We start from the raw sequence: 46,397 nt of genomic DNA on the forward strand, positions 1-46,397 counted from the left end.
TGCGGCCCGCACCTCCTTGTCTTCCCACAGCTTCCTGCAGGACAGGCGGACCCGAACGCCCTTGGCATCTGGCTGCACGGCGGCGATCTCGCGGCCGTTCCGCCACAACCCCCAGCGCTCGCCGTCCTGCACCCAGCCTTGAGGCTGAGGGGCGGTCATGAATCCGGTGAAATTGCAGGGCGGGAGCATGGGCGCAGGATACGGGCCGGGGTCTCAGATTCCGCGACGGCGCGTCAGGGCCGTGCAAAGGTGCCGGCGGGGCGCTGCTCAGGCGCCCCAGCACCCGGGCTGAGCTGCCTGCGGCTCCCGGATCCGGCATACCGATCATGCGTCCCGGCACCCCTGGGGACCATAGGCCGACTGCGCACGGCAGCGTGGGCGCTGCCCTACGCCGCCAGCCGATGCTCATAAGACAGCCGCCGCTTGGCGCCGGAGATCGCGGAGCGCGCGCCCGGTGGGCCGGGTACGGGTTGAGTCTGGCATCTTCTCGGGTATGGGGGGCAGGCCACCACCTGCGGCGCCAGGGCTTCTGATTCACTCTTGCGCAAACTGCCGCCCCGCCTGGGGATGACCAACGTTTTTCTGGGGGAAATCCTGAACATGATGAGACGTTCCGACATCACGCTCAGTCCCGCTCAGTCCCGCTCGGTCCCGGTAGTTCCCGGCGCTTGATTCCATTCTGAACACCGCCGAAAAACCCGAGCCTGAGCACTGATTAATAGGCCTATCCTTCGCCCACCAAACGGCTCAGGCGAAGCAAATGCCAAAGCGACATAGCTCTAAAGAAGGGACAATTTACCTCATCGTGATCATGTTGCTGATGCGGCAGGGAGCTCCCATCCCCGCTGCGCCTGAAAGCTCGGCCTGTCCCTCACCTTCGACCGCTTCATCGTCCTCACGCGCGCACGTCTAGGATTTGGGCATGTGCGGCCGATTCGTCCAGACCCCAATCAGAAACGCCGACACCCTGGGCTTCCCCCAGCTGGTCGGCGACCTGATGTCGATTCCGGAGAGCTACAACCTGGCGCCGACGCAGCGCGCGTCCGTGATCCTTGATCGCGGCACCGGCCTGCAGGTCACTCGCTTGTCGTGGGGGCTACTCCCCTTCTGGGCAAAAGCCAAGAAGCTGCAGGGCTCCACGATCAATGCGCGCATCGAGACCGTGGCGACCAAGCCGGCCTTCCGCAGCGCGTTCAAGAAACGCCGATGCCTGATCCCCATGGCCGGGTACTACGAGTGGTCGATCAATACAGAGGACGGGAAGAAAGATCCGTGGTTCATCCACGCGAGCGGGCCGCTGCTGGCGGCCGGCCTGTGGGAGAGCACCAGCCCCCTGCTCGATCAGGACAACTTGGGCACCTTCACCGTGATCACCGGCGATAGCAGCGGCGTGTCGGCCGACATCCACGACCGCATGCCGGTGTGGCTGACGGCCGGCCAGGCCGATGAGTGGCTGGCCGCCGAACCAGAGGACGCGATGGCGATGCTGCTGGCCAGCGAGCCGCCAGCGATGGAGGCCTATCGCGTCACCCGAGCAGTGAACACTCCGAGGAACAACCGGCCGGAACTGCTGGAGCAGGTCGCGTAACCAGCATTCACCGCGGCAAAATGCGCATGTGTCTCCGCCAAGCGAAGGCCGCGAACCAGTACACAGGTGGCCGGCTGCCAGCCGTGATGACCGTCTGCGGGACGATCTATCGACTCGGAGAGCCGGAGCTGATCTCCGGCAACAGGATCCCTGTCAGACGATCCACACCTGTTGGAGGTCCATCGGTATTGCCGCACCGGAAGCCAGACCAATCACCGAGTGAGATGAAATCAATCTCGCTCTGATCTGTCGGCAGCCACCGCATTGCCCAGTACGGGCAGAACCTTCTGACCACTGGACCGTGCGCAATCTCTCTCAGGTCGAAGTGGCTGGTCGCGGTAATGATGCGTGCATAGACGACGCTTACGCCGTCCTCCGGCCCCTCGATGTATTGGAGAAATCTAACTCCATCGAACAGCAGCACACCTGTTACGCCCGCCTGCACATTAAACCGGGCGGCATCTTTGGCGAGGTCGTCCACCTGATCCACGCCAAGATTGGGGGCGACCTGACTTGTATACACCAACGCTCTAATGGGCAAACTGCTGTTCCTTGCTTAGGCCACGCACAAATTCTCCGGCAATTTCGGCAAAGAGCATGTTAAACACGATAATTGCCATATGAATTCTTCAGCTTGCCAGACATGACCGGGTGTGAAATTTGCGCGAAATGAGGTAGCCATCACGTTCACTTCGTGATCTCTACGTTCGTGCCGTTGCAATTGGAAGTCAGCAAGGCAAGCACCGAGGTCCAGAAATGCCGAACACTGGTAAGTTCCACCTCTACGAGGTGGCTCCTGCGGACTCTGTTCCGGACAACACCACGTACCCTCCTGTAGGTGTGGTACGAGCTGAGTGCCTTTCCTGTTTCAATCTCTTTACGGTCTGTGAAGAGCCAGGGCTGACCAACATTCCGGGGGGCGGAGCAGCGATCGTTTGCTCAAAGTGCGGATCTAGGCAGGCAATATCGGGGGCGCGCTTCGCAGAGTTCATTGAGCGCTTTCCGACGGGATCGGATGCCGCCGCTCGCCTGATAGCCATGGCCAACAGCAAGGCCGGTGCTTGCGAGTGATGCACGCCGTCTAGCTGACCAGCGAGGCCGGCGATGGAGGCCTATCGCGTCAGCCGCGCGGTGAACACACCCCGGACCAACCAAGCACGCCTGCTCGACCAGGTCGCCTGACGACAACGGTCAGGCCGCCTGGGGTTCCTCGTCTTCTTCGGCGGTGAACTTGTAGATTCGCCCGGTCACCAGCCCGGCGGCTGCGAGCGGTGCAACCGTCAGGCTGAGCTGCGGCACACCCGCCTCGATCGGTACGAAATTCAGGGTGACGACACCGGGCTGATCGGCCACTTCCATCTTCATCTGCAGCTTTGCGCGAAATTGCATGTGTATCTCCTGGTAGTGCGGCGGCTAGGAGCGCTGGCCACCGCGTCAGCGGTCAAACCTCGGTCGATACGATCGAGAGGCTCTGGTTGATGGTTTGGGAGTCGAACGTGCCCGACTGGTGCGTTACGGCCTGCTCGCTATATCCAACGATCTCCGCCCGGTACTGCCGCGGGCGGCTTCCATCGCTGCCGTCGTTGAGCGTGACCGAGCCCGACCAGTACGAGGTCGCGATGTCCGGGCCGTCCGTTTCGTTGTAGATGTCCACGCCACCACCAGCGGTGAAAGAGGTCCAGAACGTCTCTGGATCGTTGTCCACCTTGCGGAAGATGTTGACCGTGCAGGTGTTACTGCCGCCACCGGCGACGAACCCCTGCGGCCCGTACTGGCCCTTCTGCCTGTTCACGCGCCTGCTGAAGCCGACCACCACGCTCTTGTTTCGGCCGTTGCTACCGAACGGCCCGTTGACCACCTGCGTGCCCACCGTGGTCGTCTGCGTACTCTGTACCGCGTTGCGCAACACACCCGCCGCCAGCGATCCACCCCAGTAGGCGTTGCCGTTGACATCCATCCAGACGGTGGCGTTTGCCTTGCTCGCCGCGACGGCGCCCACGTTGGGGCCGAAGTAGTCGATCAGCCCTTCGCCGCTATTGCCGAACCCATTACCGATTATTCGCTGCGAGTTGCCCCGCCAGACCCGGAGGTAGCCCTTTGTCATCTCGATGCCGTCTGCACCGCCTGGCGACAAGATGTTCATGGCGCTGGCCAACACGTTGAACTGCGAGGTCTGGCCCTTGGCGGTCAGTTGCAGCCCCGACACATACCCATCGGTGTTCATCATGACTTGCCAACTGGCGCTGCTCTCCGTGCCACCAGCAGCCCATGGCGGAGCCGAAGTCGCACCGTCCCCGACCTCCGAGAACATTGGCCGCCATAGCCAGAAGTACGGGTCGCTCTCACCGGTGCCAACCACACGGACAACGATTCGGGCGCTGGCAGCGGTAGCCGGGGCGTTGCCGATCGCAAAGGGCCGGGCAATCCTACTGAGCGTGATCGGGGCCTCGGTTCGCGCGTTGCTGTATGGGCACGAGATATTGCCAACGATGGCGCCAGCGGCGTCGTAGAACTCCGCGTAAAGCACCATTGAGCAGCGGTGGGTCGACATGTAGCCGCTGATGCAATAGGTCCGCCCCCCTTCAATGCCGATGAAATACTCAGTACCGAAGTAGCCGTCCTGGCCATTGCCCAAGACGCCCGCTTTCATCGAACCAATACCGCTAACCCCTGTCGGGGTCCAAGCACTATCACCAGTGGGGTTGCCCAATTCCCTGAATCCCCAGGGATTGCTGTACCAGCCCCAGCCGTTTCGTTGCCACTGCGGAAACGTCGAGTTGGTGATCAGGTTACCGCCACGCCCCAGGCTCGCCACCGTGGCGCTCATGCTCGTCACCACTTCGGCGTCCGCCTTGCCATCGACCGACGCCCGGACCTGATTCAGCTGGGTAGCTTGGGCGGTAATCTGCCCGCCCTGCTGAGTGACCGTCGTGGTCAGCGCGCTGAGGCCGTTGGCTGTCGCGTCAGCGACGCCCTGTGCCGCAGCCGCTTCGGTAACGTCGAGCAGCACGAAGTCATCCCACAGGATCTGTTGCCCGGCCACCACGCTGCCGTTGTGGTACGCCTGAAGGTGAAGTTGGTTCTTTCCTTCAGGGACGGTCAGCTTGCCACCAATCTTTACCCAGTCCTCAGCACTCAGCTGCGACACGTTGAGCTGTTGAAAGGCGGGGAATGTGGCCGAGGCCCCATTGAGAGACAGGTTGCCGCGCAGCTGGATAGTGCCACCTGTCGCGCTACCCACTCGTTTTACCCACGCTTCGGCGAAATAAACCCGCCCGGGTGTAACGTCGAACGTCTGAATGATGGTGCTCCGCGCCACACCATCGCCGCTCACCACCAAAGCGTTCGTTCCAGTGCGCCCGCCCGGGGCGATCACCGCCCAGGCGGCGAGCGTGGTGCCGGCAACCCGCCCCTCGAAACTACCATCGACGATCATGTTGTTACCGGACCGATTCGCCTGCGCCAAGCCCGCGGAGACCGTCGTTATCGCCTGGCCCTGAGCGATGGTCGTACCTTCCAATGCAGTGACCTTGCCCGTCAGCGTGCTGGCAGCTGAAGCATTTGCTGCGGTAGCGCTGGCGATCTCATCGAGCGATGGTGCGTACCCAGTTGCAACTGACCCCACCTGCACCTGTACGTTGTCCCATTCAACCCACTGGTCGGGGACATTGCCGCCGTACACTCGAATGTAAACGACGCACGTCACAGCAGCGGCAGGCGCCGTGCCGGTCCATGAGATCCGACCCCAATCGGCCGCGGCGCGGTACTGCGCGGCGGCAGGCGTTCCGCTGTAGCTGATGGTTGCATTGGCGGCATCTCGCCATGCGAACTGCAAGAGCACGCGCACGCCGGCCGTCCCTCGGACGTATGCCGAAACGGTGTGAGCCTTTCCAGACTCCACCTTCATCAGCTTCACGCCGCTGGTACTAATCCCTTCCAGATATCCCGAAGCCGGAACGCTCTCCAGTTCCCAGCGCCATGCCCGCGTAGACCCCGGAAGCGTCGAGTCTGCCCACTGGCGGCGAGTGACCCCCGCCCCCAAGCCACCACTGTTGTTGCTCCAACCTGGCACCGCCGCGGGGGTGTTAGTGGCAGCCTCAAAGCTGCTATTCCCTAGAAGGTTGTCGCCGCCGATGCTCTGCAGACTGGCAGTGACATTGGTCAACGCGGTGCCTTGGCTCGTGACGGTATCCCCGAGCTGACTGACCTTGCTGTCGAGCGACGTCAACGCCGAGGTGCTGGCCTTCCCAGCCAGGTCCGCCTGAACTTGGGTCAGCGCAGTGCCCTGCGCAACCAAGGTGCCCTCGATTACACCGGTCCGCGTAGTGATGGACTGAAGGCCCGAGGCCGTCAGTTCGTTCGCCACTTGATCGGTCACGTCATAGATCTCGATCCGATCGAAGGCGATCGTACCGCCGACGGTCGTCACGTAGGTCGTGAATCGCGCCTCGATTCTTGTGGACCCGATCTCTGACCACTCGACGGTAAAGCGCTGCCACGTCGCACTGGTGACCGCGACTGTCACATCGGACACCCCTTCTACCAGCGCCGCGTCGCGTACGTGCTGTCGCATAAGCACGTTGCCGCCCGTACCCACAGCGCGCGCTTTAAAGATTGCCCGGAACCTGCGGGGCGCCTTCACTGGCTGCCACGCCGCTTCATTGACGGCAATCCAAGGCGATGACGCGGCCGATCCCCGGCCGATCACCACGCCCGGACCGGCGTCACCGCTGGCGGCGCCCCACTCGATGCTGTTGCCCGCAGGCCCAACTGTCCGCGTCCACCACTCCATTCCGGTGGCGAAATTGCTGTTGGGGACGATGTTGTCCCCGGTCATGCGCAGGCCCGTCAGCTTGCTGTTGACTGTCGTCGTAGCCTGAGCGTTGGCTTGGTCGGCAGCGACCATTGCATCTTGCAGCTGCGTGACGGAGGCCGTGGACGCGAGCTGGCCGGAACCCGCGGGCATGCGCGCCTCCATCGTGCTGATGCGCTGCACCTGCGCGCTGTCGGCCGCCGCACGGGCGGTGCGCTCCTCGCCCACGAACCCCTGCGCCTGACTCAGGTCGCTGCCGGTGTAGTTGCCGCGCATCTGCACGGCCAGGGTATTCCGCTGACTGGCCTCCGCCGCGAGCGCGGTGACGCGGGCCTGCGTCTCTTCCTGCACCAGCGCCACACTGGCACCGGGCGCGGGCCGGCCGATGGCGATGTAGTCGTACAGCAGGTATGCACTGACGGTCTGGGCAACCGTCAGGTCAAGCCGGACCTGTCGAATGGGGGATCCACCGTTCCACGGGAGGTTGTCGAGGTCCAGCGTGGCGATGCCGTTTGCGTCATACGACGGCTCCGGGATCGTGACTGACTTAGCCGCAGTGAAAGTGGCGTCGGCGTCGGTGGTCCACCATACGGTGCCCTTCCACGCCGGCGCGCCCACCTTGCGCATGCGCACCTTGATGAAGCGATACGCCGCGCCATCGATCGCGAGCGTGGTCGGAGAAGTGATGTAAGCGTTGGAGAGGTTGAATGGGCGCAGCCAACCGTCAACGATGGTGGGCGTGCCCCCGTTGCTGGTCCAGCCTTCGACGGTGGTGTTGAAGTGCCAGATCTTCGCGCTGTCAAACTGAGTGCCGCTGCCGGCGGCGACTTCCGACATCGCGCGTGAGAGGGACTCGACCGCGCTCTGACGGGCCTCCGATTCCGCGGTGATCTCCGCCTGCCGCTCGAGCTTCTCGTTTAGCAGCCCGTTGGCTCGCGCCTGTCCCTCGGCTGCTACCGCGTCCATCGCCTGCCCGATCTGGGTTACGCGGGTCTGCGCCTCCAGCACCAGGCTTGCGTTGACCAGACCTATATCGCGGGCTCGCGCTGACGCCTCGTTGGCATCGGCTACAGCCCGGTCCACGATCTCCTTGTCGAGCTTCTGCTGTGCAGCAACCAGCTGCGCGGTCGTCGGCGCGGGCGTCGCCTCCACGACACTGCCCTGCCCCGGCTTGCCGCGCACCGAGGCGGTGATGCGGAAATACCATTTCTGCCCGCTGCCATCGCTGTAGAGATAGCGGGTTTCGGTGGTGCGGTGGATCTCCGTCCACGGCCCGTTCTGGGTGGGGCCCCGCTCAATGATGTAGACCACCCCCGCCTGATCGACGGCGTCCCACTCGATCAGGACGCCGTCGGCGACCGGCTCCGGCGTGACGCCCTCCACCGGCGGCGTGCCTGGCGACACGTAGACCATCGGGAACCACGACGTGTTCTGCGCCGCGACCTGGGTGACAGACGGCAGCGCGCCCGCCCCGATATCGATCAGGGTGATTTTCCGTTCTTGCATTGGGGATTACCTTGCGTTGAGTGCTTCGCGCATCGAGGAGCTGTTGCTCGCGCGTACGCCCGAGGTGGTCACGCGCAGAAGTTCGCGGAGCACCTGGTTCTGTTCGGCCAGCAGGGTGTTGCCCTGCTGAACGGCCGCCGTCGTCTCGGCCTGGTCCTTCCCATCGACCACCAGGTCAAACACCGCCCGGCTGAAGTTGTCCGGAAGCGCCTCGATCACGTCAGCCAGCTTGCCCATGCTGGTTCCGTCTTCGAGGTCGAGGTTGCCCACCTTCATGCTGTCAATCAGGCCGGTGACCTGCCCGTAGAGCCTGTTGTAGTCCTGGCCACTGGCGTAGAGATTGCGACCGAAGCCCAGCGCGGCCTGTGCGGCCGCCTGCGCCGCGCTGCTGTCGCCGCCGGATACGGCGCGCTCCAGCTCCCGCATCGTCTCCTGCAGCTTCTCCTGATCGGTCAGCGGCGATAGGTCGCTGATCGACAGCCCGTACTTCATGGCCTTCTTGTCGGCGTCTATCTGGGCCTGCAGCTTGCCCATGTTGGTCGCCCGCAGCGCTTCGATCTTGGCCAGGTCTTCCGCCCGGGCGCCGGACAGGCCCAGCGCCTTGGCGTAGTCGTTGGCCGCCTTCACCTGCTGGCGGTACGTGCGCTCGATCGTCAGCGCCTGCGACTGGTACTGCGTCAGGTTGCCGGTGAGCAGCTGCGTGGACACGTCGGCCATCAGCGTGGCGTAGTTCCCCAGCAGCCCGGTGACCTTCTCGATCTGGGTCGCCAGATCCGTCCCGGCGACGCCGGCCAGGTCCTGGAAGTAGTCGACCGCCTTGTTGACCTTCTCGATCTCCATGCTGTTGAGCGCCCGGCCCAGCTCGTCGGCATTGCCGACGGCCAGCGCGATCGATGCACTCAGCGCGGAGAACACGTCGGCCGACTCGTAGTAGCCGTCGAGCTGGTTGCCGAACCCGGCCGCCCGAACCGCCTCGGTGAACAGGCGGTCGGTCATGTCACCCAGGTAGGCTTCCAGCTGGGCCTTAGCCTCGGCCGAGTCGGCCGACAGCGTCAGCTTGCCCAGGCTCACCCGGACGCCAGCGAGCTGCTGCGTCAAATCGACACCCAGCTGCTTGGCGAGGTCCGTCGTCGCCCCGCGCACCTGGCGCGCGGCCATGTCGAAGGTGCGATCAATGTTCGGATCGAGGCCGGTGTACTGAGTCCACTTCTTGTCGCTGCGGAACAGGCCGCCCTTGGCCTTGACGTCGGCATAGCTCTGGCCGGCAAAGCCATCGAAACCATAGCTGCCGGTAATGCCCTGCCCCGTGATCTTGGGCGCGCTACGGCCGAACAGCTTTGCGTGGATGCTGGAGCCGGACAGGATCGATGCCGTCTTGTCGTTGAGGCCCAGGCCACGGAACCCCTTGTCGGCCAGGCCGACAGCGCCCGCCGTGGCGATCTTGCCTGCCCAGCTTTCGCCGTTGGCGATGTCCCATCCCTGGTCGAACAGCTCCGCGTTTTTCATCATGCCGGCGACGATCCAGCCGATGATCGGCACCGCCGCCGCGGCGGCAGACCCGGCAGCACCAGCGCCAGCTGCTGCGGACCCACCCGCGGCGCCGCCGCCGGTGAGTGCCGCGACGTTGTTGCCGAATCCCATGAGGCTGCCAGCGCTGGCGCCACTCGAGGCGGCGGAGCCGGCACTGAAAAGGCCCTGCCCCTTGGACAACAGCCCGGCGATCGTCCCAAGGTTCTGGCCACCGGCGGCGGATCCGTTCCCGCCGAACATGCCCATGATGCTCTGCATGCTGAAGCCGCCGCCCTGGCTGCCCCAGTTGCTGAAGCCCTCCATGATCCTGGTCTGGATCGGGATCACCAGCTTCTGCTGCAGCAGCTGGCGCGCGAGGTCGCGTAGCCCCTGCTTGGCCACGTCCTTCAGGTCATCCCACAGCCCGTTGAAGTCGCGCAGCCCGCCGGCAACGAAGTCCGCCATCGCATCGGCGGCATCGCCGACACCGTAGATCACCACGTTGGCCCACGCCTCGACGTTGGCCGCTGCCTCTTCTACCCGCAGCGATAGCGCCGCAGATGCATCAGCCGCAGCCAGCATCGACCGCTCGTACTCTTCGTAGCTTGCCGCTCCCTTGGCCAGTGCCAGCGCTTCCTTGCCGCCCGCGGCCTCGACCGCTTTCTGCAGCTCCTGCCGCATGTCCCGCTCATTGAGCAGCTGTCGGCGGTAAAGCTCGCGCGCGCGCCCGATCTTGCCCAGCATGGCCAGCTCGCCGTCCATGGTCGCAAGCAAGGCCTCCGGACTCGCAATGGCGCGATCCACCTCCGCAGCTACCTTGGCGTACTCCATCGCGCTCTGCGCCATCAGCACGTTGGCATCAGCCTGGGCGATGTTGCCCTTGGCCAACGTTGCGTTGTACTCGGCCATGTTCTGCAGGTGTTTGGCCATCGCCTCGTGGAGCGGGCCATTCATTGCCGCTGCCGCCAGCTCCGCTTGCTGGCGGTTGCGCTCGAGGGCGTCGGTCGCGGCCTTCTGCTCCTTGATCGCCGCCTTGTCACCCGCCTTCGCAGACTGCGCGGCTTTCTGGGCCACCTCGGTCTGACGAATCAGGCTAAGGCCCAGCGTGATCTGCTTGTTGTACTCAGCGCGTTGCTCCGCGCTGAGTTTGTCGGCGCCGCCGGCCGCGTTGATCTTCTGCCCGACGTCAACCATGAAGGCTGCCTCGGCGCCCTGCTTCAGGCGCACGAGGTTCACGAGCTGGCCGTCAATGCTGGACTGTAGCGACTTCAGGTGCTGGTCGATCCCGTCGGAAGCGGCCTTGGAAGCTACTGCCTGGCGATTCAATGCTGCCGTCGTTGCATCCGTTTGCCGTTCGGCTCCATTGCTGGTGCCGATGAACGTGCCGAGCAGCTGATTCTGCCGCTCGTATTTCAGGCCCAGGGTGGCGGCTGACGCTGTCTGCTCAACAAATCTATCGGTGATCCGCTTCGCAGCGGGCGCACCTTCCAAGAGCCTGGCATTGGCGTTAGCGAGCTCAGCAGCGAACTGATCCGCGCTGACCTTCCCGGCCTGCAATTGCTCGCGCAGCGAGCGCACCTCCTTGCCATACTCACGAGCGGGGATGCCACCGACTTCGCTGTTTGCCACGCCGTACATACGATCAATGGCGCTGGCGATCGCGTCGTAACCCGCTTCCATTTCCTTCTGCAGTCGCAGGATCTCGCCCGCCTGCTGCTGCTTGTTCAGCTCGCGAAACTTATCGATGGTGTCAGCCATCGTTCCGTTGAAGTCGATGAGGGCGCTGTCGGCATCCTTGGTGCTATCGCGGATCACCCACCAACCGGCCGCTGCAGTGGCGAGTGCGGCGGCAATCCCGACCGGGCCACCAAGTGCGGCGTAGGCAGATGACAATCCCTGCGCGGCAACGCGGGCGGCGGTCTGCGCCGCTGTGAGGCGAACAGTTGCTGGGACCATGCCCATCATGCCTACTGAGGCGCGATTGGCCACGACCGCGTTCGTCGCCCAGAGCGTATTCAGTGCAGCGATGCCCTTGGTCAGCTTGCCACCAGCGTAGAACACGCCCAAGCCTACGCCGAGCGGAACGGCGGCCGCTGCCACCACGCTGAGGTTCTCGGCGAAAGAATTGACCGCTGCGGTGGCCGCAGCGATTCCACCGCTCTGTGCCTGGCTGCCCAGCAGGTCGTTGAAGGACTCCTTCAGGCCGATGAGCGCTCCGCCCAGCGTCTCGCGAGCGGCCTTGGCTGCGCCGGCATAGGACTCTTCCATTACGCCCATGACGATGGCCTGCGCCTCGCCCAGCCTTCCGGCCGCCTCCAGCGACGCCAGCATGTCCTTCTGCTGCGCGGTGAACTTAAAGCCTTGCTTCGTCAGCGCAGAGACACCCTCGGCCGGGTATTCCAACGCCTTGCCAACCGTCTCCGCGGACTGGGTAATGCTCTCGCTCAGACGTACCGACTGGTCGATCGCCAGCTGCAGCGCACGGGGGAAGTTCTCACCGACGATGCCAGTGTATGACAGCAGGCGCGTCTGCGCGTTGACAATCTCGCCCGACGAATGGATGGTCGCCTTGGCCATCTTGTCGGCCATGTCCGTCAGCTGTCTGCTGTTGAAGCCAGCGGCTTGTCCGGTCGACTTAAGGGCGGCATTCAGCTGCGCCAACTCGTTCTGCGCGTTGATGGTTTCGGTGATGAACATTCCCAGCAGCGCGCCACCACCGATCGCGCCGAACCCCTTGGCGAGTGTGGCCATGCTCAGGTCGATGCTGGTTACGGACACCTTTGCGTCACGTGCCGCCTGGGCGAAGCTGTCGGACATCTCGCGCTGCATCTGCCGCATTGCACGCGCCGACCGATCAGACGCGCGGGCAGCCTTGCCCAAGTCCCGCTCAAAGCTGCCCGTCTCGGCCAGCAGATCAACCGTCAGGGTGTAAAGGGCCATATTCCGTCCATAAAAAAGGCCCGCACGTGGCGGGCCTGGTCACAGCGGAGCCTCTAGGGCTACGCGACTATTTGATGTCGAGCTTCCGGCCGATGGCCTCAATCCACCGCAGCGTCGTTCCCGCTCTATATACCGCCCATGAAAGAGCGACGGCCCAGACCGCGCCGATCAGAACAGCCAAGACCGCGAGGGGGTGCCACTCATAGCTGATGCCCCAACTCGTTACGGTGGGGATTCGGCCGAAGGCGAAAATTCCCACGCCGCCTGCGACAACGGACAGGAAAAGCATGAGCCTCCCAATTTCCTCCAGCGTGTCTCCTGCACGGATTGGCAGGTCATCAGGCGCAGACGGCGGCTCGTCGTCAGGCACATCCACTTTGCTCGTGTGTTCAATCATCCCTGCTTTCCTTGGTGAAGAAGCGCGGATTGTCTCACCGGGAAGTCGGACAACGGAACCGTCAGGCCGGAACCTCTTCAAACTCCACATATCCGCTGAAGTACTGCCGGCTGATGTTCTCGGCAGAGGGCAGCTGGGTGGCGTGGCCATACATGGCAGCGCGCGCGGCCAGAACCGGATCAAACGCGTTTGTCTGAATGTCGCGGTATTGCGGCACCACGCATGCGCGCTGGCGCCCAGCCATTGCCATTGCGACCGTCTCCCAGTCCGTTCCGGCCAGGCCGCCCTTACGCACCACCTCAGTCGCGCGGCCAGACAGCGTCGCGGTCAGGCGGCGGTACATGGCACCCGCGACCGTGTTCACCTGCCCGCCCTTGGTTCTCGTGTGGGTGCTGGCGTCGATCGGTGCCACCGCCCATCCATCCGTGATTCCAACGTCCACCGTGCGGAATATCGCTATCTCCCCGACCTCAACGTTGGTCACCGTGGTTTCGATCTGGACCGCAACGCTGCTGACCGAGGCAGTGCCGGTCGGAAATAGCCAGGCGCATACGCTGCCGCTGGGCAGACGTATGGTTTGGCCGGTGGCGCCTGCCGCACGTACGGTGACACCGGCGGGCACGTTGAGGCCCAGCACGGCCACGATCCCCGGCACGACAGCCTCGGCGAGGGTGATGTTGATGGACAGCGCACCAGTGCGGGCGATGCGCGCCCGGCGCGCGGGCTTGCCGTCGAACAGCGCCGCTCCGCCATCTGCCGTCAGCCAGGTCCCGCCCACCAGCGCCACCGATTGAGGGGCTGGCATTCCATATCCGATCAGCATCCGATCAACCCCACATCGTCAGGACCACGTCACCCGTGGCCGGGTTGCGCTCAACGCGCCGCACCAGCACCGTCTTGCCCTCGTCTAGGCCATAGCGCGGGTACGTCAGCCGGCCGATCTGACCGGGCTGCGGCGCCAGGCTCTGATCGCCACGCACCGTCACCTGGTAGAAGAACCGCTGCTGGCGGTACATGCCCACCACCCGGTCGATCTCCGACTGCGCGTCGGCCGCGCTCCAGAACAGCGAAAGCACCGGATCTGCCGCGTCGGCCCGGCGGTAGTGCTGGTGCAGCACCCCGCCGCCGTACACCTGCCCGCGGAACAGGCCGGTCAGCTCGTCGCGTCGCGCCTGCGGCACGTCCACCACATCCGTGACCAGATCCGAGGCACCCAACGCCTGAGCGTTCGGGCGGTATGCCATGCGGCGTGTCAGGTTCGGCGCGTCGTCTGGCACCGCCACCAGATCCTCGGCCAGGTCGTTCGCCGTGAGCTCGAACGCGGGAGCACCACCGAACGTCTCGGGGGCCACCACCCGGGTGAAACGCAGCACCCCGGTGGCGTCCTGGTAGCAGGCCGCCCCATAGCTGGGGAGGATGGCGTTCATGGCATCCCGCCCGGTGATGGCATTGCCGGCGTAGTAGCCCACGCCCGCATAGCCCGTCGCGGCATCAACCGCAGCACAGTCGCCGCCTGACCATGAGGTCTTGCCCAGGCGGCCCATGATGTCGGCGATCGCCTGCTGCAGGGTGGCCGGGCGCTGGCCCGGCCCAACGCTCGACAGATCGGCCACCACCGGCGTGACCGGCGGCGACTTCATGATCAGCTGCTGCCCGTCCGGCGACAGCGAGAACGTCCCTGGCTCCATGAGGTCACCTCGGTCCATCACCGCATCGGCGTAGACCAGGCCGTCGGCCACGAACATCGCCGTCGCATCCGAGTTGGCACCCATTGCCGGCACGCTGGCCACCGCGCCGATCACCACCGGCTGCGGCTTCCATGCCAACGCGGCGATGTTCGGCATGAACACGCCGCGGTTGATCGTTTCATCCAGATCGTCGTGCGCGTCGCGGAAGTGAACCGTCTTGCTGCCGTCGTCGTTGATCTCGATGCGGTCCACGGTGAAGCGGAACACGGCAGTGGTGTCAGCCAGCATGCCGGCGGAGCTGCCCGCCCGGATCTGCACCGGCATCCCTGAGGCGCCGGACAATGCCAGGTTGTCGAGAAGTCCGTCGGCGTCGAGCACCACGCACTCGGCCGCGCTGGTCTGGGTGACCGGATCACCGCCCCAAGGCCAGAAGTTGATCTCGCTGATCAGGTTCACCCCTTCGGCGATCAGCCCCTCGTATCGCGCATTGGCCGGAAGGTCACCGGGCGCGGTCAGCCAGTCCGCATCTGACAAGCGAGTGACGGCTCCAGAGGCCGTGGCGAGCTTCCAGCCGGCCAGCGCAGCCGGCCCGCGAGCGTTCCACTGCCCGGCGTTCACCACCATGCACAAGCCCCCTGCCTTGCTCGCCGCGAGCGCGGCGGCGAAGTGCAACGGGCCACCCAAGGGAATATCGCGCTGATGCACTTGGGTGGCACCCAGATAGAGCTGCAGGCGGGTCGGAGTGCCGAACACGACGCGCAGCCCCGCGATATCGCCGTGCTTGGCGATCGGCAGGCCGCTGGCAACGGCCGCGCCGTTCAACACCAGCCGCCCCGTCCCAAGCTCCCAGCCGATCCCCGCGGCCGTAGCCCCCGGGTAGGCGTTGAGTGGCGCCGCGCCGGTAACGACGCCGATCATTGCCGCCATCGGGTCGTCGCCCCATACGGCGAACTCGACACCCACCGTGCCCGTGCTCTGGGCCACGTCCGACTTGGCCATTCGATTGATGTTGGCCGCAGCAGTGGTGGCGAGCGTGAGGCCGCCGTCGCGCGCGGCCAGCAGCTGGCCGATGGGAACCACCGCGAAGCGCCCGAAGTTGTCAGCCATTGGTCATCCCAGTGAATCGAACCAGTCCTGCGCCTCGTCGTCGTCCGACCGGGGCACCAGCACGTCCATGAAGTCCTGCATGCCGCGCTTCGTGCCTCCTTGGCTGTGCGCGGCGAAGGTGAAGGCAGCGAATGCGGCCGGCTTGATGTGCAGCCCCACCGGATCGATGGGGTTTCGCTTGTGGAACTCCCACCACCGCAGGAACTCCTTGCGAGACATGGTCCCGCGCAGCTCGGCCACCGTGCGATGCAGATGGCCGGCCAGGACGTGCCAGAACCAGTCCTCGCCCCGCTGCCTTAGGCGTTTCCCGCCTCGGCCTGGGCGTCAGCCGCCTTGTCGCCGAAGCCCGAGTGCTTCATCGCCACCTGCTGCAGCTCGGCGGCCACCAGCGGCTTCAGCTGTGCCGCCTGGGCGGCCGTCATTACCGGCTTGCCGTTCTCGTCGCAGATGGTTGCTGCGATCAGCTTGGCGCGATCGCCGTCCTGGAACAGCTTGCGGAACTCCGCGTCCGGCAGCTCGCGCACGTGAAACTGCGCCTTGTCGCCGCCGGGCAGTGTGATGGTGTCTGCATGCACGTCCTTGGACGCGAACATTCCCAAGCTGGTGAAGGCCTGCAGCACGGTCTGGGAGGTGGCGAGCGTGTCGGTCGCCGGGGTGTCGTTGGTCTTGCTCATGGACCGTTTCCTGAAGTGGTGGCTGGGTGCGCAGGCCGCGCACGGCTAACACGCGGGGGTTCCCGCGCACCCGGCCATAGAGAAGGCCCGCCGAAGCGGGCCGAAAGAGAGAGCGCCGTTGCGCCGGTCAGGGCGCCGGACGGTGGGTGGTGACCGCGCCGGAGCCGCGAATGGTGATGGTGGCCTTCCAGATATCGTTGTCCGCCACCTGGACGGCGAAGTTCTGGACGAAGCCCTTGAACTGCTTGGACACCACATCGGTCGGCGGCGTGATGACGCCATTGACTGCGACGGGCTTCTCCACGCCCTCGGTCTCAGACTTCGGTGCGGTGACCAGGAAGTCCACGACAGCGCCGCTGGTGTGCAGGGCCTCGATCTTCTCGTGGTCCACGGCGTCGTAGTTGATCTCGATGGTGGTGCTGCCGGTGGCCTTGCGGCCGGCAACGAACTGATCCCAGTCATCGTCGAAATCGGAAACGTCGATTTCCGATGCCTGGCCATCGGGGAAGCCAACCGAACGCAGACGGGTCACCTTGGTGACCTCGGCGAGCGCGGTGGCGATGAACAGCTGGGTGTGCTTGGACTTCAAAACGCCCATTGCGGTTTACCTCTTGTAGAAGCCCGGTCGCCGGGCACAAAAAAACCGGCTTGCGCCGGCGGTTGGGGTTGCGGTGTTGAGGGCTACCGGATGGCCAGCAGCCGCACGTCGAAGGAAATGCCGAACGCACCGGTGTCGTCGTCATCAGGCGTGGGGTTGTAGGACTCGATGCTGCCGTGGCGCTCCACCTCGTCGCGGATGGCCACCGCAGCGGCGTTGGCCTGGCTCGCTCCGTCGCCCCATACGGTCAGGCGCACCCGCCAGCCGTCCGCCGGCGGCGGATCGGAAAGCTGCGCCATTGGTGACCCGCCCACAACGCCCCACGTCGCGTAGGGTAGCGCCGCGCCCTCGGGCGCCACCCCGGGCCACACGCGAATCGGGTTCCCCAACAGCGCGAGCACAGGGCCGCTGGCCTGCAATATCGATTGGATCAAAGGAACCATCACAGCACCCAGCCTTGTCGTTTCAGCGCGCGAGTGATCGCGATCCACGTTTCATTGATGATCGCCTGGGCAGCTTGCGGACCACGGGCCTCAGCCGAAGGCGTCAGGAATGGCTTTGCCGCCATCTTCTTGGTCCCGAACTCGACGTGCCGCCAGTAGTGCGCCCACCCCGTCGTTTCGTAGACCTTGCCGACGCGGCGCAGGCGCTGATTGCGCTTCGTATTCGAGTACTTGGCCTTCCTGCCAACCCGCACACCGACGGTGAAGTACTCCCCGTCCTTCCCTACCCCTGCTCGGCGCCGGTTCCTTGCGTTGGCCCTCCGGACAACGATCTCGCTGGCAAGGAAGCCGGAATGCTTCACCACCCGGTTTCGCGCCTCATCACGGATGATGTTGCCGCCTTTGCGCATGCCGGTGCGCAGTGGCTTTCCACGGACCTCGTCCGGCAGGCCGCGCAGGGTCGTCAACAGCCCCTTCAGGCCATGAAGCTGTAATTCTTCAGCCATCGGATACCCCGGCATCCACCATGAGGTTGATGTGGCTGCGCGCCGTCGGATCCGGCAGCACCGCGCGAATCGCGTAGACCTGGCCGTCGAACACCACCCGCATGGTGTTGAGGACACCCGGCAGATACGGGATCTCCATGCGTGCCGTCACCTGGCCATGCTCGGCACTTGCCGCCGTGAACTCCCGTCCGGACAGCGGCACCACTTCCGCTGGCACGTCCTTGTGCCAGTCCGTCCAATCCTTCCTGTCTCCACCGAGCTGGTCACGCACCAAGGTGAAGGCCTGCAGCGTGACGCGATGCCGGTACTTACCCGCCCGCCTCATGGGAACACCCGACGGTAGGGGAACATCAGCCGGTCGACGGTTGGGTTCTCCACGTGGATGGTGCCAGTGATGCCCGCTTCACGGTTCGCGTAGAGGTCGCCGACCAGCAGCAGAATCGCCGCCCGCAGTGGCGCCGGCACCGGCCCGGGCACCGTATCGAACAGCACGGGGTACTCACCGGGAGCACTGGTGACACTGCCCGGCTCGATGGGAAGAGGCGCGCGTCGCTCGCCCACAGGGCTCCATTCGTAGCTGGCCACCACCAGCGCGTAGGCGGTCGCGCGCTCAACCACTTCGCGGGCGGCCACGATCAGGGCACCGATCAGGAGGTCGTCTGCGGCGTGGATCACAGCCAGGTGCGCCTTCGCTTCCGCCAAGCTCACCGGCTCTTCAGTGGCTGGGGCTCGCGTACGCAACATGGATCAATCCCCTTCAGCGGAAGCTACGGCGTTGGGATGGGTGTCGATGAAGCCGCCCCCCTCGATCGCGGCGGCGTGTGCGGCTTCGAACTCCCGGACCTCGCCGCAGCGCCCGAAAGCGTTGTCGCTCAGCACCAAGGCGCGCACCTTCCCGCCCAGCAGGATCTGCGCAGGTGGAACTTGTTCATCGTGGGCCTGTTGCTGACCGGATTCCTCGACCGTCGCCGCATCGGCCGCCCCGGTGGCGGCGCTCTCGGTAGCCGCTTGGTCAGTGACACCGTCGGGCCCTCCGATGGAGTCGCCACCGAGCGTCGTGACGGCAGCAACGCCGCCCGCGTTGGGAATTTCAACGCCGGATGCAACTGCGGCTGGATCTTCACCCACCGCAGCTTCACTGGCCGGCGAGGCCTGGGGTTTCTGTTTTGCCATGGTCCTGCTCCTGGTACAGGCCAGGCGGTCAGCAGACCGCCCGGCCATTCAATGACGCTGGATTACGCCGCGGCGCCGTGCTGGAAGGTCTTGACCGCGCCGCCCACGTCGATCAGGTTGCCGCCGGTTCGCATCCAGGCAAGGAAGCCCACCTGCCCCTTCTTGATGTAGGCCGAATCGTTGAAGCGGAACAGCGTCACCGCCATCACGTCGCGGATCTTGTAGTAGCTGAAGTCACCGAAGACAATCGACTTGGCGCCAGCGGCCGGGCTGTCCATGTGCTGGTTGATCTCGATATCCCGGTTCAGCAGACGATCCGGGGCACCGCCCGGGTTGCCCTGTTCGTAACCCGGCACGAAGATCGGGCGGCCGCTTTCGTCCTTGACCTTGCGGACCATCTTCAGCATGTCATCGTGGAACATCCACTTACCGTTTGCGCGGTATGCCGGGTCGATGCTGTGCTCGAGGTCGATCAGGTCGTCATACAGGATGAGCGGAACGGCGGACGCCGCGCCGATCTTGCCGTTGCTGGCGGCAGTGATGAGACCCATCGGCTGGCCGACGCCGGTGCCCACGGTGTAATGACGGTTGGTGACGCGCCCCAGCCGGGTCTGCAGGCGGCGGGTAATGAAGCCCTCGATGTCCGAGGTCGTGTCCTGCAGCAGCTCCCAGGGCACCGTGACGACCTTGGAGCTGTACTTGTGCACGCCCAGGCCCTTGGTGCCGAACTCGACGTCATCGTCGGTCGCCGACTGGTTCTCCGCCACGACCTCACCCTCTTCCGAGGTGCCGTCGCTGGTCGGGTACTGCATCGGCTCGCCGCCGGCAGTGCTGAAGACGTCCGCGACACGGCGCATGCCGCCGAAGTCCTTCAGGGCTTCGAGGATCTGAGCTGCGAGCGTGGTCGGGACGGTATAGCCGCCCTGTTCCGGGTTCACATTCGGGTTGCCGCTCATCGCGGCATTGACCTGGGTCCAGTCTTCCGCACTCAGGGCCTTGTCACCACCGCGAGCCCACTTGTCGAAGAGCTTGCGGTCCTGCGGGCGCTCGCTGTTGCCGGGCGCCTGGTGCTCGCGCACGCCGGCATCGCGCATGTGGTTGTCCGCGGTCAGGTCCATGACCTTCTGGTGGCGCTCGATGGAAGCGTCGATACGCTCGATCTCGGCGATATTGGTGTCGTACTTGGCCTGGTTCTCGGCAGTCCAGGTGTTGCCGTCACCGGTGCTGGTGTCCAGCAGGTTGCGGGTTTCCTTTGCCAGCGCGGTGCGGCGCTCCCGCTCGGCCTGAATGTTAAGGGGCATGTGTCAGTTTCCTTTGGGCGAAAAAAAACCGCCTTGCGGCGGCTGATGAACTGCGGGCGGGAGTCGCTTACGCAGGCGCGCGCTCGAGCAGCGCAAGGCGCCGATCAAGCCCGGTTCGATGGGCGGCGATGGCGGCATCGTCATCGCTCGCAGTGTTCTTGGGCTTCCCGAGCACGGCCGGGGCGTTGTTGTAGGCAGAGAGATCCCAGCTGTTGCTGGCGCCCTTCTTGCCCACCACCTCCACCACGCGGTCGGCGAAGCCGTGCTGCACCGCCTCATCAGCGGTGAACCAGGTCTCTTCGTCCATCCACTGCACAACCTGCTCGGAACTCTGTCCGGAGCGGCGGGTGTAATCGCCGGCGAGCCCGGCGTCAATCTTGGTCAGCAGCTCCGCGGTTTTCGACATCTCGGACTTGTTGCCGATCGCGATCGTCCAGGCGTTGTGAATCATGAACTGAGCGCCTTGGCTGATCTCCACCTCGTCGCAGGCCATGCAAAGGCCGGTCGCAGCAGAGGCTGCGATGCCATCAACATGCGCGATCACCTTCGCCTGGTGCTGGGCGATCGCGGTCATCATCGAGCGCGACGCGAACACGTCACCACCAGGGGAGTCGATCCGAAGATGGATCGTCTCCACATCCAGTGCGGCCAGCTCACGCACAAAGGCGGTTTCGTCGATGTCGCCCCACCACCCTCCGATCACGCCGTGAAGGTAGATTGTGGCCACACCGTCGCCAGCTTCGGCGCGCAGCGGCTTGGAGGCGTTCGCGTTGTTACGCGCGAGCTGCAGTAGCTTCGGGATCGGCATCGTCATCAGTCCTATCGGGATCGTTCTTGTTGCCGGGCGGCTTGGCCGCCTCGGTGGGCAGGTACAGCGTGTCTCCGCCGGGGATCGGCGGCAGGTTCTTCAGGCGGCGAACCTCGTTGACGTACATCCAGCCTTGGGCGCCTGGCCCGCCGAGCGCCTTGCTGAAGTACTCCGCCTGGGCCTTGGAATCACCGGCCATGAAGCCGTCGACGTTGTGTTCAACGTAGAAGCGCTCGGTCCTGAACAGCTTGCGGTTCAACTCGTCCTTGACCCGCTTCAGGTGGGAACCCAGCGTGTACTTCACGAATCCGATGCCCATGGATTCGATGCCAGTGCCGAAGCTGCTGGCCTTCGTGGTCTCACCGATCATGTGCGGCGGAACGCCGAAGGCACGGGCGATGTCGATCACCTGCCACTGCCGCGATTCCAGCAACTGCTGGTCCACGGCCGACATGGTCAGCTCCTTGACGTCCAGGCCTTCCGTCAGGATCAGGGGGATGCGGCGGTTCCCTTGGATGCCTCCGTACTTTTTCACCCAGGCGTCGCGGAAGCTCTCCTGCATATCCGGCGTCATTTTGTTGGTGGCCGTGATCGCCACCTCCGGCTTGCCCCCCTCGCTGAAGAACTTGCCGGCGTGTTCGTCGCCTTGAATGGCGATGCCGATTCCGTTGCGGGCACCCCACTGAATCACCGACATTGATGACACGCCGTTGAAGCCGAAGCCGGGGATGTGCAGCACGTCGTCCTGGTCGACCGTGAAGTAGCCGAGGGTGTCGTAGAACGTGTACTGCAGCCGGCGTGGCTCCTTTGGGCTGGATCGCTCCTGCTCCAAAATCGTCACCCGATCGCGAGGCCAAGGGATCAGTCCTGTTACCGCGCCGCTGCGGTTGCGGGTGGCGTAGGCGATGCCGTCTCCGCGCAACAGCATCTGGGAGATCAGGAACTCCCAAGCGGTGGATGCGGACCATGCCGGGCCGAACTGCTCGTTCAGGATCCACCAGTAGTCGTGCTTGGCGCGCTGGCGACCGTCTTCCATCCGCTCGAACACCGGCAACGGCAGCTGTGCGATCGAGCCCGCGATCAGGCTCACGCAACTGTAGACGGCTGACACCCGCATCGCGGTCTTGTCGGTCACGACAGCGCCAGATGCAGTCGCGGGGTTGCCGAAGACCTCAAACATCCGAAGATCGGATGAGGCTACGGTGTCCCCCTCAGTCAGCGCGTTTGCGGTTGGAGCCATAGCCCGGACGGCACGGTCTACGCCGATGGCAACGTCCAATCGGTTGCGTGCAATTTGTGCGCTCATCAGTCCATCACCACGAAGCCCTGTTGAATTTGACCGGTGTCCTGCGCTTGCATCGCGCGGGCCATAGCCATGATCAGCGCCACCGCGCCGTCGATCTTGTTGTTGTTCGATTCCTTACGGGGGTACACATGCTCCTTCGCATCTACCCGCGCCACCACGTTGCCCATCATCCAAGTCAGCGCGGCGTTGCCGTCGTGCCAAAGCTGATGGGACAAGATCAGCGCCTCCACTTCCTTCATCGGCTCGGATAGGTTGCGTACCGACTGGGCCATCTCCACGACCGGCAAGCCTTCTTGGCCAAGCCGCGTCATGACGTACGTAGCCTGGGTCGGATCGAAGGCGATGTCCTGAATGTCGATCCCGCGCGCGGCCAGCTCTTTCAGCTCTTCCTCGATGAAGGCGTAGTCGGTCATGTTCCCTGGCGTGGCCACCATCAGGCCTTCCAGAACATACAGCTGGTAACGCTCGTTTTCCTCTACCGCCGCTTCCGGCACGTAGAAGCGCGGAACAACGTAGAAGGCGCCGTCCTTCTCGAACAGCATCACCACCGCGGCAACGTCCAACTTCGATGCGAGATCGACGCCGACCCAGCAGCGGCAGCCGTCGAAGTCGTCGAGGTCGAACGACCGCTTCTGCCGCTGCCACGCCAGCATGTTCATCCAGGCGAGCTTGGCGCCCACCCAGTCGTTCAGGTGCTTGGTTCGGAAGGCGCTTTGCTTGCTGGCAGACCGTTTGGCCTGCGCCAGCTGCGCCAACAGGAACTCTTCGAAGACCGAGACACCGTAATTGGGGTTGGCCTTGCGCAGGCTCGCCGGATCGTCCCACCGGTCGCCCTCGTCGATGCCGAAGATCATCCCAAAGATGGTTTCGTCGGTGACCTCGCCTTCCAGAATTCGGATCACATCGCGCCGCTTCTCGTAACACGGCCCGCCCAGGTTGGTCCCGGCGGTGGTGATGATCCCCAGCAAGGGCTGCTCGCGCGCGCCCATGCCAGTCTGCATCGCATCGACCATGTGGTCGGTGTCGTGCTCGTGGTATTCGTCCACCAGCGCCGCGTGCGGGCTGGAGCCGTCACCCGGCTTGCCGATCATCGGCTCGAACTTCGACATGTCCTCCATGACGAACATGGAGCCGGGGTTCTTCGGGTTGCCCGACTGCTCGATGCCGAAGCGCGCACGCAGCGCGGGCATCTTCTGGACCATCTGCCAGGCCGGCCGGTACACCTCGAAGGCCTGCTTCTCGCTGGTGGCGCCCGAGTAGATCTCCGCACCGGCCTCGCCGTCGGCGGCAAACAGGTACAGGCCTCGTGCCGCAAGGCGCAGCGACTTGCCGTTCTTTCGGGGGATCTCTTCGTAGGACTCGCGGAACCGGCGCATGCCGGTGGACTTGCGGACCCAGCCGAAGAGGTTGCACTCAATGAAGTGCTGCCAAGGCTCATACACCAGGAGCTGCTTCTTTGCCGCCCACTTGCCCTTGGTGTGGGGCATCAGCTCTTGGAACTTGACCGCGCGATCGGCCTTGGCCGCGTCGTACTTGTACGGCCAGTCAGGGCCGGTGCGCTTCAGGTCATCCAGAAACCGCTGGCAAGCAAGGATGATGTACCGTCCGGCCGGAATCTTCCCGGCCACCACGCTGCGTGCGTAGGCCTTGGCAGATTCGCTCGGGGTCATGCATCAGAACTCGTCGAATGGATTGCCCTTCTTGGGCTTCTCGGTCCCGAGCTTCTGGCGATCCGCCGGCGTGAGGCCGAGCCGCGCCAGGCAGCCGATCAGGTGCGAGTACTTGGCCGCTTTGAAGTCGGTGCGGTTCGCGCGGAACTCGGCGAGCAGCGACGCGGCCACCTCCATGACGAACCGGTCGGCGCTGGTCAGCACCCCGGGCAGCGAGCACTTGTCCAGCTCCTTCCAGACGTCGACCACGTCTTCAGGCAGATGCGTCGGCGGCTTACCGAGCGCCTTGCCCGTGGTCGGCGCGACCTTCTTGTAGCGCTGGGGGTTCTTTTTCTCGGCCCCTTTGAGCTTGGCCAGCTCGGCCGGCTGCTTGTGCCTCGCCATCCGGGCCAACCTCGAAATTCAAATTCTGTGGAAATGCGACGAAAAGAGGGGGCGCGTATCGCGAAGCGTTCAGCCTCAACTTTCACCCTCCCCCCTCCCTTGGCGACCTCCGCCGTGGAACCCGTCACGCCCGTTGGGGTTCCACGTCGGCCGCCCGAACCCGCCGTTCTCACGCGCGGTCTTCGCGCTGTGGCAGGGCCTGCAGAGGGACTGGTGGTTGCCCGGCTCGTTGTTGGCGTCGTCGCCGTCGATGTGGTCAACGTCTGTAGCCGCCCTGACCCTGCCCAATGCGGCGCAGTGTCGGCATAGCGGCTCCCGTGCCAGGTGGGCGGCCCGCATCTTTCGCCATGCGGCCGAATTGGTCGGCAAAGCCCGGCGGGCCTGTCGCCGCCTCACCTGCCGAGCGTCTTCCTTGTAGGGCTTCCAGCCCGTCGGCCGGTGCTGGGCGGGCCTGGTCGGCATCAGTACGGCTTCCCGTCCATGTCGGTGCGCTGCGGCTCGGGCGCGGCGTCTCCGTCAGGCAACGGCACGCCCACTTCTTCGCCCAGCAGCAGCACGACTGACTGCGTGAGTAGACCGATATGTTCAGCCTGCTGAGCGATCTGGCGGCCCTGCTCCACGATAGTGGCGTGCTGCTGCTCGGCCAACGACAGCAGGCGGTCTATGCGCTCGTCCATCAGAACTCCTCGACGGCCCAGCCGCCTCCATCCCGCTTCGGCTTCGCCCGGACCGCAACGAAGCGCATCGGGTACAGCGCGGCAGCCATCTTGATCTTGACCCTGGCATCGTCCATCCAGAAGCCCTTGACCTCGTGCAGCTCCATCACGCCATCAGCGGCTAGCACCGCGAAGTCAGGCGTGTAGAACATGTTGTCAGCCAAGCGAAGCTTGATGCCTTCGAACTTATGCCACTGAATCTCACCGGCAGCCTCTAGCTGACGCAACCGCTCCGCATAAGCGGCCTCGGTCTTGTTCATCTGGCCGACCTTCAGCCGGCCAAGCGCCAGCATGGCCTTGCCCTGCCCCGCCATCAGCGCGGGCTGCGGCGGCGGACCTGGGCCTTGGCTTTCTTGGTCTTCGGCAGCGGCTGCAAGCGGCCCTGCACTTCGATCAGAACCCCATTGACGGCGGCCAGCTGGCTGCTGAGCGAGGTGATCTGCGAGCCGGCAGCGGAGTCGACGTTCTCACTGTACGCTTTGACCGCGGCGAGCTCGGTGCGCAGGGCCTCACCGTCCACCTCGACGGCACGCAGGCGCTGTGCAAGCCGCTGGGAGAGAGTCGGCCAGAGGGTGACGCCGAGTACTTTGATGGTTCGGGACATGGTGATCTCCAAGGATCAGGGGCGCTTGGCGCCGTTGATGGCCGTCTCGACGGCTCGGTATCGGTCTACGGTTTCGTCTCGCTCGGACTGGGCGAGCTCGCAGGCCCGTACAATTCGTGCCGCACCGAGCCGGCGTAGTCGGTCTTGTTCTGCAGCGGCTGCGGCAGCGGCGGCACCGTCGGCCAGGCGGCTGGTTTCGCAACTGGCCCAGTGGCCGCGCAGCCTGCCAAGCTCACCATCGCGGCCAGCAACAGCAGCTGCGATGCGCTCTTGATAGTCAGCATCGATCTTTTCCTCTCGCTCGTCGGCGGTATCTCCCGCCTGTTGGACGCCTGCTACCTGCTCGCGATCGACAGAGCGAGCCACCTTCTCTCCAGCTAGGGCCTTCCGTCCGTCGGCCACCTCGGCCGTGGCGGTACTGAGAGCCGCGCGATCTCCGCGCCAGGACCAGCCTGCAGCGAACGACAGCACGCAGCACACGACCCATGCGATCAGCAGGCCGACGACCACGTAGGTCCGACTCACGGGGCAAGCTCGGCAACGCACTTGGCATGCCGCTCCAGCTGCCGATCCCACACGCCCCAACACACCTTGTTCGGCTTGCCGTTGATCAGCGTCGAGCAGTCGTAGCCACCGGCACGCTTCCACAGCAGCAAGGCGTCACAGGCGGCACGGTAGTTGCCCACTAGCAGCTGGCGCCGCATGGACGATGTCTGCCAGTTCCCTGTCCCGTACTGGTAGGTGAAGTCCAAATAGAGGTCGTACTCACCCTGTGTGAGGAAGACGCCAGGGAGCGAGGCGCGGAATCGCTGTTCCTCACCGGCGATGTGCGCCTGAGCGGTGTGCAGGGCGCGATCCGGAGTGATTCGATCACCGAGCCGCACTGGCGTACCGTCGGCGTGGAACGTCGATCCGAAGCCGACCGTGGGGCGGTCGTTCTTGGTGGGGATGACGGCCGTATCGGTATAGCCCTCCCTCGATACGATCGCGACCAAGCCGGCAGCGCTCAGGACCAGAAGCGCCACGAGCGACCGACCTGGTGCTCCACCGGGCCGACTCATGCCTTGGTCGCCTTGGCAGCCTGCCGCCACTCGCGGACCCAGCGCCAAACCAGATAGGTGATCTGGCCGACCAGGTACACGACAGTCAGGATCACGACCAGACGGTCTAGGTTGACGCCGCCGGCGACGGCCCCGGCCACCGCGACCGGCGGCGTGACCTTTGCCGCAGCACTCGCCGCGGTACTGATGATTTCGTCCCGCATGGTTGCCCCGTGGATTGTCCGGTTCGGCATATCGCCCCTCCGGGTTTGGTCAATAGGTGCCCGCCCCGCTGCCGGCTTGGCGCGAGGGTTAATCCGGTCTGGGAAGCGGGCAAAGAAAAAGCCCGCCATTGGCGGGCCGGTATTCAGCAGAGCGGTGCTCAGGCCAGCGAGATAGGCTGCAAAGTCAGGCGGTGCAGTTTGTACATTGCCACCATCGCATCACGTGCATCCTGCAGCTTGATCTGATCGGGGTGACATTTCGTCGCCCTGAATCTTATCGACAATCGCGTCTGATGAGATCTTGTTTTCCTGTGACAGTAAGCATTTCTGATTTTGTACAGCCGATCGCACTCTGTCATCAGTTCGTCGGGCAAACCCTTCTGAACACATGTTTTTCGATCATCACCCCAACATCCTGGAGAAGACTGCGCAATGTCGGCGGCAGTCTGCTCAAAGAACGCGCACGCAAGAATGAGCGCTGCTAGATACCTTCCGTAGATGAATGATACTCGCGCCTCTTCAAGCAAGGCCATGTTCTCCATTTCAGCCCAGACCATGCCATCAATGATGACGTGATCAGACAGCCATATGTGCCGCTCCACCTTACCCTTAGCCTGACGTTCGTCAGCGCGTAGGACCGCTTCGAGCACATCATCTTCCGTCCATGCAGCACCGTGTCCCATTGGCCTTGCCCCTATGCGCTGTCAAATCTGCGCCGAATATCTCACGCAAGGGTGGGACGAGAAAGCCCCGGCTTGGCCGGGGCTTGCGTCTGGATAGTGGCAAGAATGCCCGCATTTCCGATGACCCTTCAAGTCATCGCTATGCAGCACGCGAAAGCGCATGTCCAAGCTGCCGCGCCGCCTCGCCCTCTGCCGCTCGCATCTGGACGAGCATCCATTCGTACACTGGCTGCCAGAACCTGCTGTATGCGGAGCAATCGGCCCCGATGGCTGCTGCACGCTTCCTGCCGCTCAGTTGCTCCAGGCCACTACCGTCGCATGCTTCGCACTCCACTACGCCGGTGCCCTCCGGTGCAGCCTGTGTGCGCAATCCCTCGCATCGCTTGCAGCAGCCAGCAGCGGCCATTTCACCGATCACCGCCACTGCCAGTCCGCCAAGCTGCTCCATGGTGCTGATGGGCCAACACAGCGCGCGGGTGGCCTCCAGCTTTGCCTCAGCGCGCGCGAACTCCCGGCGCTGCATGTCCGTCACCGCGTTTCCCGCCCAGCCCATGCAGGTTTTGGCGATGCCGTATTCCGTACGCGCCAAGCTCAGCACCTGCTGGTGTCGGTTGTACTCCGGCGCCACCAGTGCGATCACTGCCTTTCGCAGATGGTCGACTCGACGCATCGCACTCTCCGGCCACCACAGGGCCTCCAGTAGCTCGCGGCCGAGGCCGGCGGGCACCATTCCCAGCGCTGCGGCGATGTCCTGCGTGGTCAGATCCGGCGTACCGCCGCGGCCGGTGTCGAATTTCACGGTTGTTGGCCCCATCCGGCTGGACAGCAGCTCACGTACATTCCCCATGGCCTTTCCCCTTGTGCTCTCGTCGATTGATTTCACGGCGCAGCGCGCGTGCCCGGCGCAGTGCCTTCTGTGCCTCGCGGCGTACGGCTGGGGCCGTCCACGCCCTCGTCCATCGCATCGCGGCTATGTCTTGCTGGATGCTGCTCAGCAGCGCCAGCGCCTTGTCGTCGTAGCGGGTCAGCTCCATCCGTCCAGCTTCTTCCCAGTGCGTCGCAACGATCGCGACGCCTGCCCTCTATCCCGGCCGTTCCCAGGCTGCAGTCAGGCGCTCCACTTCCCCGCCTCTGGCCCGCCACTGCTCGAACGTCTCGACCACTGGCGTGGCCCTCGGAGCTGCCAGGACCGGCTTGGGGATCATCGCGGCGCGCACCCCGACCGCCACGGCGCGCGCAGCCCGAATCCTCTCCCCGCGACGACGGTTCTTTGCCGCCTTGCGCTCTGTCCGCTGCGATTCAGTCAGACGTGGCCTAGCCATCGCCACGCCACTCCGGCGAAACCGGGCGTTCTCACGCTCACCCCTCCTGATCAGGTAGCCCCGGGCGACCAAGTAGCGCAGTACGCTGCAGATGCGCTCCTTGCCGCGCTCGATGTCCATGCCATCGGCGGCCAGCTTCTCGTACAGGCTGGCGTAGCCCAGTCCCTCCGCCGGGGCCTCGTCGAACGCCGAACGAACCTGATCGGCGTATGTCTTGTTGCTCTCGCTCACGCAGCCATCCTTATTTCGTTGATGTAGGTCTGTTGATCGATCAGCTCGTCGTCCGAGCCGAATGCCTCGTGAAATTTCTTCGACCAGTGCAACGGCGGTCCCCACCGGTCCACCATCTGCTGCTGGGTCATGTGCTCGTGCCGGTAGCGCTGGTGATGCCACTGGCACAGCGCGTAGCCGAAGAAGTGGCCGCGCCGGATATTTCCCGACTTGGCGTGGTTGTATTCACAGCCGTAGACGACGTGGCGCTGAGCCATCAGGCCCTCGGAGAACCGGACCAAACAGGCCATGCAGGGGCCGGTCTTGGCGAGCTCGATCCGCGCGGCCTCGGCCTTCGTCGGCGGTGGAGCGCTAGACCACATCAGGCCGCGGCCTTGGACTGGGCGGCAACTTCTTCTAGCTCGACGGCTTTCGCCAGGTAGTAGTCGTGGCGGTCCTTCCGCACCACTGCGCTGAACTGAAAGTCCATCAGGGCCTGCGCAGCGGCGGCACGCCACAAGGGTGCCTCCCGAGCGGCGCTGAGGCGGGGGTCGTGGACGAAGATGTCGAGCTGGTTGTTGTCCGAGCGCATCAGGCGGCCAGCTCCCGTGCCAGTTCCTCCAGACGCGCCCGGATCTTCGCGTTGGCGCCCGGCAAGGCCTCGACCTTCCCAGCCAGCAGAGCCATTGGATTGAAAGCCGGCGCCGCCGCGGTCAGCTGCAGGTGGTCGCTCACTTGGTCGTGCGCCAGCAGTCCTTTGCTCACGGCATCCGTGAGCGCCGCGTTGCGGCTGGTGAGGTCGAAGCCCAGCGACGGGCTGTAGCTGGCCGGCAGGCGTGCAGCGCGCGCATCCTTCACCAGCCGGGTGTACGTCTCCAAGAAGGCCTGGCGCGCGGCGATCTTGTCGCCCGCCTGGACCAACGGCAGCGCGGTGTTCCATGCCTGTTGGGTGAGCGTGGTCCAGACCACGGTGTTGCGCTCGTCCGCTGCCTGGATGGCCACCGCCCACGCTTCGTTCGGTGCGGGGTGGCCGTCGTCGATGCGCTCCAACACCGCGGCGAGGGACAGGCGACCCTTCAGCTCCCGGCGGCAACCTTCCAGCGCGCGCTCAAGCTGCGCCAGCGGATAGCAGGACAAGTCCCGAACCACGTACGCAGCGGTGGTGGGACGCAGCTGGTCGCCAATTACCTCAGCCGTGACCACCAGCAGCTCGACGAGCCGGTCCTGTTCGTGATCAGCCAGCATTGGTCGCCCTCCCCTTGCGCAACAGCGCCTTGGCTTCGTCGGCGGTGCTCAGATTCGATTGGGTCTGGTCCGTGTGCTGAGCGCTGGTCGTCGTGACCTGCCGGCCGGTGGCCCACTGCGTGCGGTATGCCTCGGCTCCGGCCAGCAGCACGCCCAGGTCGTGCATCCGCTTCACGGCGTACTGCTCATTGACGCCCAAGAACCAGCCGGCCACCTGCGGCGCCTCTTCCCGCCCCAGCCGCTTCACCAAGTCCCGCACGTTGGTGTTCACCTTGGCGTTGCGCACCGGGTCCACGCCGTGCCGCAGACGGTAGGCCGTGCGGTAGGCAGCCCACGTCTGCTTGCAGGCTTCCTGCATCTGCGCTTCGAGGGCCGCTTTCGACATCGGCGCGGCCAGCGCCGGAACTTGCGGTTCTTCTGACGGTTCAATGGGGGTTATATGACGGTTAGGCGGCACGGGGCGCACCTCCAGACCTACGCCCCCTGCCTCACCCCCTGCACCGGGCGCATCCCCGGGTGCAGCGGGCGCACCCCCTGCATGGGGCGCATCACCTGCGCCCGGTGCATCCCCCGCTTTTCCGGCCTTTCGCTTGCTCTTCGAAGGGGCAGCGGACGCATCGAACTTCGCTGGCGTGACCGCATACACGCTGCTGCTGTTGAAGCGGCGCTCCCGCGACAGCAGGCCCACCAGCTCGAGGTGATCCATTGCATCGCGCACAGCGCGCGCCGACATGCAGCAGCGCTTGGCGATGGTGCCGATAGCGGGCCAGCAGACGCCGTCGTCGTTGGCCTGATCGGCCAGGGAGATGAGCACAGCCTTCTGCGTCACGCTCAGGCTCTGCAGCGGCCAGCACTGGCTCATGATGATCGTAGACATGGTTCAGACCGCCAAGGTGTAGTTGTCGCCTGGGGCAACAGGCCACCAGGTGCACGCGCTGCGACCGCTGACTGGGCAAGGCATGGCCGGGCCGCGCCATACCTGTTCGGTCTTCAGCAGCTCTGGCAGGCGGCGCGCGAGCATGTAGCGATCCAAGCCGGTCACGTCGGCCAGCTTCATGCTGGTGAGTCCGGGGTGATGCTTCACAGCGGCGGCAGCCTTGGACTGCTGGTCACGCTGGATGCCGCTGGCAGCCACGTAACTCCCGGCCTCATGGCTGGTGCTGATATCGGTCGAACGGGCCAGATGGCTCATCGGGTTGTCCTCCCCTTGGCGGCAGCGCGCGCAACATTGCGCTCCAGGCGGTGCGCCATCGTTCGCAGCGCGCGGGCCTCGCTCACCATCAGCGCGGCTTCGTCACTGTCGATCTGGCGGTCACCGATCGCATCGACTGCTGTCCCGGTGAGGCGCCCGACCCGCGTGGTGATTTCCAACAGCTTGAGCTGCACCGCGGCGATCTCGTCGGGCCAGCCGCCTTCCGGTGCCGGCGGGACCAGGTCAACCGCCATGCCGAACTGGCCGGCAAGCGCCTGCATCCACTCCAATGCGTACTCGCTGCCGCCGGCCTTCTGCTGCATCCACTCGGTCAGCAGCTCGGCAATCTCAATGGTCACCGACTCACCCTCGGTGCCGTTGAGCTTGGAACGCAACGTCTCCGGGTGCATGGACTTGCCACGGCGGTCTGTCAGCCATTTGGCAGCCTCGATCACACCGCCCGGCGTCTTGCGCACGGCGTTGTAGAGGCAGTCGAGCCAGTTAATCGAGGAAGTACGGCAGGTCATGGTTCACCTTGGGAAGACGGGTGTTTCAAGGTTTCGAGCTGGCCCGTCATGGCGCACGATCTGCGTCATGGACGAACTCGATTCAGGGACGATGGCCAAGGACGGCCAGTCAGGCGGCGTGGACGCGGAGATCGATTCGGTCGGCGTCCGGGTCGTCGGAAGCAGCTGCCACGGGCAGAGCCTGTTCTTGCACGCCAAGCAACTGCAGCACCTGCGGCAGCGCCGGGACGCTCAGTTCTTCCGGCCAAGCCTCAACCTCGGCCGCGGGCAACCGCAGCACTTTGGCCAGATGCGCATCGGTCTTCAGGCCCAGTTTGGCCCGCAGCGCGCGCTTGCTCATTCGGGTATCCACGAGGGCGGCTACCGTTTGCCGAACAGACTTGATCGGCATGGCTTCGAAGGCCTCCGGACGCAGCAAGGCCAAGAACTGCCGGCGCGCCGACGGGATTCCGCTGGAGCGCCATTCGCTGACGGATGGCGGCTTGATCTGGCAGATGCGCGCAACTTCTGTAGTGCCGCCGAGGCGGTCGATAATCTCGGAGTCGGTGGGCTTGTCCATGCAGCAAAGATTAGGACTAGCTAATGTTCAAGTCAATAGCCAGTCCTAATTCAACAATCGTTAGCCTTGCCTAATGAGCACACTCGCCGAAAGATTAACCGTCGCAATCGCGAACGCCGGAATCACCAAGGCCGAACTGGCCCGACGCGTTGGGATCAGCGCGCCCAGCGTGAACGGATGGTTCACTGGGAAAGCAAAGTTCCTTCGGGGCGAGAACCTTCTCGCGGCGGCCAGAGCCCTGTCAGTCGACGAGGACTGGTTGGCCACAGGCAAAGGATCTTCCGTTCGGGGCTTCCACGTCGCCGAGCAAGCTGCTGAGTATCAGATCTCACCAGTCTTAGAGACTGAGACCCGCCCGGGCTATGTTCGCTTCGACGTTTTTGAAGGTGGCGCAGGGATGGGTGCAGGATTGGTGAACCAGGACTACCCCGAGGTAGTGCAGACGATCGAGGTGGCAGAGTGGGAGGTTCGCCGAAAGCTCGGATACCTGCCAAAGCCTGGTCGGATCCAACTGATCACCGGCCGGGGCCCCTCGATGAAGCCCAAGCTCGAAGATGGGGACATCATCTGGATCGATACGAGCTGCAACTACTTTGACGGCGACGACTACTACTTGATCAACATAGGCGGCGAGACTCAGATCAAGATGTTGCAGAAGCGCGGCGACGGCATGTATGTGGTGAGCATCAACCCGGACTTCCCCACTTACCGGTCAGATGACGGAGAAGTCAGCATCCTCGGGAAAGCACTGATCCACGCGGGACTACGGCGCTTCTAACAGACTGTCTCGGTATTAGTCAGCCATAAAAAAGCCCCGCCGGAGCGGGGCTTTTTTGTTTCTCGGTCAAGCGTGACAGAGATCGCTAAACCTCTCCAACACTTCGTCCTCGACTTTGTCAATTCTCTCTTGAACAGGCTTCTCAGCCCTTGGGGGAGCCGCCTTGTTCGATTGCTGTGGAGCACCACTGTTTGCCCGGGCGTAGGAATCCGCAGTGACTTCCTCCCACATACGCCGAATTTCACGGCTCATCGCCGGGCTATGCAGCAAGCATGTCATCGCAAACACTTGAAGAGCTGGCTGGATGACCTTCTTGTCCGCATCCGTTAGCGCAGCATCGGTGCCTAGCTGACCGTCGCGGTGCATCGCTTCCATCTTATCGCTGATGAACTTGTGATCGCGCCCGAAGCTCAGCAATACCTTATCTGAGAGAGAGAATACCGCGATCAGGCTCGCATACTCCCGAGCCTTGGCGGTGTTCTTCTCGTTCGCCATTACATCGGCGCACATCGCCAAGGTCGCGCGTTGAAGTGCGCGGGAATAAGGGATCGTCCTGACGCGGATGGTGGCCCTAACCGCCAGCGTCGCCACCAAGGCCAGCACGGCCAGTAACACTAGTTGCAACATGAACTCCATGACTTCCTCCTTTCCGGACCAGCCATCAATTCTTTTTCTTCAGCTTGGCCATCGCCCGCTTATGGGCGTTTTCCATTTTTTTCATCTCCGTCATCGCCGCGGCTGCCTCTTTCGACTTCATGACATCGAACTCCTTCCGCTTGATGAGTACTTGACACGAGCACCACCAGACAAAGCAAAGGATGATGGCCACCACTATCAAAGTAGTGAATGGGTTCGCAGCGGCGGCCTGGAGAAGAACCTCCGTGACACCCTCTGCCGGCAAAACGTTACTCGGATTAGGTACTCGCGTAGCTACCACCGACCCTCCCTGTGTCGACTGTGGATAGACGCGCCGATGTCATCTGGGACCAGATGCCGGCATGTGTAGGAATACGGCGCATGGTAATGACGAACTCTGCCTAGCACAACTGCCGCAAGGTTCAACGGTCCCAACCACCTCCCACTGCCATCTGGTTGCGTACAACTAAGATCGACCGTCGGGCATGAAAGTTGCGTCGTAATCAGCTGTCACGCTCATCCCGTTCAGCAAACGGTTTAACGGGTGACTGAACAAACGTCATCTTTGTTCATCAACACCGAGCCGGAAATTAGCGACTCCTATTGACTGAGCAATTAGCTTCTCCTAACCTAACTCCGTCGCCCCAGTAACAGCCCATCCGGGCCGGGGCACGGAGACTTCATGGCCACCCTCACCCTCAGCAGCTCGACCGGGCCTGTCCGGTTCGAAGCGCAGCCCATCTCCAGCAAAGTCGCGATGCACGTCGGTGCCGCCGGCCGCGTCTACTTCACCGCCGAGGAAGCCGACGCCGCCGCCGCAGATCTGCAGCGCGCGGCAGCCGAGCTGCGCCAGGCCGTCAGCGGCGAGGCCGCGGCATGAGCCGCCAGTACCGCGATGATCGCTTGGCGCTGGATACCAGCCTCTCGGTGCTCGAAGACGCCGCAATGCGGGCGTTTGACGCTGGTTGGGATGCATATCCGCCGGGCGCGCTCTGCATCGTTCGATCGCAGCGCTATGGCCATCCCCCTGTCGAACGGGAAGCACTGATCGTCCGCACCACCGTCGACTTGCACGTGAGCTGCAACGGCAAGCCATGGGCTTCGATCAGTGTGCGAACGAAGAACCTGAAAACCGGGAAGTACCGCGTTTTCTACCCATCTGTCGAAGTCGCCGGCAAGCCCAGTGTTCGCGTCAAAGGCGGTGCCGCATGAGCGTCACGACCTCCGAGCAGTTCTACCGCGCCCAGTCCGTCCGCCGGCAGGCCATCGCATGCGGCTGGGATTCCCGCGCCGCCGTCGGTCAGCTGGTCCGCGCCGGGTATTCGAAGGACGTCCAGAACCGCATGGCAGCGCGCGCCCTCGCCGCCCCTCCTGCGTCGGGAGGCGATGCAGCATGATCGGGATCGACTTCGCCTTCGGCCTGATCGTCGGCTTCGTCGCCGGCGCGCTGGTGGCGGCCGCCTGGCTGCAGCGCCGCCACGACGAGCACTTCGCCGCCCTGATGGAGCAGATCCGATGCGCGGGCTGATCCGCCACTGGCGCGCCGGCGGGCTGGTGCTGCTCGGTGCCCTGCTCGCGGCCGCTGCCTTCGCCATGGCCTGGGCCGGCATCGAAGACACCGGCGTCTACCTGCTCATGGGCGCCCTGCTCTGCGCCACCCAGGTGCCCGAGGCGTGGAGGCGCGGCCGCGATGGCTGATCAAACGGTCGCCTCCACAGTCCGCGCCATGCGCCGCGCAGGCGTCGCTGGTGAGCCCGTGCCGGCTGAGGTCGCCGCAGCTTGGGCGAAGGCCCTCATGGAGCAGCTGTATGGCATGCAGAAGCCGGTTCGCTACGAGTGCCGGCGCCGCGGCAGCAGAGAGCCCTGGGAAGAGGCCGAGCCCGAGGACGTGACCAACCCGCAGCGCCGGAATCTGACCATCCGCGCGCTCTACCTGCACCCGCCCGTCGGGAGGCAGGAGCACCGGTGGCCGCCGGGAAGCAACGGTGATGGCCGATGCCTGGACTGCGACGAAGCCGAATGGCTCGCGGGGCCGGACTGTCGGCCGCACGCCCCGCTCCGCGACCACCGCTCATCTATGCCCTTCCGCATCACCTGGCTGATCCAGCCGCTCGAACAGCTCCACTACCTCGCCAAGAACCTCAACCCTTTCGACCGCGACAAATGGCGGAAGGAAGCCACCTACCTGATCGACCGCATCAGAGACCACGAGAAGGGAAGCCGACCATGACTATCAGCAGGCTGATGGAAGACCCGGGGAACGATCCGCAGGGCGGCCTATTACTGGCGCGCGCCCTCGGTGGCGCGACCGCACGCGCGCAATGCGCGCTCTACTTGTTTGTGCGCAAAGTCCATATCGGCGCGGTAACTGATCCAGTACGTTCCCCAGTGCTTCGATCCGTTCGTTCCGTTTCCGCCGGCATCAATCGCGTCACACACGCGGGACGCTGCGTGCACTGCCAGGGCAACGGATTCAGCCAACTCGAGGTCTGTGGCGACGGGCCATCTGCTGAGATCAATCTCGACACGGGCAAGGTCAGCAAGCGCACCTGGCATGGCCGCAAATGTCGCGCGCTCAACGGCGTTCGTCATGAGCAAGCCCTCAGCTGCCCAACTGACAGCAGTTCCCGCACCGAGCGGATAGTGAACCTCGATTACTTCCAGGCGTGCCTTGGCGCGGGCGATGAGGTCGTAGAAGGCCAATGCGAAGAGAGCATTCGCTCGGCGCCGCGTTCTGTAACGAGAAATTGCGGGCGCAGCAAGGGCGACAATCACACCTGCCGCTGTCGCAACTGCGGACGTAGCCTCCCAGTCGAGTTGGCATGTCTCGCTCAACCACCAGCACTGGCTAACTCCATCCAGGATGCTCATCGCCAACTCCCCCTAAGGTTCGCGCTGTGCGTTGCCCAGCGACTCAAAAATAGGCGGCACGGCGCAACCACCAATGCCGCCGGCACACCGAGCGTTATTTCTTCTTCGGCTTATTTGCCGCCTGCGTCAGCGCTGAACCCGCCACCGACTTTTCGGATTTCGAGCTCGTCGAATTGCTCAGCTGCTTCGAAGCCTTCGAAGCAACGCCAGGGCTGGTCTTCTCGTTCTTGGACATCGGCTGAACTTCCACTGTCGTGCGGGGGATCCCGCCATCCGATCATATACGTGATCTTGGTCACGGATTGTCGGCTTTTCCCTATCCCGGGCACTGGGCCAAGGGCAGGTGTCGCCACCCTGGCCACCGTCAAGCCGCCGCGTGACCGGCGCACCAGGCTGCGGGAGGACGTGTAATGGCCGGTCCGCTACATGATGAGATCGTGGCAGCAGCCGTCCGGTGGCTTCGCCGCAACGGATGCGCAGCGATCCTGTGTGACCCATTCAAGGCCGGTCCCCGTGAGCAGCCGGATGCCATCGGCTGGCGCGACGGCGTGTCGCTCGCGTTGGAAGTGAAGGCAAGCCGATCGGACTTCGTGGCGGATGCCAAGAAGCCGCACCGCATCGACCCAGCGCATGCCGTCGGCGATTGGCGCTTCTACGCAGCACCGGTCGGCATGATCAAGGACGAGGATCTACCGGCGGGCTGGGGCTTGCTGGAGTGGGACCGTCGCTGCCTGAAGCCCTCGCACGGCGTGCCGCTCGGAAACTGCAACTGGTACGGCGCGCCCTTCCGCGACACGTCAAACAAGCGAGCTGAAACCCAGCTGCTGGTCTCGGCAATCCATCGACCGGAATTCGTGCCGCGACCGGGCGCGATGCTGCGGCGCGGAATACATTTCGAAGCCTGGGCGGCTCACCGGGCGGAACCGGAGGTGGCCGATGGCTGATCCCATCACCCAGGCCAAGCACACAGCGCGCGTGCTGATCGGCGAGGCGCGTGCCCGGCGGCAGGCGGGCCACGGCTTCTGGTGCATGTTCCGCATGGCCCAGTCCGCCCGCCGCCGCGCCGCCACCCTACTCCGCCCGGCACCGCCGACACTCTCTATCCAACCGGAGCTGTTCAAATGACCGCGGTGCTCGCTACTTACGCAGATGAAACGTACGCCGTCCCGCGCTTACTTCATCGCCATCGTCGCCAATCTTTCGATAGCAAGCGTTGCACGGGCAACCAGCTCAGCTGTGTAGCGGAAATGTGCTTCGGTATCCGGCCAATCAGGGCCGACGTAAATCCAGTCTTCGGGGTCTGCACCGATACCGTAACGCGAAAGGTCATCAGCGAGCTTTTCAATGGCGAGATAAGCGCTCTGCGCCTGGGGAGCTGCAGACCCCATGAGCGCCATAGTCGACACGTGCGGAGCCAGCTTCTTCTGGTGGCGCTTCAGATCCCCCATATCGATGGTCTTCTGATGGGGATCCGTTCCGAGACGATCAGGCTTTTTGCCATCCGCCAGTTGCCGCGCGGTCCAAACAAAATCTCGGTTTGCCTCCCGGAATTCAGGCAGCAGGGTCAACGCCGCACTTCGAGCCTGCGCGCCCTCGAGCGCTTTTCTTGCCGCTACCGACTGCCGATGCAAGTAGTAGGAGGCGCCGACGGCAGCCAGAGAGCCCCCGGCCGCGACCCAGTCCGCGATAGATCCAGCATTCATTGACATTCCTTCGCCTGGAAACCAACAGAGTGTAGCCCGCGGCCTTCCTGCACCAAACCACGTCTTTCTGAAACTCGATTCCTCTAGGGAGTAGCCCATGACCCAACAACATATCAGCCATCCCGAGGGACTGCCCGCCTGCGCCGACGGGCACCGCGCGCGCCACATTTTCGACGGACGCAGTTCCAGCAGCGGCGGCGGTCACTTTGTCGAATGCCGCTGCAAAGCCACAACGCGACACGCGCAGGCGGAAGCAGCGCTGGCCGACTGGCGCCGCATCAACCGCCCCGCGCGCCGCGCGCGAAAGGTGCTCCCCTCGATCGCGGCGCCGGCGGACAACGTCATCCAGATGCGCCTACCGATGCCGGGCGAAGGACGGGTGGCCAGTGGCTGACATGTTCCTATCGCGCGATGAGATCGTCACCCTGTGCCGCACGCCACAGCGCGCGCGCCAAGCTGCCTTTCTTCGCAAGAACGGGATCAAGCACTACCTGGACGCGCACGACTGGCCTGTCGTGCTGCGCTCCAGCGTTGAAGGAACGAGCGCGAGCGCCAAGCAGGCGCTGACATGGACCCCGAGCAAGGTTGCATAAATGGGAAGGAAGCCGAGCAAGCCGGGGGCCATCCCCCGGTTCCGCGCACGACGACAGAAGTCCGGCGTGGTGCATTACTACTACGACCACGGCGGGAAGCCCCGCAAGGAGACGCCGCTGGGGAGCGACTACGGTGTGGCCATCAAGAAGTGGGCCGAGTTCGAACATGCCAACACGATACCGGCCGCCGCGGTCGTCACCTTCCGCCACGTGGCCCAGCGCTACCAGGCCGAGGTCGTGCCTGCCAAGGCAGTGACAACCCAACGCCTCAACAACCGCTGCATCACTGCACTTCTGAGCTTCTTCGATGCGCCGCCGGCGCCCTTCGAGGCAATCCGGCCGATCAACATCCGGCAGTACCTGGACTGGCGCCCTTCCAAGGTGATCGCCAACCGGGAGGTCTCTCTGTTCTCGCACATGTGGAACTGGGCGCGCGGCAAAGGCGTCACCGACCTTCCCAATCCGTGCGAGGGCATCCGGCGGAACAAGGAGTCTGGCCGCGGCGTGTACGTGGAGGACGAGGTGTTCCAGGCGGTCTACCGCCACGCCGACGCCTCACTGCGCGACGCCATGGACCTTGCCTACTTAACCGGCCAGCGGGTCGGCGACGTCTGGTCCATGGATATGCGCCAGATCACCCCTCGCGGCCTGGCCATCACGCAGGCCAAGTCCACCAACAAGGTGATCATGGAGATCACGGGGGAGCTCGCGGCATTGCTGGAGCGGATCGCCAGAAGGAAAAGCGAGAAGCTGCCCGACGGTAGATCCAAACCTTACAGCACGCGTTTGATCGTCGACGACAGCGGGCTGGCACTGGGCCGGGCGGCACTGCGCTACCGGTTTGATAAGGCGCGCGACGACGCCGGCATTGCAAAGGGGGAGTTTCAGTTCCGCGACCTGCGCGCGAAGGCAGGCACGGATAAGGCCGATTCGGCCAATGACATTCGCGAAGCGCAGGCCCAGCTGGGGCATTCATCGGTCACCACGACCGAGATCTACGTGCGAAAGAAAAGGGGCTCTAAAGCTACGCCTACTCGCTGAATTGCGGAGCGGCTGGGATATTGCGGAGCGGCCTAAATCCCCGCAAGCCTTGGGAGACATGGAGCGGGTGAAGGGAATCGAACCCTCGTCAGTAGCTTGGGAAGCTACAGCTCTACCATTGAGCTACACCCGCAAGGCGCGGCGTAAGTCTATTCGGGCGGGGCCCTCAAACGCAACGGGCGGCACTGGGCCGCCCGTTGTTTCACGCTTTCAGCATGCGTGCGCGGCGCCCGCGGACGGGCGCTGCGCACGTTGGATCAGAAGCTGCCGCCGAAGCTGGCGAACAGCGATACGTCACGGGCGCGCTTCTGCATCGAGGTGGTGCTCATGCCGATGTTGCTGCTCAGGCCCCACAGGTTCAGGCGCGCACCCAGCACGGCGGTGGCGTAATCCTTGTCGAACTCGAGGCCCGGCACCTTGTACATGCCCACGTCCGGCATGGACTGCAGCCAGGCGCTGGCCTGCTTGCCGTCCTCGAACTCGTGGTCATAGGTCACCTGGACGTACGGCTTGACGTTGCCGCCGTCGAAGCGGGCCTGCCAGCCGACGCGGCCGACGGTCGAGTCCGTGTCCTGGTCGGCATAGCCCAGCGCCGAGGCGCTCGGGTTGGACTCGGTGTAGCCGTCCAGCTTCACCTTCTGCCAGATCACGGCGGCGACCGGACCGTGGCGGAAGCCGCCCTCGGTGCCGAACTCATACCCGGCGTTCAACGCGGCGGTCAGGTTGCTGCCTTCCGGCGAGCCCTTGTGGATGCGCGTGGCCGGGCCGAGCTGCAGCTTGCGGGTCACGTCGTAGTCCAGCCAGCTGTAGCTGAGCTGGCCATTGACCCAGGCGCGGTCGCCATACCAGCCGGCGAACAGGCCCAGCGTGGTGTCGGACTGGGTGAAGTCGCCCTTGTTGTGGCCGAAATCGGCGTCCATGCGGCCGTAGCCGGCGAAGCCGCCGACCACCATGCCGTCACGCGCCCAATCCACACCGAACAGGCCGGCCGGGGCCATGCCGTCGTACAGATCGGCGTGGGCATAGCGCTGCATGTCGCCGCGCAGGTTGCCCCACCAGCTCAGGCCGTCGGCCGGACGGCCGTCGACGTGCCAGCTCACCTGGTCGGCGCGCGAGCGGCCGATGGTCTGCGCGGAGTGGGTCAGGATCTGCTGGTTGCGCGGGGCTTCCAGGATCGACAGCGTGTACTCGCCCAGCATCTGGTGGGTGGCGGTGGTCGGGTGCACGCCATCGGCGAAGACGTAGCTGTTGGCGGCGTCCGGGGTGGCGTAGCTGGTCGGGTTGCAGGTCAGCGACGAGGCCGTGGTGCAGGCCGGGCTGGTGACGTTGACGAAGCCGTACTCGCCCGGGTTGGCGACGATTTCCTGCAGGATGTGGAAGGTGTCGACCGGGATCACCTGCAGGCCGGCGGCCTTCAGGCCACCGAACAGGGCGTCGTTGTAGGCCTTGGCCAGCGCGGTACCGGCGGCCATGCCGGCCGGGCCACCGGCGCGGGCGCCCGGGGTCAGGCCGACGTCCGGAATGGTCGGCACGACGATGTACTCGGCGCCGGCCGCCTTCAGGGTGCCGACGATGCCAACCTGGTCGCGGACCGCGTTGGTCAGGGTCGCGACCAGCGGTGCGCCGGCCTGGATGGCGAACAGGTCATTGGCACCGCCCCACACGGAGTACAGGGCGTTCGGGTCGGCCTTGCCGCCGTTGGCTGCCAGGTACTGCGCGGTCTGCGTCTTGAGCGAGTACACCGGCACTGCCGGCGCGCCCGGGGCGAGGATCTGGCTGGTGTCCACGCCGACACGGGCGCCGCCGATGGCGTAGTTGTCACCGTTCTGGCCGTTGCCGTGGGCAGCACCGTTGGTGCCATAGTAATGCGCCACGTGCTCGGCCCAGACCCAGCCCGGGTTGGTGGTGAACTGGCCGGTCACCGGCTGTACCGAGGCCGGCAGCAGCGGACGGAAGTAGCCCGCATCGGACAGGCTGTCGCCGATGAAGACGGTCTTGGTGTACGGCGACTGCGCCATGGCCGGCATCGCCGCCAGGGCGATGGCCACGGCCATGAGGGAGCGGATCGGGCGTTTGCTGAGCAACATGAAAACTCCTTGAAGGTGGGGAAGACGGCGGACGTACGCCGGCGCACGGTGCATGGTTCCACTGCACCCCGCCGGCATCACGCTGCGCTGCGGCATGGACGCCCCAGCCCCGCCGCCCGGCCATCGTTGGCCTGGCGCTCGCGGCACCTCTGCCGCGGGCGCACAGGGTACGCACTGCGGTGTGATTGGGGGACAATACCGTCATGAACATCCAGCTCAACGGCGAGAACCGCCAGCTTCCGCACACCGCCACCGTCCATGACCTGCTGCACAGCGAGCAACTGCTCGAACGCCGGGTGGCGGTCGAGGTCAACGGCGAGATCGTCACCCGCAGCCAGCACGCCAGCCACGGCCTGCGCGAAGGCGACGTGGTCGAGATCGTGCATGCACTGGGCGGTGGTTGAGGCAGCATCGTGACGCGTGATAGGCGATAATTCGGGCCATGAATGCACCTGCCCCCACTGATTCGCTGGTGATCGCCGGCAAGACCTATGCTTCCCGCCTGCTCACCGGCACCGGCAAGTTCAAGGATCTGGAAGAAACCCGCCTGGCCACCGAGGCCGCCGGCGCCCGGATCGTCACCGTGGCGATCCGCCGCACGAACATCGGGCAGAACCCGGGCGAGCCGAACCTGCTCGACGTGCTGCCGCCGGACCGTTACACCATCCTGCCCAATACCGCCGGCTGCTACACCGCCGAGGACGCCGTGCGCACCTGCCGGCTGGCCCGCGAGCTGCTGGACGGCCACAACCTGACCAAGCTGGAAGTGCTGGGTGACCAGAAGAGCCTGTACCCGGACGTGGTGCAGACCCTCAAGGCGGCCGAGCAGCTGGTCAAGGACGGCTTCGAGGTGATGGTCTATACCTCCGACGATCCGATCCTGGCCAAGCGCCTGGAAGAGATCGGCTGCGCCGCGGTGATGCCGCTGGCTGCGCCGATCGGCTCGGGCCTGGGCATCCAGAACAAGTACAACCTGCTGCAGATCATCGAAGACGCCAAGGTGCCGATCATCGTCGATGCCGGCGTGGGCACCGCCTCCGATGCGGCGATCGCGATGGAGCTGGGCTGCGATGGCGTGCTGATGAACACCGCCATCGCCGGCGCGCGCAATCCCGTGTTGATGGCCAGCGCGATGCGCAAGGCCGTGGAAGCGGGTCGCGAAGCCTTCCTGGCCGGGCGCATTCCACGCAAGCGCTACGCCAGTGCCTCCTCGCCGATCGACGGGTTGATCGGCTGATGACCAATCCTTTCGACAGCGCCGGTGCCAAGGCACCGCCCAAGCCCTTCACCATCACCGAAGGCCGCCGCGAGGTCCGCAGTTTCGTGCTGCGCCAGGGCCGTTTCACCCCGGCCCAGCAGCGTGCGTTCGATGACCGCTGGCCGCGCTTCGGGCTGGACTTCACCGGTGAGCCGCGCGATCTCGATGCCACCTTCGGGCGCGATGCGCACAAGGTGCTGGAAATCGGCTTCGGCAACGGTGCGGCGCTGCGCTTCGCCGCGCAGCAGGATCCCAGCCGCGATTACATCGGCCTGGAAGTGCACGCCCCCGGCGTGGGCCGCCTGCTCAACGCCCTGGCCGACGACGACGCCGACCACGTGCGCCTGTACCACCACGATGCCGTGGAGGTGCTGGAGAAGGAAATCGCCGATGGCGCACTGGATGAAGTACGCATCTATTTCCCGGACCCGTGGCACAAGAAGCGCCACAACAAGCGTCGCCTGATCCAGCCCGGCTTTGCCGCGCTGCTGGTGCGCAAGCTGCGCGTGGGTGGCCGTCTGCACTGCGCCACGGATTGGGAAGACTATGCCGAGCAGATGTGGGAGGTGCTCGACGCCACCGCCGGGCTGACCAACCGCGCTGGTCCGCGCGGCCAGGTCGAGCGTCCGGAATGGCGCCCGCAGACCCATTTCGAAACCCGTGGCCAGAAACTCGGCCATGGCGTGTGGGACCTGTTGTACGACCGCACCTGATCCCTCAAGGAACCGCGCCACCCCATGGATACCGCGCTGACGCTGACTACCGACATGAAGCTCGTCCTCGGGCTGGTCGGCTTCACGATGGCGATGTTCCTGTTCGAGCGCATCCGCGCCGACGTGGTGGCGCTGGTGGTGCTGGTGGTGCTCGGCGTCACCGGGCTGATCGCGCCGGAGGAGATCTTCGGCGGTTTCTCCGGTAACGCGGTGATGAGCATCATCGCCACTACCATCCTCGGCGCGGGCCTGGACCGTACCGGGGCACTGAACCGGTTGGCGGCATGGCTGCTGCGGCGCGGGCACGGCGTGGAAACGCGCCTGCTGATGATGACCACCGCGATCGCCGGGTTGAACTCCTCGTTCATGCAGAACCCCTCGGTGATGGCGCTGTACCTGCCGGTCGCTTCGCGCCTGGCCGCGCGTACCGGGCTGACCCTGCAGCGCCTGCTGCTGCCGATCGCCGCGGCCATCGTGATGGGCGGCGCGCTGACCATGGTCGGCAACTCGCCGTTGATCCTGCTCAACGATCTGCTGGCCTCGGCCAACAACAACCTGCCCTCGGGCCTGGCCACCATCGAGCCACTGCGCATGTTCGCGCCGCTGCCGATCGGCGTGGCCCTGCTGATCGCCTCGCTGCTGTATTTCCGCTACTTCGGTGATCGCAAGCTGGTCGAGGAAGAGACGCTGGCCAACGACGGCGTCACCCCATCGCGTACCGAAAGCTACTTCGCCAAGACCTACGGCATCGAAGGCGACGTGTTCGAGCTGGTGGTCACCGCCGAAAGCCCGCTGGTCGGCATGACCCTGGGCGAGGCCGAGAACGTGCATGACGCGCCGCTGCTGCTGGCGCTCAAGACCGGCAACGACACCCGCCTGGCGCCGCCGGCCGAGATGCGGATCTGGGTCGGCAGCGTGCTCGGCGTGATGGGCGCGCGCCAGCAGGTCAGCGATTTCGCGCAGAACCAGTTCCTGCGGATGTCCTCGCGCCTGAAGCACCTGGGCGATCTGTTCAATCCGAGCCGCGCCGGCATTTCCGAAGCGGTGGTGCCGCCGACCTCCGACGTGATCGGCAAGAGCGCCTCGGACCTGCGCCTGCGCAAGCAGCGCGGCATCAGCCTGCTGGCGATCAACCGCGACAAGCAGGTGATCCGCGAAGACGTGCGCAACGTAGCGCTGCGCGCGGGCGACATGCTGGTCTTCCACAGCATCTGGACCGACCTGGCGCAGGCGGCCAAGAGCCGCGACTTCGTGGTGGTGACCGACTACCCGAAGGGTGAGCAGCGGCCGCACAAGTTCAAGATCGCGATGAGCATCTTCGCCATCACCATCCTGATCGCGCTGACCTCCAAGCTGCCGGTGGCACTGACCCTGATGACCGGCGTGGCCGGCATGCTGCTGACCGGCGTGCTGCGCATGGACGAGGCCTACGCCTCGATCAACTGGAAAACCGTGTTCATGATGGCCGGGCTGATTCCGCTCGGCTGGGCGATGGACAGCAGCGGCGCGGCGGCGTGGATCGCCGGCCACACCATCGACCGCCTGCCGACCGGCATCCCGGTGTGGGTGCTGGAGATCGCACTGGCCTTGCTGACGACGATGTTCTCGCTGGTGATCAGCCATGTGGGCGCGACGATCGTGATGGTGCCGATCGCGGTGAACCTGGCGCTGGCGGCGGGTGGCAGTCCCACCGCGTTCGCGCTGATCGTGGCGTTGTCGGCATCCAACAACCTGATGACCGCCTCGAACCCGGTGATTTCGATGATCACCGGCCCGGCCAACTACACCCCGCGCGAGCTGTGGCGCGTCGGCGCCCCGCTGTCGTTGATCTATACGGCGGTGGTGGTGCTGATGATCAACCTGATGTTCTAGCCGCTGGCCGGCTCCCGCAATGCCCCAGGTAGTGGCCGGCGCGGGGGCGGGCCCCCCGACGGGGGGGGGGCCGCGCACCCCCCCCCCCCCCCCCCCCCCCCCGCCGGGGGGG

The 46,397-nt window shown here is 64.8% G+C and carries 61 protein-coding genes and 1 tRNA gene (1 of these 62 only partly in view); 17 read left to right on the forward strand and 45 right to left on the reverse strand.

Going from position 1 to position 46,397, the window contains the following annotated elements; all coding sequences use genetic code 11:
* A protein-coding gene (locus tag ABE424_RS18050; protein WP_346492225.1) for a hypothetical protein crosses the window boundary here: on the reverse strand, positions 1-159 show its 5' portion. It extends 180 nt beyond the left edge of the window; 159 of the gene's 339 nt are visible here — the first part of the coding sequence; it begins with the start codon at positions 157-159; its stop codon lies off the left edge, out of view.
* Positions 160-922: 763 nt separating this feature from the next.
* Here ABE424_RS18050 and ABE424_RS18055 point away from each other — a divergent pair.
* A complete protein-coding gene (locus tag ABE424_RS18055; RefSeq protein ID WP_346492224.1) occupies positions 923-1,588 on the forward strand; it encodes an SOS response-associated peptidase in 666 nt (221 codons plus the stop codon).
* A gap of 106 nt (positions 1,589-1,694) precedes the next feature.
* Here ABE424_RS18055 and ABE424_RS18060 read toward each other — a convergent pair whose 3' ends face one another.
* The 38 genes from ABE424_RS18060 to ABE424_RS18245 all read right to left on the reverse strand — a co-directional run bounded on the left by ABE424_RS18060 (position 1,695) and on the right by ABE424_RS18245 (position 32,733).
* A complete protein-coding gene (locus tag ABE424_RS18060; RefSeq protein WP_346492223.1) occupies positions 1,695-2,111 on the reverse strand; it encodes a BLUF domain-containing protein in 417 nt (138 codons plus the stop codon).
* A 668-nt stretch (positions 2,112-2,779) separates the two neighbouring features.
* Positions 2,780-2,977 (reverse strand): hypothetical protein, encoded by a 198-nt coding sequence (locus tag ABE424_RS18065; protein ID WP_346492222.1) that lies wholly within the window; start codon positions 2,975-2,977, stop codon positions 2,780-2,782.
* Between the two features lie 52 nt (positions 2,978-3,029).
* On the reverse strand, positions 3,030-7,907 hold the full coding sequence (locus tag ABE424_RS18070) for a hypothetical protein (protein WP_346492221.1): 4,878 nt from the start codon (positions 7,905-7,907) through the stop codon (positions 3,030-3,032).
* Positions 7,908-7,913: 6 nt separating this feature from the next.
* Positions 7,914-12,356 (reverse strand): phage tail protein, encoded by a 4,443-nt coding sequence (locus ABE424_RS18075; protein WP_346492220.1) that lies wholly within the window; start codon positions 12,354-12,356, stop codon positions 7,914-7,916.
* Between the two features lie 67 nt (positions 12,357-12,423).
* Positions 12,424-12,753, reverse strand: a complete 330-nt coding sequence (locus tag ABE424_RS18080; protein WP_346492219.1) for a hypothetical protein — start codon at positions 12,751-12,753, stop codon at positions 12,424-12,426.
* A gap of 61 nt (positions 12,754-12,814) precedes the next feature.
* The gene (locus ABE424_RS18085; protein WP_346492218.1) at positions 12,815-13,576 is read right to left on the reverse strand and encodes a hypothetical protein; all 762 of its coding nucleotides are present in this window, start codon (positions 13,574-13,576) and stop codon (positions 12,815-12,817) included.
* Positions 13,577-13,580: 4 nt separating this feature from the next.
* Positions 13,581-15,548: a hypothetical protein gene (locus ABE424_RS18090; protein WP_346492217.1), complete on the reverse strand. Its 1,968-nt coding sequence runs from the start codon at positions 15,546-15,548 to the stop codon at positions 13,581-13,583.
* Positions 15,549-15,551: 3 nt separating this feature from the next.
* The gene (locus tag ABE424_RS18095) at positions 15,552-15,788 is read right to left on the reverse strand and encodes a hypothetical protein (RefSeq protein WP_346492216.1); all 237 of its coding nucleotides are present in this window, start codon (positions 15,786-15,788) and stop codon (positions 15,552-15,554) included.
* A gap of 56 nt (positions 15,789-15,844) precedes the next feature.
* On the reverse strand, positions 15,845-16,222 hold the full coding sequence (locus ABE424_RS18100) for a hypothetical protein (protein ID WP_346492215.1): 378 nt from the start codon (positions 16,220-16,222) through the stop codon (positions 15,845-15,847).
* Between the two features lie 127 nt (positions 16,223-16,349).
* Positions 16,350-16,820 (reverse strand): phage tail tube protein, encoded by a 471-nt coding sequence (locus tag ABE424_RS18105; protein ID WP_346492214.1) that lies wholly within the window; start codon positions 16,818-16,820, stop codon positions 16,350-16,352.
* Positions 16,821-16,903: 83 nt separating this feature from the next.
* A complete protein-coding gene (locus ABE424_RS18110) occupies positions 16,904-17,263 on the reverse strand; it encodes a DUF3168 domain-containing protein (protein WP_346492213.1) in 360 nt (119 codons plus the stop codon).
* Positions 17,263-17,769, reverse strand: a complete 507-nt coding sequence (locus ABE424_RS18115) for an HK97-gp10 family putative phage morphogenesis protein (protein WP_261997044.1) — start codon at positions 17,767-17,769, stop codon at positions 17,263-17,265. Before ABE424_RS18115 ends, ABE424_RS18110 begins: the two co-directional genes overlap by 1 nt.
* Complete coding sequence (locus ABE424_RS18120) at positions 17,762-18,094, reverse strand: phage head closure protein (protein WP_346492212.1); 333 nt, start codon at positions 18,092-18,094, stop codon at positions 17,762-17,764. Before ABE424_RS18120 ends, ABE424_RS18115 begins: the two co-directional genes overlap by 8 nt.
* Complete coding sequence (locus ABE424_RS18125; protein ID WP_346492211.1) at positions 18,091-18,513, reverse strand: head-tail connector protein; 423 nt, start codon at positions 18,511-18,513, stop codon at positions 18,091-18,093. Before ABE424_RS18125 ends, ABE424_RS18120 begins: the two co-directional genes overlap by 4 nt.
* A gap of 3 nt (positions 18,514-18,516) precedes the next feature.
* Positions 18,517-18,942, reverse strand: a complete 426-nt coding sequence (locus ABE424_RS18130; RefSeq protein ID WP_346492210.1) for a hypothetical protein — start codon at positions 18,940-18,942, stop codon at positions 18,517-18,519.
* 62 nt (positions 18,943-19,004) lie between these two features.
* Positions 19,005-20,243 carry a phage major capsid protein gene (locus ABE424_RS18135; RefSeq protein WP_346492209.1) on the reverse strand — a complete coding sequence of 413 codons (1,239 nt, stop codon included), beginning with the start codon at positions 20,241-20,243 and terminating at the stop codon, positions 19,005-19,007.
* A gap of 67 nt (positions 20,244-20,310) precedes the next feature.
* Positions 20,311-21,057 (reverse strand): head maturation protease, ClpP-related, encoded by a 747-nt coding sequence (locus ABE424_RS18140; RefSeq protein WP_346492208.1) that lies wholly within the window; start codon positions 21,055-21,057, stop codon positions 20,311-20,313.
* Positions 21,017-22,186: a phage portal protein gene (locus ABE424_RS18145; protein WP_346492207.1), complete on the reverse strand. Its 1,170-nt coding sequence runs from the start codon at positions 22,184-22,186 to the stop codon at positions 21,017-21,019. Before ABE424_RS18145 ends, ABE424_RS18140 begins: the two co-directional genes overlap by 41 nt.
* Positions 22,187-22,356: 170 nt before the next feature.
* Entirely contained in the window at positions 22,357-24,027 is a 1,671-nt protein-coding gene (locus tag ABE424_RS18150) for a terminase TerL endonuclease subunit (protein ID WP_346492206.1), read from the reverse strand.
* A gap of 3 nt (positions 24,028-24,030) precedes the next feature.
* Positions 24,031-24,411: a hypothetical protein gene (locus ABE424_RS18155; RefSeq protein ID WP_346492205.1), complete on the reverse strand. Its 381-nt coding sequence runs from the start codon at positions 24,409-24,411 to the stop codon at positions 24,031-24,033.
* A 75-nt stretch (positions 24,412-24,486) separates the two neighbouring features.
* Complete coding sequence (locus tag ABE424_RS18160) at positions 24,487-24,873, reverse strand: HNH endonuclease signature motif containing protein (protein ID WP_346501995.1); 387 nt, start codon at positions 24,871-24,873, stop codon at positions 24,487-24,489.
* Positions 24,873-25,088, reverse strand: coding sequence for a hypothetical protein (locus ABE424_RS18165; RefSeq protein WP_346492204.1), 216 nt, complete (start codon positions 25,086-25,088; stop codon positions 24,873-24,875). Before ABE424_RS18165 ends, ABE424_RS18160 begins: the two co-directional genes overlap by 1 nt.
* Positions 25,088-25,441 carry a DUF1064 domain-containing protein gene (locus ABE424_RS18170; protein WP_346492203.1) on the reverse strand — a complete coding sequence of 118 codons (354 nt, stop codon included), beginning with the start codon at positions 25,439-25,441 and terminating at the stop codon, positions 25,088-25,090. The genes ABE424_RS18165 and ABE424_RS18170 overlap by 1 nt, the downstream gene beginning before the upstream one ends.
* On the reverse strand, positions 25,441-25,731 hold the full coding sequence (locus ABE424_RS18175) for a hypothetical protein (protein ID WP_346492202.1): 291 nt from the start codon (positions 25,729-25,731) through the stop codon (positions 25,441-25,443). The genes ABE424_RS18170 and ABE424_RS18175 overlap by 1 nt, the downstream gene beginning before the upstream one ends.
* A gap of 15 nt (positions 25,732-25,746) precedes the next feature.
* Positions 25,747-26,256: a hypothetical protein gene (locus ABE424_RS18180; protein ID WP_346492201.1), complete on the reverse strand. Its 510-nt coding sequence runs from the start codon at positions 26,254-26,256 to the stop codon at positions 25,747-25,749.
* Complete coding sequence (locus ABE424_RS18185; RefSeq protein ID WP_346492200.1) at positions 26,253-26,756, reverse strand: lysozyme; 504 nt, start codon at positions 26,754-26,756, stop codon at positions 26,253-26,255. The genes ABE424_RS18180 and ABE424_RS18185 overlap by 4 nt, the downstream gene beginning before the upstream one ends.
* A gap of 32 nt (positions 26,757-26,788) precedes the next feature.
* Positions 26,789-26,995: a hypothetical protein gene (locus ABE424_RS18190; RefSeq protein ID WP_319624126.1), complete on the reverse strand. Its 207-nt coding sequence runs from the start codon at positions 26,993-26,995 to the stop codon at positions 26,789-26,791.
* Between the two features lie 158 nt (positions 26,996-27,153).
* The gene (locus tag ABE424_RS18195; RefSeq protein WP_346492199.1) at positions 27,154-27,645 is read right to left on the reverse strand and encodes a hypothetical protein; all 492 of its coding nucleotides are present in this window, start codon (positions 27,643-27,645) and stop codon (positions 27,154-27,156) included.
* A gap of 172 nt (positions 27,646-27,817) precedes the next feature.
* Positions 27,818-28,477: a hypothetical protein gene (locus ABE424_RS18200; RefSeq protein WP_346492198.1), complete on the reverse strand. Its 660-nt coding sequence runs from the start codon at positions 28,475-28,477 to the stop codon at positions 27,818-27,820.
* Between the two features lie 31 nt (positions 28,478-28,508).
* The gene (locus tag ABE424_RS18205) at positions 28,509-28,712 is read right to left on the reverse strand and encodes a hypothetical protein (protein WP_346492197.1); all 204 of its coding nucleotides are present in this window, start codon (positions 28,710-28,712) and stop codon (positions 28,509-28,511) included.
* A gap of 48 nt (positions 28,713-28,760) precedes the next feature.
* The gene (locus ABE424_RS18210; protein ID WP_346492196.1) at positions 28,761-29,231 is read right to left on the reverse strand and encodes a hypothetical protein; all 471 of its coding nucleotides are present in this window, start codon (positions 29,229-29,231) and stop codon (positions 28,761-28,763) included.
* Positions 29,228-29,593, reverse strand: coding sequence for a Ref family recombination enhancement nuclease (locus tag ABE424_RS18215; protein ID WP_346492195.1), 366 nt, complete (start codon positions 29,591-29,593; stop codon positions 29,228-29,230). Before ABE424_RS18215 ends, ABE424_RS18210 begins: the two co-directional genes overlap by 4 nt.
* A complete protein-coding gene (locus tag ABE424_RS18220; RefSeq protein WP_346488836.1) occupies positions 29,593-29,802 on the reverse strand; it encodes a hypothetical protein in 210 nt (69 codons plus the stop codon). Before ABE424_RS18220 ends, ABE424_RS18215 begins: the two co-directional genes overlap by 1 nt.
* On the reverse strand, positions 29,802-30,455 hold the full coding sequence (locus ABE424_RS18225) for a hypothetical protein (RefSeq protein WP_346492194.1): 654 nt from the start codon (positions 30,453-30,455) through the stop codon (positions 29,802-29,804). Before ABE424_RS18225 ends, ABE424_RS18220 begins: the two co-directional genes overlap by 1 nt.
* A complete protein-coding gene (locus ABE424_RS18230; RefSeq protein WP_346492193.1) occupies positions 30,445-31,332 on the reverse strand; it encodes a helix-turn-helix domain-containing protein in 888 nt (295 codons plus the stop codon). The genes ABE424_RS18225 and ABE424_RS18230 overlap by 11 nt, the downstream gene beginning before the upstream one ends.
* A 3-nt stretch (positions 31,333-31,335) precedes the next feature.
* Entirely contained in the window at positions 31,336-31,647 is a 312-nt protein-coding gene (locus ABE424_RS18235; RefSeq protein ID WP_346492192.1) for a winged helix-turn-helix domain-containing protein, read from the reverse strand.
* Entirely contained in the window at positions 31,644-32,174 is a 531-nt protein-coding gene (locus ABE424_RS18240) for a hypothetical protein (RefSeq protein WP_346492191.1), read from the reverse strand. The genes ABE424_RS18235 and ABE424_RS18240 overlap by 4 nt, the downstream gene beginning before the upstream one ends.
* Positions 32,175-32,283: 109 nt before the next feature.
* Positions 32,284-32,733: a hypothetical protein gene (locus ABE424_RS18245; protein WP_346492190.1), complete on the reverse strand. Its 450-nt coding sequence runs from the start codon at positions 32,731-32,733 to the stop codon at positions 32,284-32,286.
* Between the two features lie 73 nt (positions 32,734-32,806).
* On the opposite strand from ABE424_RS18245, the gene ABE424_RS18250 reads away from it, so the two are divergent.
* Positions 32,807-33,511 (forward strand): helix-turn-helix transcriptional regulator, encoded by a 705-nt coding sequence (locus ABE424_RS18250; protein WP_346492189.1) that lies wholly within the window; start codon positions 32,807-32,809, stop codon positions 33,509-33,511.
* 66 nt (positions 33,512-33,577) lie between these two features.
* Here ABE424_RS18250 and ABE424_RS18255 read toward each other — a convergent pair whose 3' ends face one another.
* On the reverse strand, positions 33,578-34,147 hold the full coding sequence (locus tag ABE424_RS18255; RefSeq protein ID WP_346492188.1) for a hypothetical protein: 570 nt from the start codon (positions 34,145-34,147) through the stop codon (positions 33,578-33,580).
* 682 nt (positions 34,148-34,829) lie between these two features.
* Between ABE424_RS18255 and ABE424_RS18260 the strand changes: the two genes are divergently transcribed.
* The 6 genes from ABE424_RS18260 to ABE424_RS18285 all read left to right on the forward strand — a co-directional run bounded on the left by ABE424_RS18260 (position 34,830) and on the right by ABE424_RS18285 (position 36,377).
* Positions 34,830-35,027: a hypothetical protein gene (locus ABE424_RS18260; RefSeq protein ID WP_346492187.1), complete on the forward strand. Its 198-nt coding sequence runs from the start codon at positions 34,830-34,832 to the stop codon at positions 35,025-35,027.
* Positions 35,024-35,359: a hypothetical protein gene (locus ABE424_RS18265; protein ID WP_346492186.1), complete on the forward strand. Its 336-nt coding sequence runs from the start codon at positions 35,024-35,026 to the stop codon at positions 35,357-35,359. Before ABE424_RS18260 ends, ABE424_RS18265 begins: the two co-directional genes overlap by 4 nt.
* Positions 35,356-35,544, forward strand: a complete 189-nt coding sequence (locus ABE424_RS18270) for a hypothetical protein (RefSeq protein WP_346492185.1) — start codon at positions 35,356-35,358, stop codon at positions 35,542-35,544. Before ABE424_RS18265 ends, ABE424_RS18270 begins: the two co-directional genes overlap by 4 nt.
* Complete coding sequence (locus ABE424_RS18275) at positions 35,541-35,675, forward strand: hypothetical protein (RefSeq protein ID WP_346492184.1); 135 nt, start codon at positions 35,541-35,543, stop codon at positions 35,673-35,675. The genes ABE424_RS18270 and ABE424_RS18275 overlap by 4 nt, the downstream gene beginning before the upstream one ends.
* Complete coding sequence (locus tag ABE424_RS18280; RefSeq protein WP_346492183.1) at positions 35,663-35,845, forward strand: hypothetical protein; 183 nt, start codon at positions 35,663-35,665, stop codon at positions 35,843-35,845. Before ABE424_RS18275 ends, ABE424_RS18280 begins: the two co-directional genes overlap by 13 nt.
* Positions 35,846-35,942: 97 nt before the next feature.
* Positions 35,943-36,377: a hypothetical protein gene (locus ABE424_RS18285; RefSeq protein WP_346492182.1), complete on the forward strand. Its 435-nt coding sequence runs from the start codon at positions 35,943-35,945 to the stop codon at positions 36,375-36,377.
* A 50-nt stretch (positions 36,378-36,427) separates the two neighbouring features.
* Here the strand turns inward: ABE424_RS18285 and ABE424_RS18290 are convergent, their stop codons facing one another.
* Positions 36,428-37,018, reverse strand: coding sequence for a hypothetical protein (locus ABE424_RS18290; protein ID WP_346492181.1), 591 nt, complete (start codon positions 37,016-37,018; stop codon positions 36,428-36,430).
* Between the two features lie 94 nt (positions 37,019-37,112).
* Positions 37,113-37,253: a hypothetical protein gene (locus ABE424_RS18295; protein WP_346492180.1), complete on the reverse strand. Its 141-nt coding sequence runs from the start codon at positions 37,251-37,253 to the stop codon at positions 37,113-37,115.
* 175 nt (positions 37,254-37,428) lie between these two features.
* Between ABE424_RS18295 and ABE424_RS18300 the strand changes: the two genes are divergently transcribed.
* A complete protein-coding gene (locus ABE424_RS18300) occupies positions 37,429-37,962 on the forward strand; it encodes a hypothetical protein (RefSeq protein ID WP_346492179.1) in 534 nt (177 codons plus the stop codon).
* Entirely contained in the window at positions 37,955-38,143 is a 189-nt protein-coding gene (locus ABE424_RS18305; RefSeq protein ID WP_346492178.1) for a hypothetical protein, read from the forward strand. Before ABE424_RS18300 ends, ABE424_RS18305 begins: the two co-directional genes overlap by 8 nt.
* A 47-nt stretch (positions 38,144-38,190) precedes the next feature.
* On the opposite strand, the gene ABE424_RS18310 is transcribed toward ABE424_RS18305, so the two are convergent.
* Entirely contained in the window at positions 38,191-38,721 is a 531-nt protein-coding gene (locus ABE424_RS18310) for a hypothetical protein (RefSeq protein WP_346492177.1), read from the reverse strand.
* Positions 38,722-38,818: 97 nt separating this feature from the next.
* On the opposite strand from ABE424_RS18310, the gene ABE424_RS18315 reads away from it, so the two are divergent.
* From ABE424_RS18315 to ABE424_RS18325, 3 genes are read left to right on the forward strand one after another with little or no spacing between them, the layout of a single operon-like run.
* A complete protein-coding gene (locus ABE424_RS18315; protein ID WP_346492176.1) occupies positions 38,819-39,115 on the forward strand; it encodes a hypothetical protein in 297 nt (98 codons plus the stop codon).
* Between the two features lies 1 nt (position 39,116).
* Positions 39,117-39,314: a DUF4224 domain-containing protein gene (locus ABE424_RS18320; RefSeq protein ID WP_346492260.1), complete on the forward strand. Its 198-nt coding sequence runs from the start codon at positions 39,117-39,119 to the stop codon at positions 39,312-39,314.
* Positions 39,315-40,355 carry a tyrosine-type recombinase/integrase gene (locus tag ABE424_RS18325; protein ID WP_346492175.1) on the forward strand — a complete coding sequence of 347 codons (1,041 nt, stop codon included), beginning with the start codon at positions 39,315-39,317 and terminating at the stop codon, positions 40,353-40,355. It begins immediately after the preceding gene.
* 59 nt (positions 40,356-40,414) lie between these two features.
* On the opposite strand, the gene ABE424_RS18330 is transcribed toward ABE424_RS18325, so the two are convergent.
* Positions 40,415-40,488: transfer RNA gene (locus ABE424_RS18330), tRNA-Gly, on the reverse strand.
* Positions 40,489-40,612: 124 nt separating this feature from the next.
* Positions 40,613-42,442: an autotransporter domain-containing protein gene (locus ABE424_RS18335; protein ID WP_346492174.1), complete on the reverse strand. Its 1,830-nt coding sequence runs from the start codon at positions 42,440-42,442 to the stop codon at positions 40,613-40,615.
* A gap of 203 nt (positions 42,443-42,645) precedes the next feature.
* On the opposite strand from ABE424_RS18335, the gene thiS reads away from it, so the two are divergent.
* Genes thiS through ABE424_RS18355 form a run of 4 tightly spaced genes read left to right on the forward strand, consistent with a single transcriptional unit; the run spans position 42,646 to position 46,285 of the window.
* Positions 42,646-42,846, forward strand: a complete 201-nt coding sequence (thiS, locus tag ABE424_RS18340; protein WP_176988371.1) for a sulfur carrier protein ThiS — start codon at positions 42,646-42,648, stop codon at positions 42,844-42,846.
* Between the two features lie 38 nt (positions 42,847-42,884).
* Positions 42,885-43,679: a thiazole synthase gene (locus tag ABE424_RS18345; RefSeq protein WP_070471215.1), complete on the forward strand. Its 795-nt coding sequence runs from the start codon at positions 42,885-42,887 to the stop codon at positions 43,677-43,679.
* Positions 43,679-44,413: a tRNA (guanosine(46)-N7)-methyltransferase TrmB gene (trmB, locus tag ABE424_RS18350; RefSeq protein WP_176988370.1), complete on the forward strand. Its 735-nt coding sequence runs from the start codon at positions 43,679-43,681 to the stop codon at positions 44,411-44,413. Before ABE424_RS18345 ends, trmB begins: the two co-directional genes overlap by 1 nt.
* A gap of 24 nt (positions 44,414-44,437) precedes the next feature.
* Positions 44,438-46,285: an SLC13 family permease gene (locus ABE424_RS18355; RefSeq protein ID WP_121039313.1), complete on the forward strand. Its 1,848-nt coding sequence runs from the start codon at positions 44,438-44,440 to the stop codon at positions 46,283-46,285.
* Positions 46,286-46,397: the final 112 nt, after the last annotated feature.

Origin of the sequence: Stenotrophomonas sp. TWI1149 (assembly GCF_039673155.1) — a bacterium.
In the GTDB taxonomy this organism is placed as follows: domain Bacteria; phylum Pseudomonadota; class Gammaproteobacteria; order Xanthomonadales; family Xanthomonadaceae; genus Stenotrophomonas; species Stenotrophomonas maltophilia_AA.

Coding starts and splice junctions, on each gene's coding strand:
- ABE424_RS18125 (WP_346492211.1), bottom strand. CDS start 18,513: ATGTTGCGTACGCGAGCCCCAGCCACTGAAGAGCCGGTGAGCTTGGCG.
- ABE424_RS18160 (WP_346501995.1), bottom strand. CDS start 24,873: ATGCCGACCAGGCCCGCCCAGCACCGGCCGACGGGCTGGAAGCCCTAC.
- ABE424_RS18285 (WP_346492182.1), top strand. CDS start 35,943: ATGGAGCAGCTGTATGGCATGCAGAAGCCGGTTCGCTACGAGTGCCGG.
- ABE424_RS18240 (WP_346492191.1), bottom strand. CDS start 32,174: ATGACCTGCCGTACTTCCTCGATTAACTGGCTCGACTGCCTCTACAAC.
- ABE424_RS18310 (WP_346492177.1), bottom strand. CDS start 38,721: ATGAATGCTGGATCTATCGCGGACTGGGTCGCGGCCGGGGGCTCTCTG.
- ABE424_RS18070 (WP_346492221.1), bottom strand. CDS start 7,907: ATGCAAGAACGGAAAATCACCCTGATCGATATCGGGGCGGGCGCGCTG.
- ABE424_RS18320 (WP_346492260.1), top strand. CDS start 39,117: ATGTTCCTATCGCGCGATGAGATCGTCACCCTGTGCCGCACGCCACAG.
- ABE424_RS18155 (WP_346492205.1), bottom strand. CDS start 24,411: ATGGCGAGGCACAAGCAGCCGGCCGAGCTGGCCAAGCTCAAAGGGGCC.
- ABE424_RS18315 (WP_346492176.1), top strand. CDS start 38,819: ATGACCCAACAACATATCAGCCATCCCGAGGGACTGCCCGCCTGCGCC.
- ABE424_RS18080 (WP_346492219.1), bottom strand. CDS start 12,753: ATGATTGAACACACGAGCAAAGTGGATGTGCCTGACGACGAGCCGCCG.
- ABE424_RS18140 (WP_346492208.1), bottom strand. CDS start 21,057: ATGACGATGCCGATCCCGAAGCTACTGCAGCTCGCGCGTAACAACGCG.
- ABE424_RS18135 (WP_346492209.1), bottom strand. CDS start 20,243: ATGCCCCTTAACATTCAGGCCGAGCGGGAGCGCCGCACCGCGCTGGCA.
- ABE424_RS18335 (WP_346492174.1), bottom strand. CDS start 42,442: ATGTTGCTCAGCAAACGCCCGATCCGCTCCCTCATGGCCGTGGCCATC.
- ABE424_RS18260 (WP_346492187.1), top strand. CDS start 34,830: ATGGCCACCCTCACCCTCAGCAGCTCGACCGGGCCTGTCCGGTTCGAA.
- ABE424_RS18190 (WP_319624126.1), bottom strand. CDS start 26,995: ATGCGGGACGAAATCATCAGTACCGCGGCGAGTGCTGCGGCAAAGGTC.
- ABE424_RS18345 (WP_070471215.1), top strand. CDS start 42,885: ATGAATGCACCTGCCCCCACTGATTCGCTGGTGATCGCCGGCAAGACC.
- ABE424_RS18275 (WP_346492184.1), top strand. CDS start 35,541: ATGATCGGGATCGACTTCGCCTTCGGCCTGATCGTCGGCTTCGTCGCC.
- ABE424_RS18205 (WP_346492197.1), bottom strand. CDS start 28,712: ATGGAGCTGACCCGCTACGACGACAAGGCGCTGGCGCTGCTGAGCAGC.
- ABE424_RS18075 (WP_346492220.1), bottom strand. CDS start 12,356: ATGGCCCTTTACACCCTGACGGTTGATCTGCTGGCCGAGACGGGCAGC.
- ABE424_RS18115 (WP_261997044.1), bottom strand. CDS start 17,769: ATGGCTGAAGAATTACAGCTTCATGGCCTGAAGGGGCTGTTGACGACC.
- trmB (WP_176988370.1), top strand. CDS start 43,679: ATGACCAATCCTTTCGACAGCGCCGGTGCCAAGGCACCGCCCAAGCCC.
- ABE424_RS18055 (WP_346492224.1), top strand. CDS start 923: ATGTGCGGCCGATTCGTCCAGACCCCAATCAGAAACGCCGACACCCTG.
- ABE424_RS18175 (WP_346492202.1), bottom strand. CDS start 25,731: ATGTCCCGAACCATCAAAGTACTCGGCGTCACCCTCTGGCCGACTCTC.
- ABE424_RS18355 (WP_121039313.1), top strand. CDS start 44,438: ATGGATACCGCGCTGACGCTGACTACCGACATGAAGCTCGTCCTCGGG.
- ABE424_RS18110 (WP_346492213.1), bottom strand. CDS start 17,263: ATGGTTCCTTTGATCCAATCGATATTGCAGGCCAGCGGCCCTGTGCTC.
- ABE424_RS18300 (WP_346492179.1), top strand. CDS start 37,429: ATGGCCGGTCCGCTACATGATGAGATCGTGGCAGCAGCCGTCCGGTGG.
- ABE424_RS18295 (WP_346492180.1), bottom strand. CDS start 37,253: ATGTCCAAGAACGAGAAGACCAGCCCTGGCGTTGCTTCGAAGGCTTCG.
- ABE424_RS18230 (WP_346492193.1), bottom strand. CDS start 31,332: ATGTCTACGATCATCATGAGCCAGTGCTGGCCGCTGCAGAGCCTGAGC.
- ABE424_RS18150 (WP_346492206.1), bottom strand. CDS start 24,027: ATGACCCCGAGCGAATCTGCCAAGGCCTACGCACGCAGCGTGGTGGCC.
- ABE424_RS18220 (WP_346488836.1), bottom strand. CDS start 29,802: ATGCGCTCGGACAACAACCAGCTCGACATCTTCGTCCACGACCCCCGC.
- ABE424_RS18325 (WP_346492175.1), top strand. CDS start 39,315: ATGGGAAGGAAGCCGAGCAAGCCGGGGGCCATCCCCCGGTTCCGCGCA.
- ABE424_RS18255 (WP_346492188.1), bottom strand. CDS start 34,147: ATGGAGTTCATGTTGCAACTAGTGTTACTGGCCGTGCTGGCCTTGGTG.
- ABE424_RS18305 (WP_346492178.1), top strand. CDS start 37,955: ATGGCTGATCCCATCACCCAGGCCAAGCACACAGCGCGCGTGCTGATC.
- ABE424_RS18065 (WP_346492222.1), bottom strand. CDS start 2,977: ATGCAATTTCGCGCAAAGCTGCAGATGAAGATGGAAGTGGCCGATCAG.
- ABE424_RS18165 (WP_346492204.1), bottom strand. CDS start 25,088: ATGGACGAGCGCATAGACCGCCTGCTGTCGTTGGCCGAGCAGCAGCAC.
- ABE424_RS18270 (WP_346492185.1), top strand. CDS start 35,356: ATGAGCGTCACGACCTCCGAGCAGTTCTACCGCGCCCAGTCCGTCCGC.
- ABE424_RS18215 (WP_346492195.1), bottom strand. CDS start 29,593: ATGTGGTCTAGCGCTCCACCGCCGACGAAGGCCGAGGCCGCGCGGATC.
- ABE424_RS18235 (WP_346492192.1), bottom strand. CDS start 31,647: ATGAGCCATCTGGCCCGTTCGACCGATATCAGCACCAGCCATGAGGCC.
- ABE424_RS18280 (WP_346492183.1), top strand. CDS start 35,663: ATGCGCGGGCTGATCCGCCACTGGCGCGCCGGCGGGCTGGTGCTGCTC.
- ABE424_RS18085 (WP_346492218.1), bottom strand. CDS start 13,576: ATGCTGATCGGATATGGAATGCCAGCCCCTCAATCGGTGGCGCTGGTG.
- ABE424_RS18250 (WP_346492189.1), top strand. CDS start 32,807: ATGAGCACACTCGCCGAAAGATTAACCGTCGCAATCGCGAACGCCGGA.
- ABE424_RS18090 (WP_346492217.1), bottom strand. CDS start 15,548: ATGGCTGACAACTTCGGGCGCTTCGCGGTGGTTCCCATCGGCCAGCTG.
- ABE424_RS18105 (WP_346492214.1), bottom strand. CDS start 16,820: ATGGGCGTTTTGAAGTCCAAGCACACCCAGCTGTTCATCGCCACCGCG.
- ABE424_RS18225 (WP_346492194.1), bottom strand. CDS start 30,455: ATGCTGGCTGATCACGAACAGGACCGGCTCGTCGAGCTGCTGGTGGTC.
- ABE424_RS18290 (WP_346492181.1), bottom strand. CDS start 37,018: ATGAGCATCCTGGATGGAGTTAGCCAGTGCTGGTGGTTGAGCGAGACA.
- ABE424_RS18120 (WP_346492212.1), bottom strand. CDS start 18,094: ATGAGGCGGGCGGGTAAGTACCGGCATCGCGTCACGCTGCAGGCCTTC.
- ABE424_RS18170 (WP_346492203.1), bottom strand. CDS start 25,441: ATGGCGGGGCAGGGCAAGGCCATGCTGGCGCTTGGCCGGCTGAAGGTC.
- ABE424_RS18100 (WP_346492215.1), bottom strand. CDS start 16,222: ATGAGCAAGACCAACGACACCCCGGCGACCGACACGCTCGCCACCTCC.
- ABE424_RS18130 (WP_346492210.1), bottom strand. CDS start 18,942: ATGGCAAAACAGAAACCCCAGGCCTCGCCGGCCAGTGAAGCTGCGGTG.
- ABE424_RS18265 (WP_346492186.1), top strand. CDS start 35,024: ATGAGCCGCCAGTACCGCGATGATCGCTTGGCGCTGGATACCAGCCTC.
- ABE424_RS18245 (WP_346492190.1), bottom strand. CDS start 32,733: ATGGACAAGCCCACCGACTCCGAGATTATCGACCGCCTCGGCGGCACT.
- thiS (WP_176988371.1), top strand. CDS start 42,646: ATGAACATCCAGCTCAACGGCGAGAACCGCCAGCTTCCGCACACCGCC.